Annotated in this window: 69 protein-coding genes and 1 tRNA gene (1 of these 70 running past the window's edge); 16 read left to right on the forward strand and 54 right to left on the reverse strand. The window is 47.0% G+C overall.

Annotated features, from left to right (window positions below):
- Positions 1-1,353: the 3' portion of a glycoside hydrolase family 32 protein gene (locus IEV19_RS10095; RefSeq protein WP_229732536.1), read on the forward strand. Its footprint begins 213 nt before the window's first position; only the last 1,353 of its 1,566 coding nucleotides appear in the window; its start codon lies off the left edge, out of view; its stop codon occupies positions 1,351-1,353.
- Between the two features lie 89 nt (positions 1,354-1,442).
- Complete coding sequence (locus tag IEV19_RS10100) at positions 1,443-2,147, forward strand: hypothetical protein (protein WP_188370527.1); 705 nt, start codon at positions 1,443-1,445, stop codon at positions 2,145-2,147.
- A gap of 53 nt (positions 2,148-2,200) precedes the next feature.
- On the opposite strand, the gene IEV19_RS10105 is transcribed toward IEV19_RS10100, so the two are convergent.
- The 8 genes from IEV19_RS10105 to IEV19_RS10140 form a co-directional block, all read right to left on the reverse strand.
- Positions 2,201-2,743, reverse strand: a complete 543-nt coding sequence (locus IEV19_RS10105) for a DUF4287 domain-containing protein (protein WP_188370528.1) — start codon at positions 2,741-2,743, stop codon at positions 2,201-2,203.
- 157 nt (positions 2,744-2,900) lie between these two features.
- Entirely contained in the window at positions 2,901-3,578 is a 678-nt protein-coding gene (locus tag IEV19_RS10110) for a hypothetical protein (RefSeq protein ID WP_188370529.1), read from the reverse strand.
- A 131-nt stretch (positions 3,579-3,709) separates the two neighbouring features.
- The gene (locus IEV19_RS10115; RefSeq protein ID WP_188370530.1) at positions 3,710-3,871 is read right to left on the reverse strand and encodes a hypothetical protein; all 162 of its coding nucleotides are present in this window, start codon (positions 3,869-3,871) and stop codon (positions 3,710-3,712) included.
- A 10-nt stretch (positions 3,872-3,881) separates the two neighbouring features.
- Entirely contained in the window at positions 3,882-4,124 is a 243-nt protein-coding gene (locus tag IEV19_RS10120; RefSeq protein WP_188370531.1) for a hypothetical protein, read from the reverse strand.
- A gap of 211 nt (positions 4,125-4,335) precedes the next feature.
- The gene (locus IEV19_RS10125) at positions 4,336-5,868 is read right to left on the reverse strand and encodes an ATP-binding response regulator (protein ID WP_188370532.1); all 1,533 of its coding nucleotides are present in this window, start codon (positions 5,866-5,868) and stop codon (positions 4,336-4,338) included.
- Positions 5,858-6,355 (reverse strand): Rab family GTPase, encoded by a 498-nt coding sequence (locus IEV19_RS10130; RefSeq protein ID WP_188370533.1) that lies wholly within the window; start codon positions 6,353-6,355, stop codon positions 5,858-5,860. Before IEV19_RS10130 ends, IEV19_RS10125 begins: the two co-directional genes overlap by 11 nt.
- Complete coding sequence (locus IEV19_RS10135) at positions 6,342-7,214, reverse strand: cell envelope biogenesis protein OmpA (protein ID WP_229732537.1); 873 nt, start codon at positions 7,212-7,214, stop codon at positions 6,342-6,344. Before IEV19_RS10135 ends, IEV19_RS10130 begins: the two co-directional genes overlap by 14 nt.
- A gap of 9 nt (positions 7,215-7,223) precedes the next feature.
- Entirely contained in the window at positions 7,224-7,586 is a 363-nt protein-coding gene (locus IEV19_RS10140) for a fructose 1,6-bisphosphatase (RefSeq protein WP_188370534.1), read from the reverse strand.
- Positions 7,587-7,724: 138 nt separating this feature from the next.
- Between IEV19_RS10140 and IEV19_RS10145 the strand changes: the two genes are divergently transcribed.
- Complete coding sequence (locus IEV19_RS10145; protein WP_188370535.1) at positions 7,725-8,003, forward strand: hypothetical protein; 279 nt, start codon at positions 7,725-7,727, stop codon at positions 8,001-8,003.
- Positions 8,004-8,011: 8 nt separating this feature from the next.
- Here IEV19_RS10145 and IEV19_RS10150 read toward each other — a convergent pair whose 3' ends face one another.
- From IEV19_RS10150 to IEV19_RS10245, 20 genes are all read right to left on the reverse strand, one after another.
- Positions 8,012-8,206: a helix-turn-helix transcriptional regulator gene (locus IEV19_RS10150; protein WP_188370536.1), complete on the reverse strand. Its 195-nt coding sequence runs from the start codon at positions 8,204-8,206 to the stop codon at positions 8,012-8,014.
- Positions 8,207-8,208: 2 nt separating this feature from the next.
- Entirely contained in the window at positions 8,209-8,664 is a 456-nt protein-coding gene (locus IEV19_RS10155) for a hypothetical protein (RefSeq protein ID WP_188370537.1), read from the reverse strand.
- Between the two features lie 128 nt (positions 8,665-8,792).
- Positions 8,793-9,530, reverse strand: a complete 738-nt coding sequence (locus tag IEV19_RS10160; protein ID WP_188370538.1) for an ion transporter — start codon at positions 9,528-9,530, stop codon at positions 8,793-8,795.
- A 92-nt stretch (positions 9,531-9,622) separates the two neighbouring features.
- Positions 9,623-10,039: a putative quinol monooxygenase gene (locus IEV19_RS10165; RefSeq protein WP_188370539.1), complete on the reverse strand. Its 417-nt coding sequence runs from the start codon at positions 10,037-10,039 to the stop codon at positions 9,623-9,625.
- A gap of 46 nt (positions 10,040-10,085) precedes the next feature.
- Positions 10,086-10,427, reverse strand: coding sequence for a VOC family protein (locus tag IEV19_RS10170; RefSeq protein ID WP_188370540.1), 342 nt, complete (start codon positions 10,425-10,427; stop codon positions 10,086-10,088).
- 72 nt (positions 10,428-10,499) lie between these two features.
- Entirely contained in the window at positions 10,500-11,048 is a 549-nt protein-coding gene (locus IEV19_RS10175; protein ID WP_188370541.1) for a dihydrofolate reductase family protein, read from the reverse strand.
- Positions 11,049-11,060: 12 nt separating this feature from the next.
- Positions 11,061-11,459 (reverse strand): iron chaperone, encoded by a 399-nt coding sequence (locus tag IEV19_RS10180; protein WP_188370542.1) that lies wholly within the window; start codon positions 11,457-11,459, stop codon positions 11,061-11,063.
- A 166-nt stretch (positions 11,460-11,625) separates the two neighbouring features.
- On the reverse strand, positions 11,626-12,072 hold the full coding sequence (locus IEV19_RS10185; protein WP_188370543.1) for an SRPBCC family protein: 447 nt from the start codon (positions 12,070-12,072) through the stop codon (positions 11,626-11,628).
- A gap of 13 nt (positions 12,073-12,085) precedes the next feature.
- Positions 12,086-12,265 (reverse strand): glycine zipper domain-containing protein, encoded by a 180-nt coding sequence (locus IEV19_RS10190; RefSeq protein WP_188370544.1) that lies wholly within the window; start codon positions 12,263-12,265, stop codon positions 12,086-12,088.
- A 138-nt stretch (positions 12,266-12,403) separates the two neighbouring features.
- Entirely contained in the window at positions 12,404-12,712 is a 309-nt protein-coding gene (locus tag IEV19_RS10195) for a phosphoribosylpyrophosphate synthetase (protein ID WP_188370545.1), read from the reverse strand.
- Positions 12,713-12,885: 173 nt separating this feature from the next.
- Positions 12,886-13,359, reverse strand: coding sequence for a PH domain-containing protein (locus tag IEV19_RS10200; RefSeq protein WP_188370546.1), 474 nt, complete (start codon positions 13,357-13,359; stop codon positions 12,886-12,888).
- A 192-nt stretch (positions 13,360-13,551) separates the two neighbouring features.
- The gene (locus IEV19_RS10205; RefSeq protein WP_188370547.1) at positions 13,552-13,761 is read right to left on the reverse strand and encodes a YgaP family membrane protein; all 210 of its coding nucleotides are present in this window, start codon (positions 13,759-13,761) and stop codon (positions 13,552-13,554) included.
- A gap of 77 nt (positions 13,762-13,838) precedes the next feature.
- Positions 13,839-14,465, reverse strand: a complete 627-nt coding sequence (locus IEV19_RS10210; RefSeq protein ID WP_188370548.1) for a Crp/Fnr family transcriptional regulator — start codon at positions 14,463-14,465, stop codon at positions 13,839-13,841.
- A 15-nt stretch (positions 14,466-14,480) separates the two neighbouring features.
- The gene (locus IEV19_RS10215; RefSeq protein WP_188370549.1) at positions 14,481-15,233 is read right to left on the reverse strand and encodes a CPBP family intramembrane glutamic endopeptidase; all 753 of its coding nucleotides are present in this window, start codon (positions 15,231-15,233) and stop codon (positions 14,481-14,483) included.
- A gap of 69 nt (positions 15,234-15,302) precedes the next feature.
- Positions 15,303-16,304: an acetamidase/formamidase family protein gene (locus IEV19_RS10220; RefSeq protein WP_188370550.1), complete on the reverse strand. Its 1,002-nt coding sequence runs from the start codon at positions 16,302-16,304 to the stop codon at positions 15,303-15,305.
- Between the two features lie 161 nt (positions 16,305-16,465).
- Positions 16,466-16,873: a nuclear transport factor 2 family protein gene (locus IEV19_RS10225; protein WP_188370551.1), complete on the reverse strand. Its 408-nt coding sequence runs from the start codon at positions 16,871-16,873 to the stop codon at positions 16,466-16,468.
- Between the two features lie 198 nt (positions 16,874-17,071).
- Positions 17,072-17,563, reverse strand: coding sequence for a RidA family protein (locus IEV19_RS10230; RefSeq protein ID WP_188370552.1), 492 nt, complete (start codon positions 17,561-17,563; stop codon positions 17,072-17,074).
- Positions 17,564-17,691: 128 nt separating this feature from the next.
- On the reverse strand, positions 17,692-18,573 hold the full coding sequence (locus tag IEV19_RS10235) for a hypothetical protein (protein WP_188370553.1): 882 nt from the start codon (positions 18,571-18,573) through the stop codon (positions 17,692-17,694).
- A gap of 123 nt (positions 18,574-18,696) precedes the next feature.
- Positions 18,697-19,170, reverse strand: coding sequence for an ester cyclase (locus IEV19_RS10240; RefSeq protein WP_229732538.1), 474 nt, complete (start codon positions 19,168-19,170; stop codon positions 18,697-18,699).
- Positions 19,171-19,180: 10 nt separating this feature from the next.
- Positions 19,181-20,209 (reverse strand): hypothetical protein, encoded by a 1,029-nt coding sequence (locus IEV19_RS10245; protein ID WP_188370554.1) that lies wholly within the window; start codon positions 20,207-20,209, stop codon positions 19,181-19,183.
- 580 nt (positions 20,210-20,789) lie between these two features.
- Here IEV19_RS10245 and IEV19_RS10250 point away from each other — a divergent pair.
- Positions 20,790-21,374, forward strand: coding sequence for a c-type cytochrome (locus IEV19_RS10250; protein WP_188370555.1), 585 nt, complete (start codon positions 20,790-20,792; stop codon positions 21,372-21,374).
- Positions 21,375-21,601: 227 nt separating this feature from the next.
- Here IEV19_RS10250 and IEV19_RS10255 read toward each other — a convergent pair whose 3' ends face one another.
- The 6 genes from IEV19_RS10255 to IEV19_RS10280 all read right to left on the reverse strand — a co-directional run bounded on the left by IEV19_RS10255 (position 21,602) and on the right by IEV19_RS10280 (position 25,505).
- Positions 21,602-22,072, reverse strand: a complete 471-nt coding sequence (locus IEV19_RS10255; RefSeq protein ID WP_194419546.1) for a hypothetical protein — start codon at positions 22,070-22,072, stop codon at positions 21,602-21,604.
- Positions 22,073-22,085: 13 nt separating this feature from the next.
- Entirely contained in the window at positions 22,086-22,538 is a 453-nt protein-coding gene (locus IEV19_RS10260; RefSeq protein WP_188370557.1) for a YybH family protein, read from the reverse strand.
- Positions 22,539-22,545: 7 nt separating this feature from the next.
- Positions 22,546-22,944, reverse strand: coding sequence for a VOC family protein (locus IEV19_RS10265; protein WP_188370558.1), 399 nt, complete (start codon positions 22,942-22,944; stop codon positions 22,546-22,548).
- A 135-nt stretch (positions 22,945-23,079) separates the two neighbouring features.
- A complete protein-coding gene (locus tag IEV19_RS10270; RefSeq protein WP_188370559.1) occupies positions 23,080-23,646 on the reverse strand; it encodes a hypothetical protein in 567 nt (188 codons plus the stop codon).
- A gap of 107 nt (positions 23,647-23,753) precedes the next feature.
- Entirely contained in the window at positions 23,754-24,737 is a 984-nt protein-coding gene (locus IEV19_RS10275; protein ID WP_188370560.1) for a metallophosphoesterase family protein, read from the reverse strand.
- A gap of 162 nt (positions 24,738-24,899) precedes the next feature.
- Positions 24,900-25,505, reverse strand: coding sequence for a DUF7010 family protein (locus IEV19_RS10280; RefSeq protein WP_229732539.1), 606 nt, complete (start codon positions 25,503-25,505; stop codon positions 24,900-24,902).
- A gap of 423 nt (positions 25,506-25,928) precedes the next feature.
- On the opposite strand from IEV19_RS10280, the gene IEV19_RS10285 reads away from it, so the two are divergent.
- On the forward strand, positions 25,929-27,296 hold the full coding sequence (locus IEV19_RS10285) for a hypothetical protein (RefSeq protein ID WP_188370561.1): 1,368 nt from the start codon (positions 25,929-25,931) through the stop codon (positions 27,294-27,296).
- 78 nt (positions 27,297-27,374) lie between these two features.
- Here the strand turns inward: IEV19_RS10285 and IEV19_RS10290 are convergent, their stop codons facing one another.
- From IEV19_RS10290 to IEV19_RS10360, 15 genes are all read right to left on the reverse strand, one after another.
- A complete protein-coding gene (locus tag IEV19_RS10290; RefSeq protein ID WP_188370562.1) occupies positions 27,375-27,677 on the reverse strand; it encodes a HigA family addiction module antitoxin in 303 nt (100 codons plus the stop codon).
- Positions 27,678-27,688: 11 nt separating this feature from the next.
- Complete coding sequence (locus IEV19_RS10295) at positions 27,689-27,970, reverse strand: type II toxin-antitoxin system RelE/ParE family toxin (RefSeq protein WP_188370563.1); 282 nt, start codon at positions 27,968-27,970, stop codon at positions 27,689-27,691.
- Positions 27,971-28,345: 375 nt separating this feature from the next.
- Positions 28,346-28,651: a hypothetical protein gene (locus IEV19_RS10300; RefSeq protein ID WP_188370564.1), complete on the reverse strand. Its 306-nt coding sequence runs from the start codon at positions 28,649-28,651 to the stop codon at positions 28,346-28,348.
- A gap of 197 nt (positions 28,652-28,848) precedes the next feature.
- Positions 28,849-29,136, reverse strand: a complete 288-nt coding sequence (locus IEV19_RS13915) for a TIGR04104 family putative zinc finger protein (RefSeq protein ID WP_188370565.1) — start codon at positions 29,134-29,136, stop codon at positions 28,849-28,851.
- A gap of 146 nt (positions 29,137-29,282) precedes the next feature.
- Positions 29,283-29,756 carry a hypothetical protein gene (locus IEV19_RS10310; RefSeq protein WP_188370566.1) on the reverse strand — a complete coding sequence of 158 codons (474 nt, stop codon included), beginning with the start codon at positions 29,754-29,756 and terminating at the stop codon, positions 29,283-29,285.
- A gap of 157 nt (positions 29,757-29,913) precedes the next feature.
- Complete coding sequence (locus tag IEV19_RS10315; protein WP_188370567.1) at positions 29,914-30,312, reverse strand: hypothetical protein; 399 nt, start codon at positions 30,310-30,312, stop codon at positions 29,914-29,916.
- Positions 30,313-30,379: 67 nt separating this feature from the next.
- Positions 30,380-31,723, reverse strand: coding sequence for a vanadium-dependent haloperoxidase (locus IEV19_RS10320; protein WP_229732540.1), 1,344 nt, complete (start codon positions 31,721-31,723; stop codon positions 30,380-30,382).
- Positions 31,724-31,863: 140 nt separating this feature from the next.
- Positions 31,864-32,373, reverse strand: a complete 510-nt coding sequence (locus tag IEV19_RS10325; protein WP_188370568.1) for a hypothetical protein — start codon at positions 32,371-32,373, stop codon at positions 31,864-31,866.
- A gap of 150 nt (positions 32,374-32,523) precedes the next feature.
- On the reverse strand, positions 32,524-32,820 hold the full coding sequence (locus IEV19_RS10330) for a hypothetical protein (RefSeq protein WP_188370569.1): 297 nt from the start codon (positions 32,818-32,820) through the stop codon (positions 32,524-32,526).
- 47 nt (positions 32,821-32,867) lie between these two features.
- The gene (xerA, locus tag IEV19_RS10335; protein WP_188370570.1) at positions 32,868-33,812 is read right to left on the reverse strand and encodes a site-specific tyrosine recombinase/integron integrase; all 945 of its coding nucleotides are present in this window, start codon (positions 33,810-33,812) and stop codon (positions 32,868-32,870) included.
- Between the two features lie 89 nt (positions 33,813-33,901).
- On the reverse strand, positions 33,902-34,180 hold the full coding sequence (locus tag IEV19_RS10340) for a Txe/YoeB family addiction module toxin (protein WP_188370571.1): 279 nt from the start codon (positions 34,178-34,180) through the stop codon (positions 33,902-33,904).
- Positions 34,180-34,449, reverse strand: coding sequence for a type II toxin-antitoxin system Phd/YefM family antitoxin (locus IEV19_RS10345; RefSeq protein WP_188370572.1), 270 nt, complete (start codon positions 34,447-34,449; stop codon positions 34,180-34,182). The genes IEV19_RS10340 and IEV19_RS10345 overlap by 1 nt, the downstream gene beginning before the upstream one ends.
- Positions 34,450-34,731: 282 nt before the next feature.
- On the reverse strand, positions 34,732-35,121 hold the full coding sequence (locus tag IEV19_RS10350; protein ID WP_188370573.1) for a helix-turn-helix domain-containing protein: 390 nt from the start codon (positions 35,119-35,121) through the stop codon (positions 34,732-34,734).
- A 6-nt stretch (positions 35,122-35,127) separates the two neighbouring features.
- Positions 35,128-35,313, reverse strand: coding sequence for a type II toxin-antitoxin system HicA family toxin (locus IEV19_RS13920; protein ID WP_188370780.1), 186 nt, complete (start codon positions 35,311-35,313; stop codon positions 35,128-35,130).
- A 305-nt stretch (positions 35,314-35,618) separates the two neighbouring features.
- Complete coding sequence (locus IEV19_RS10360) at positions 35,619-36,362, reverse strand: DUF6090 family protein (RefSeq protein WP_194419547.1); 744 nt, start codon at positions 36,360-36,362, stop codon at positions 35,619-35,621.
- A 195-nt stretch (positions 36,363-36,557) separates the two neighbouring features.
- Here IEV19_RS10360 and IEV19_RS10365 point away from each other — a divergent pair, with 195 nt between their 5' ends.
- A complete protein-coding gene (locus tag IEV19_RS10365) occupies positions 36,558-36,914 on the forward strand; it encodes a hypothetical protein (RefSeq protein WP_188370575.1) in 357 nt (118 codons plus the stop codon).
- Position 36,915: 1 nt separating this feature from the next.
- Here IEV19_RS10365 and IEV19_RS10370 read toward each other — a convergent pair.
- Positions 36,916-36,988, reverse strand: a tRNA-Phe gene (locus IEV19_RS10370).
- Positions 36,989-37,091: 103 nt separating this feature from the next.
- On the opposite strand from IEV19_RS10370, the gene IEV19_RS10375 reads away from it, so the two are divergent.
- From IEV19_RS10375 to IEV19_RS10405, 7 genes are all read left to right on the forward strand, one after another.
- A complete protein-coding gene (locus tag IEV19_RS10375; protein WP_188370576.1) occupies positions 37,092-37,820 on the forward strand; it encodes a type III pantothenate kinase in 729 nt (242 codons plus the stop codon).
- Positions 37,821-39,086, forward strand: coding sequence for a BamG family beta-barrel-assembly machinery protein (gene bamG / locus IEV19_RS10380; RefSeq protein WP_188370577.1), 1,266 nt, complete (start codon positions 37,821-37,823; stop codon positions 39,084-39,086).
- A 39-nt stretch (positions 39,087-39,125) separates the two neighbouring features.
- Positions 39,126-40,496 carry a tetratricopeptide repeat protein gene (locus tag IEV19_RS10385; RefSeq protein WP_188370578.1) on the forward strand — a complete coding sequence of 457 codons (1,371 nt, stop codon included), beginning with the start codon at positions 39,126-39,128 and terminating at the stop codon, positions 40,494-40,496.
- Positions 40,497-40,498: 2 nt separating this feature from the next.
- Positions 40,499-41,104 carry an LPS export ABC transporter periplasmic protein LptC gene (gene lptC / locus IEV19_RS10390; RefSeq protein WP_188370579.1) on the forward strand — a complete coding sequence of 202 codons (606 nt, stop codon included), beginning with the start codon at positions 40,499-40,501 and terminating at the stop codon, positions 41,102-41,104.
- Positions 41,101-41,304 carry a hypothetical protein gene (locus IEV19_RS10395; protein WP_188370580.1) on the forward strand — a complete coding sequence of 68 codons (204 nt, stop codon included), beginning with the start codon at positions 41,101-41,103 and terminating at the stop codon, positions 41,302-41,304. The genes lptC and IEV19_RS10395 overlap by 4 nt, the downstream gene beginning before the upstream one ends.
- A gap of 2 nt (positions 41,305-41,306) precedes the next feature.
- Complete coding sequence (locus IEV19_RS10400; RefSeq protein WP_188370581.1) at positions 41,307-42,596, forward strand: hemolysin family protein; 1,290 nt, start codon at positions 41,307-41,309, stop codon at positions 42,594-42,596.
- A 91-nt stretch (positions 42,597-42,687) separates the two neighbouring features.
- The gene (locus IEV19_RS10405; RefSeq protein WP_188370582.1) at positions 42,688-44,808 is read left to right on the forward strand and encodes a peptidylprolyl isomerase; all 2,121 of its coding nucleotides are present in this window, start codon (positions 42,688-42,690) and stop codon (positions 44,806-44,808) included.
- Positions 44,809-44,854: 46 nt separating this feature from the next.
- Here IEV19_RS10405 and IEV19_RS10410 read toward each other — a convergent pair whose 3' ends face one another.
- Together IEV19_RS10410 and IEV19_RS10415 are read right to left on the reverse strand one after the other, a co-directional pair.
- Entirely contained in the window at positions 44,855-45,769 is a 915-nt protein-coding gene (locus IEV19_RS10410) for a GYDIA family GHMP kinase (protein ID WP_188370583.1), read from the reverse strand.
- 2 nt (positions 45,770-45,771) lie between these two features.
- Positions 45,772-47,094 (reverse strand): hydroxymethylglutaryl-CoA reductase, degradative, encoded by a 1,323-nt coding sequence (locus IEV19_RS10415; protein WP_188370584.1) that lies wholly within the window; start codon positions 47,092-47,094, stop codon positions 45,772-45,774.
- Positions 47,095-47,270: 176 nt separating this feature from the next.
- Between IEV19_RS10415 and IEV19_RS10420 the strand changes: the two genes are divergently transcribed.
- From IEV19_RS10420 to IEV19_RS10430, 3 genes are read left to right on the forward strand one after another with little or no spacing between them, the layout of a single operon-like run.
- Entirely contained in the window at positions 47,271-49,433 is a 2,163-nt protein-coding gene (locus tag IEV19_RS10420; protein ID WP_188370585.1) for a S9 family peptidase, read from the forward strand.
- Positions 49,434-49,451: 18 nt separating this feature from the next.
- A complete protein-coding gene (locus IEV19_RS10425) occupies positions 49,452-50,837 on the forward strand; it encodes a peptide MFS transporter (protein WP_188370586.1) in 1,386 nt (461 codons plus the stop codon).
- Between the two features lie 23 nt (positions 50,838-50,860).
- Positions 50,861-52,615, forward strand: coding sequence for a peptide MFS transporter (locus IEV19_RS10430; protein WP_188370587.1), 1,755 nt, complete (start codon positions 50,861-50,863; stop codon positions 52,613-52,615).
- A gap of 2 nt (positions 52,616-52,617) precedes the next feature.
- Here IEV19_RS10430 and IEV19_RS10435 read toward each other — a convergent pair whose 3' ends face one another.
- Positions 52,618-54,636 (reverse strand): ComEC/Rec2 family competence protein, encoded by a 2,019-nt coding sequence (locus IEV19_RS10435; protein WP_188370588.1) that lies wholly within the window; start codon positions 54,634-54,636, stop codon positions 52,618-52,620.
- Between the two features lies 1 nt (position 54,637).
- Positions 54,638-55,213 (reverse strand): C40 family peptidase, encoded by a 576-nt coding sequence (locus IEV19_RS10440; protein WP_188370589.1) that lies wholly within the window; start codon positions 55,211-55,213, stop codon positions 54,638-54,640.
- Between the last annotated feature and the right edge of the window lie 97 nt (positions 55,214-55,310).

Genomic DNA, 55,310 nt, shown 5'->3' on the forward strand with positions numbered 1-55,310 from the left:
TTCTACCAGTACTATCCTGAAGATATCGTCTGGGGTCCTATGCACTGGGGGCACGCCACTAGTACGGACCTGCTTCACTGGGAGAACAAACCCATCGCCTTGTATCCGGATGAGAACGGCCTGATCTTCTCGGGCAGTGCCGTGATCGACCACGAGAACACCTCCGGCCTGGGAAGCGAAGAAAATCCACCATTGGTAGCCATTTTCACATATCACGATATGGAAAAGGAGAAAGGAGGGGGCAATGACCACCAGATACAGGGAGTGGCTTACAGCCTTGATAATGGGGAAACTTTTACGATGTATGAAGGGAATCCGGTATTGCTCAATTCCGAATTCAGGGATTTCAGGGATCCCAAGGTCTTTTGGGATGAGGATATGAAACACTGGGTAATGGCCCTGGTCGCAGGGGATCACCTCAGGCTGTACCATTCGGATAACCTGCTGGAGTGGACCTATATGAGTCGGTTTGGGGAAGACCAGGGAGCCCACGGAGGGGTGTGGGAATGCCCGGACCTGTTTGAGTTGCAGGTTGAGGGAACGGATGAGAAAAAATGGGTACTCCTGATCAGCATCAATCCTGGAGCTCCCAATGGTGGCAGTGGCACCCAGTACTTTGTCGGGGATTTTGACGGGATCACCTTTACTTCAGAACAGCAGGAAGCGAAGTGGCTCGACTGGGGGACGGATAACTATGCCGGGGTCACATACAACAACACCCCGGGAGACGAGCGCATCTTTATTGGCTGGATGAGCAACTGGGACTATGCCCGGGATACACCCACTGAGGTATGGCGCAGTGCCATGACCTTGCCGAGAAAGCTGAGCCTGGCAATATACGAAGGAGAGTACACCCTCGTCAATTACCCCATTGAGGGAGTAGCAGACCTGCTCGTGGAAGAAAAAAGCCTGAAGCTTCAGGTCCCGGCAGGAGGGGAAGTATCCACCGAGTTGAATAACGGGAGTCAGAGCAGGATCCATTTTACATCCCCCATGGAAGACCTCTCTTTTATTTTAAAAAACGAATCGGGAGAAGTACTGGTCCTGAAACTGGATCCCGGGCAAGGCCTTCTAAACCTGGACCGATCTGCCAGCGGACTGGTAGATTTTAAGGAAACCTTTGGGAGGGTGCAGCAGATGCCCCTGGAGCACCTGGGCGATGGAGAATTGGAGTTCGACATCTTTACGGACGCATCTTCGATTGAGGTTTTTATCAACAAAGGGCAATTTGCCATGACCGCCCAGGTCTTCCCGACCGAGCCGTATTCAGAACTGCTGATCAGCAACCAGGGTTCGGAACCGGTAGAAATTCTGCAGGTAGAGGTACATGCTGTGAACAGGGTCTGGCGATAGGAAGATGGATCCTGAATCAAGTTCCCTTTGCGGTATGCGAAATGATCGGGATTTTGTATCTTGGAGAATAACCATTAAAACCAACCACAATGAAAAAACTAGTTTTAGCATTGGCATTCCTGATGTCGGTGACCCTGGTAGCCCAGGAAGGGTATTTTACAACCTACAACTTTACCGTAGAACCCCAGAACGAAGGTACAGTCCTGAATTTGATCAAAGATTATTTCTCTACCCACAAGATAGAAGGAGTGACCGTTTCCCTTTGGGAGAACCATTTCAGGGACAGTGGAAATAACTTCACCCATGGCATCGTTTTCTCGGGCTCCCTGGAGGCCATGGGAAGGCAGTACTCAAATGACGGAGGATCAGAATGGATGTTGTTCATCACACAAGTCAATCAACATGTAAAGGAGGGCTTTAGTGCGGCCATGGGGACCCGCCAGATGAGCTGGGGAGACATGACAGTTCAATATCCTGTCCAGAATTACTACATCGTCCAGGTAGACAATGCGGATGCTTTCAGGACTGCGTATGAAAAGTACCATTCGTCAGCAGTTCGCAAAGGGTGGATGAACATGTATGGGAGATTTACCACGGGAATCGGACCAGATGGAGGTTCACATTGGGCCATCACAGGCTACAAGGATTTTAAAAGCGCCATGGGGGGATCCAATGCGGTCCTGACAGAGGCAGAAAGATCGGCCAGGGACAAAGCCTGGAATACATTTAGAGAGACCAATGGCGGCGCCAAACTCGTCAGGTCAGGTACGCGTATCCTGCTGGGACAATGGTAAATAAAAAACCCTCTGAAACAGAGGGTTTTTTATTTGCAAATGGAGGGTAACCACTAGCCTGCATGGGAATAAGCGTCCCGCAACCAATCCTTTAATTCCTTATCGATATCTTCAGGTTGTTCCAGCCTGACCCTGTGGGTACACATGGTTCCGAATGGGCCGGAATTCTCCAGCCTGTTCGTAGTGGGATAACCCGGTAGTTTAAGACCCAGGTCTAACCGGGTCTTGGTGGCCGGACTGATCAGGGCAAACTGTTTCTTCCGGACAAAGCTGACCGTCGTCTTTTTAGGGACGATGTTCACGTCCTGGCCCAGGTCTGAGACAAAGGCCTTAACTTTTTCGAATACAGGCAGGAGGTGTTCCTTCCCCTTGTATTGATTTGTCAGAAGGTCATCGGAAGATGAGTTTTCTTCTTTGGAAAGGTGAACGATGGTGTTGGCAAAACCATGGGTAACCCCGTGGTCCTTCTTGAGAAAGTTGACTGCTTCAGAGTGTTTCGCAAATGCCCTGGTCTTGAGGAGGGCTTTCCATTCTTCCAGGGATTTCCCCGTTTTTTCGGGCATATTGGAGATCATTGTCTGAAGTGCCGGATCCATGGTCTTACGATTTACAGGTGAAACAGTACTAATTTAACGTATTTCTTTCGGTTTTTAGACCTCGTGGACTCCGTGAGCTGTCATCCATAAAAAGAGGGACACGGCAGATCACTCTAACCGTGCCCCATGGGGTCACTAACTAAACCAACTTTATAACTCACTTGTAGTGTTCCCCGTTCACTCTAACCTTTTGTTTCGCCTTTATTGAGCTGAGGTCGAATCCTGCGAAATACCGGAGATAATCTTCGACGGTAGTCCCAAAGGCATCTTCCATACTGTTTGTTCCATTAGACCGGATGAATTTTTTTACGTTTCCTGGTCCCGCCAGATGGGCCGCTGCGATCAGGCCCGATTCGGTGATGGGTACCCCATTGATCGTCTTTCCGGAAGCGGATGCTATTTCGTGTCTCAGGATCCATTTATTCCTGGCGATATTTGCTTCGAGAACCGATTCCTGTAATTCAGGGGAATGGAGGAAGGAGAGAGTGTCTTTTATCCCAAGTACCGCCAGCGTTGCTGAGCCAAACTGGTACTTACCCATATATCCAAGGGTATTGACACAGCTGTACCTGCCTCTTGATTCCTTAAAGCCCAGGGCCTCTTTGAAGGCTATATAATCTCCTGCAACAAGTGGAAATGGGATTCGGACGGCATCTTTCTTTTCCGAATGGGGTATGGAGAATGCAGGAGGGGAAATCAGCCCCCTGTTTTTTAACGATAGGGGCACCAAGGTAGTGCCGAGGTCGTTCTTCGCTTTAGGAGAAGAAGAGGAACTGAATCCATATCCGAGCAGGATGAGACAGGAGATCCCGATTGCGATTAAAACTTCATTCATTTTCATAATATCCAGTATAAAAGGGACAATATCACCCCGATGGCACACAGGATCAACAGGATTTTCTCAAAAGCCTTCTTCATCGTCATGTCGTGTTGTTGCAGGTCCATTTACTATTATTTTTAGGACATTTAAATTTGTTCTTCAGTTCTCTCTGCAGTATTTCTCAGGTCATCCTGAAATGCAGCTCCGATAAACCAGGTATCATCGTTTGCGGCATGATTAGAGATGATTCCTTTTGTTTTCTTCTTCCCCCATAACCCGTTCTGTATACGTTCCAGTCTGTTTTTCATCAGGGAATTATTACAGGAGTACCGAGGTACTTAAAAAGATCTTTTTACCATCCGGGGAGCGAAAGGCTAGCCACCATTTCTTTACATTCCTCTTGAAACGGTGGAAGGGCAGGTGCCAGTTCCTGCCTGTTTCAAAATTTTTTCGTTTCAACTTGCGTTCTTCCAGTACGCTGGGTACGATCAGTACTATGGCCAACATAAAGGCCAGGATACTGATAAGGAAGAGGATTAGAGCCAGATTTTCATTTTCCATTTTCGTTCTTGGGATTAAAAAGGTTCTCACAAATCAACCCTGTTGTTTCAGGATATCGGTCAAATGTAAGAGAGGGGTATCCACTGGAAAGAGAAGCGGGAACAGGTCACTTAAATATCGATGAAATGATCAAAAATATCGATGAACTACACAAATGACCGAAAATTCTTACAAATAGATTTTGAATCGTGAGTATCAGATCGGATTGAAATCAGGATTTGAGACAGGAGAAAATGGTGTCCAGCAACTCCTCTTTTTCGAAGGGTTTCGGGATCACGGCATTCATTCCGGATGCTTTATACGCTTTCAGGTGGTCTTCGTATGCAAAAGCCGTTATCCCGATGATAGGAAGCCGTTCTACATTTTTAAAGGGAAATTCCCTGATGATCCTGGTGAGCTGGTCTCCCCTGGTGTTTGGAAGATTGATATCCATCAGGATGAGGTCGTATGGGTTTTCTATCACCTGTTCCAGCACCTGCGCCCCATCGCTGAGCACATCCAGGTAGAACTGCCCGGTCTCCATCAGCATTTTAAACAGGACGGTGAGTACGCGTTCATCGTCTTCCACAAGTAAAACACGGTATTTTCTACCCCTTACCGTAGTTTTTTGACGTATACTGTCCGCATCCTTCTCCAGGGTTGCTTTCCAGCCGGATTCCACGGGGACCTTCACCTCGAGGTCAAATGAAAAAACTGAGCCCTTGCCCACTGTGGATTGCAATTGTATCTCACTGTCCATAAGCGTCAGCAGCCCTTTTACCAATGCCAGTCCGAGACCGGTTCCCTGTTCCTTTTCCGGGGAGGTCAGCTGGGAATACGTCTCAAAGACCGTGTTCTTTTTCGCCTCCGGGATGCCCTTACCGGTGTCTGTCACAGAGAAGTGCAGGTTTACCTTGTTAGCGTATTGCTGGTTAAAACCTACCTCCAATGTGATCTTCCCCTGTTCTGTGAATTTCACGGCATTGTCCAGGAGGTTGGTAAGGACCTGGAACAGGCGTTTCCTGTCTGCTTCAACCCATTGAGGGACGCGCTCATGGGAGGAAAGTTCAAAATCCAGGCCTTTTGAAACCGCTTTGGTCTTGTAAGTGATGCTGAGGACGTCCAGCATTTTCTTTAGGTCGAAAAGCACAGGCTTGAGTTCCAGTTTTCCGGAAGCGATCATACTGAGGCTCAGTGTATCCTCCAGCATCAGTTTTAGATGTGTGTTCGTTTCCCGAAGCGCCTCGATCAGATGTTGCTGTTCAGTATTCAGAGGGCTCTCGCTCAATATCCTTGTAATAGCCATACTGCTCATCAGCGGGTTCCGCAGCTCGTGGCTGAAATTCTGAATAAACAGGTTTTTAAACCGTTCTCGTTCTTCGAGTTCGGCGTTCTTCAGTACGATAAGCTCTTCCTGTATAATGGACTCATTGCGCTCTTGTGCCACTGCCTGGTAGCCGGTGTAATGAGAGGTAAGGTCTTGTACCAACAACATAAAACCTTTATCAGCGGGGTGAACCTGTATATCCACAATGACCTCCCGGCCTTCCAGGTCGAGATTAACACAGTGCAGACTCTGAGGAGCGTCTAAAGCAGTGAACACAGGTTCCAGGCTTTCAAAGAAAGGGTGTGCTTCAGAGATGTTTTGCCCTTTTTGAATGGGCAGGATTCGACCTGTATTTTGGAGTACAGACCCTGCAGTGTCTAACTCAATGAATTGCAAATGCTTCTCGATAAATCGCTTCTGATACTGTTCAGGAGTCATGGTGAAGGATTGATGCGAGGTGTAAAAAGGCTTCTTCCACGGTCTCCCCCGTTTTGGCACTGGTCAGGTAATCATAGGGTATGTCGTGTTCCTCGAGTAAAGAACTTATTTCCTCTTCAGGGACCAGGTCCTTTTTGTTCCCTATGACCACCGTAGGCCGATCTTGTACCTTGCTTTTTACGGTCTCGAGGTCCCTCTTGAGATTCTGGAAAGTAGAAGGCCTGTTGATATCGAACACAAAGATCACTCCATGGGTGCCAAGCAAGTAGGCCTCACGTATCTGTTCCAGCCTGTCTGTCCCTTCCAGGTCCCATAGAATGAGTGACACGGAATCTTCGTCTGAGAGGTCTACTACTTTTTTGCTGATATGAACTCCGATAGTCACCTTGTACTGGTCTGAGAACTGATTGGAAACAAACCTTCGGATCAGGGAGGTTTTACCGACCCCAAAATGCCCTAGGATGACGACTTTCTTAGATTTTTGCATTGCCGAAACTCGCTTCCAGTTCCTTGATCAAGAGGTCTTTGTCAATAGTCCGTACTTCCTTACCCTGCTTTTCCTTGTCTTTGGAATGAAAGACCAGGTCCAGGTTCATGGCCATAAAGTTGTAGTAAAAATTGAAGATGATGTCCTGGAGCTTGTTCTTGGAAGTGAGATGGTAGTCTCCGGAGATCACCACGGCCACGTAATGGGTAACAAAACTTTGGAGGTGGATATTGTAGAGTTCGTATTGTATGAGTTCGAGGTTTTGGTTCTTCTTGTGGAAAGCATCTTCCACGAAACTTTTGATGGCCGTAAGCATCCCGGAGATCATCTCCTCGTCTATGGTATTGGTCACGGAATAGCTCGCTTTCAGGATTCCGGTATCTCTTTCTATAAGCAGTACCTGTTCAATAGTTGCTGAAGAAAGCTCTCTCATGAGTTGCTGCTCCTCTGTCGGGCCACCGAACCAGGAACGCATTTTCCTTTTGAACCTCTTGAGGAATCCCAGTTGGTTATCTATCTTCTCTGAGAGCATCTTGATCTCCTGAGCCACGTACTTTTTCACCATCTTACCCAGGACAGGATAGAGAGCATCCACGACCTCGTCCTTGTGGTTCTTGATCTCTTTCTTCAGGGTAGCTGTAATGGTGGGTCCCAGGGTGTCCGGGATACGTTTGGTAAAGGCACTGATCTTCTCGTCGACCAGGGGATCTACTTTTTCAGCCAGTTGCTTCTGGTCATTGATGATGTGCTCAACCAGCGTGATCCTTTTGGCAATATCCTGCACCGCACCCCTGTCGTCGGGGAACAGGATATCCTTGAGGATCTCCAGTTTAGCTTGTTCATCCATCTTCGTGACCATGGATCGGAGTTATTTCTTGCGGATCTTTTCGCCCAGTTCAATCAGCAGATCTCCCAATTCTTCTTTTTGAAGCTGGTCTTTCTCCAGGTCTTCAAAGCGGGATTCCAGTTTGTCTTCCAGTTCAGTGATGCGGATATTGATGTCTGTCGAGACATCGTCAATGGACATCCTGAGGTCGGTCCTTACGGCTTCTATCAGTTCTTCCAGCTGTTTTTTCTTGCTGAGGATGTCCTTCTTAAGGAGTTCGAATTCGGATTCATAGGCCTGGATGTTCTCCCCGAAAATCAGATTTTTGATCAGCTCTATCTTGGATGCAGTTTCCAGGTCTTTCTTTTTGCTGCCATGCACGGTTGAAAAGTCGTCGTTGGTCATAAGGAATTCGGTTTATTAACAATAAGGATTCAAGCACAGATCTGCTTAAGGCCGAAATAGTCTCAAATATATGAAATTTAAGGGGAAATTGCCCGTAAACAGGGCAATGGTTATATTTAAGGGTTCAAAGGCTCAACTATGCTAAAAGGTTTCCTGATCATGCTCGTGGTTTTTCTGGTAGTCGCCATTCTGGGCTGGGGACTTAGCAGATTTGGTAATGCATCAGAAGAGAAGAAGGTCAGGATCAGAAAGTACCTGTTTTCCTTTTATGGGTTGTTCCTGATTATTCAGGGGATGTCTTACCTCTGGGAAGATCCGCAATGGGGATGGCAGGTTCTAAATATCCCACTAGGCCTGGTCTTCATATGGGTTGCTCTTTCCGGCAAGCTGGAACCCTCAGCTAAGGAAAGTGCCTGAAACTCTCCTCAATCCTCCAGGCTGAAGAGCTCCTCCACACTGCAATTAAAAATCTTACCCAATTTTAAGCCCAGTTCCAGGGACGGGAAATACTTGTTGTTCTCAATGGCGTTAATGGTCTGTCGTGATACCTGGAGTCTGTTAGCGAGATCCTCCTGCGTCATGTCATGGGTGACCCTGTGTATTTTGATGGTGTTTTTCATGGTCAGGAAGCATAGTGTTTTCTGAGGGCAAAGCGCAACCTCAGGTTAAAGAAAAGGATAATCGTGAACAGGTTAAAGACAAGGACGTGGAAGTACGCCAGGCCAAAGATCAGCAAGGTCGCCAGGATCATGATCGCGTAGTTGACGTAGAGCGACCAGAGCAGGGAATCGAGGCGGAGTTTGGCGATAAGTTCATCCTCTATCTTCTCACGGCTGAAACTGTGGATGATCCCGGAGACAATGATGACGATGGTCAGCAATTCGTCCAAAATTCCGTTTTCGATCCATATGCCATCCTGATTCAGAAAATTATCCGTACTAAAAAGGTCGGGTACGGGAACCACCAGCAGATCGTCAAACTGGTCTGTGAACCAGAGATAAGAACCTGCGATCAGGGCGAGGTAAAAGATCCATCCTGTAAGGGCCTTATACCGGTTGGGAAAGAGATAATTTTTCATGATAAAACTATTTAAATCACATCAAATGTATAATAAATATTACACAAAGTAAAAAATATTATACATAAAGTAAAATATAATAGCTATTTATATTATGTTTTTCGGTATCATGAAAGTAAAAATCTCTTTTATTGATGGGAGGCCAGGTCAGCACTTACCTGGTCTTCCTGTATCTGCCGTGCTTTGGAGACAGCAGAAGAAACCAGTCCGGCCGGGACCGTAACGACGCCCACCCCTATGATCAACACGAAAAAGGTAAAGATCTTGCCGCCCAGGGTAATGGGATAGACATCGCCGTATCCCACTGTGGTCAGGGTCACAATAGCCCACCAGAGGCTGTGGAAGATGGAGGAGAATACTTCCGGCTGGGCTTCATATTCGAAGAAATAGATCCCGCAGGAGGTAAGGTAGGTAAAGATCCCTGTGATGATCAAAAACAGCATGATCTCCTCCTTGACGAGCTGGGCCGCGATATGGATACGCTGCATAGCCCTGTTGTACCGGATGAGCTTCAGGGCCCTGAAGATCCTGAAGATACGGAAAGCTCTCAGCGCCCTGAGGTCGAAGGCTTTCGTCAGATAGAAGGGAAGGATGGCAAACAGATCAATAAAGCCGTAAAAACTGAAAATGTATTTCCACGGATTTTTGGCGATAATGATACGGAGGAGGTACTCGGCCGTAAAGATGATCACGCAGAATACCTCAAAGGAGTAGAGCATTTCAATCACAGCCGGGTCGTTACCGGGCAAGGTCTCCACGGCAAAAGCGATCAGGGAGGCGATGATTAAAAATTGTATGCTGTAGTCAAAGATCTTACCCTGACGGGTAGAGTTGTCATCGATCAGGAGGCGGAGTTTTTCTTTCATGTTCGGAAGACTTGATTTTTCCGTTTAAAATAAAGCGAAAAATGCAAGAGTCAAAACACATCAGGATCCGGAAATTAGCCCGTTAACTCTGATCACCTCAATTTTGTAAAGATTTCGGGCATGGTATTAGGGTCAATGGAAGTCATATCCACGAGCTTTAGTGATCTCACCATAGGCAGGGTTGTGGATTTGTAGTGTTTAAAATGAGGGGTTTGCAGATGGGTTTCATATGCTTCCCGGTCTGCATAGATCTCCAACAGACGGATCTGGGTAGGATCTTCTTTTTGGAACATAGGGAAGATAACGATGACACCGGGCTCCAGCTCCACAGAGGCCTTCGATTCTTCTTTCAGGATGGCCAGATATTCTTCGAGGTATTCCGGTGCCACCTCGATCTCTGCGATCCTGACCATCATCTTTTCGGGCTGCGAGGCATGCACCTCAGGTTTTTCCTGATGGCAGGACAGACAGAGCAGGAGAGCTGCTGCGATTATTGTAAATGATTTCATCTAAAGAATATTTTATTTGAATAGACTAAGTGAATGAGTGAAGAAATCACTGGTCCGACCAAACCGCTAGCTCATTCCCCGCCGGGTCCAGGAAGTGGAATCTCCTTCCGCCAGGGAAAGAAAATATGTCCTTTTCGAGGGTACCTCCGGCTGCGATGATCTCCTTCTTCAGCGTTTCGAGATCTGCGTGGTAAAGGACCACCAGCACCCCGTTGACCACCGGATCCTCACTCCTGCGAAATCCTCCGTCCACCCCGCTTTCAGAGAAGGAAACATAGTCAGGGCCGTAATCGGTAAACGTCCACCCAAAGAGCTTGCTGTAAAAGGCTTTAATACCTTCAAGGTCGGCCGCCTGAAATTCGATGTAATCGATCTGATTGTTCTTCATAACATTAAGGTTTAATAATCCTTTTTTGCCGCGGTATGTCTATTCACTTTCTGTACCGGTTTTTTAAAATCTTTAGTGGTTTACCCGGTAATTTAGCTCCACCATACCATTCTTAAAGACCATATGGTCCATAAGTTCCATAGATATTTCACGACCAATGTTATCAAAGAAAGGGATACCCTCTCCAAGAATTACCGGAGCAATAGTGATCACAATATTGTCTACCAGATTCAGTCTCAACAACTCCCTGGTCAGGGCAGACCCACCTACCATCCATATGTTGTTGTGTGTTCTTTTAATGGAATTTGTTAATTCTTCCAATGACCCGTTGAGAAATTCTACAGACTCCTTCTGGCTATGAAGCTTTCTTTTTGTAAAAACGTATACCGGCTTATCTCCATATGGCCATCCTACCTCTAGAGTGTGTTCGTAAGTTCTGGATCCCATAATGTAACAGTCAACGGTTTGGAGGAAGTCGGCAATATATTCCTCAGACAACTCGATTCCGTCCGGGTAGTGGGTTTTTGGATCCATCCAGGATACGTCCATGTCCTTTTTGGCAATAAAACCATCAATGCTGCAAACCATGTGTAAAGTTACTTTGGCCGTCTCTTTGGACATATGTTTGATACTTTATTTAGTTCTGTCCTGATTATTCTGAACCTCTGTCTGCCTATATCTTACCATTCGGATGATGAGGTCTTCCGGAAGGGGTTTGTCCAGGGGAAACTGTACCGAGCCTTTGCCTTGTTTGTAATCCTGGAGTTCATCGGAAAACGCAGCCATGGTGGTGGGAAAAGGGTAAAAGCCGACAAATTTGGCATACCCGGCCATCATGATCTGCTGGTCCCGCTTACCGCCTGGGACCAGGGTGAAGGCCGGTACCTTGTAATTGAGGACCTCTGTGGCATCTGGTGCAGCCTTTTTTATAAGTTTCCTCAATTGAATTAGCACCTTCCGGGTGCGTTCGGGCTGATGGGCGATGTAGTCGTCAACCGTTTTATAGGTGGGCATGGGTCCTTTTTTGGCCATGGGTCTGAGTGATTTGATGTGATTTCAAAAAAGTTCCACCGGCAAATTGCCTTGGGATTCTTCCCGCGAGAGGTTCCTTTTTATGCGCTTGCCTTCTTCTGAAAGGTAGTTAAATCCCCAGAAATTTACCTTGAAATTTGGGGCATAGTATATAGGCTAACGGGAATTACCCACAATTGTCCTTGATCCTTTGTAATGCCCTGGGAAAGGTTTCTTTCATATAATCCAGGTGCTCATCCATGATGTCGATATCCACTCTGAGGGTGTTGTATCCTTGTCCCTCGATCAGGGAGTATTGTTCCGAAGAACCTGTCCATTTTTTGGTGTCATCATCAAGGGGCTGTTGCTCACCGCCTACCACATTCCCGATATGCCTGAACTTTATGAGCTTGTTTGGAATATGAGTTTCAACCGTGCTGTAAATGCCATTTTTATCCGGATTGAGGAAATTGACGGTACTGCCCTCCTTCCAGCCATCTGTCACGGCGTAGGAGCCTTCGTAAAATACGCCGGCCCAGTCGCGGTAGGAGTCCGCATCCCAGAGTGCATTCCAGATGGTGGACTTGTCAGCCTTAATATCTACATGAAACTGCAGTCTGTTTAGTTTTTTCATAACCATTCTGATCTTATGATTTACCCTGCTTTTCCCTGTCCGACTCCTCCTTCCGATCCCATCTGCTCCCTATCCCTGCACCCAGGGCAAGGCCGATGGCGATCCACGTTCCTATATTATCCAGGGCCACTCCGATCGCTGCCCCTATAGCGATCCCCAAGGCCATTCCTTTTCCGAGATTTCTTTTATTCATTCTAGGGTTTTTATAAGTCTTTTTTGGGGTTGGCTCCAACCGGGAAAGACCTGTTTCCTTTTTTTTTAGTCATTTTGAACTTTTGGTTCATGTCTCATATGTATACCTGAGAAGCAATACAGGGGGTGGTTCCGGGTGTTATTTAGTTTCTTTGGGAATTCTTTTGATGAGCTCTGTATTCTGATCGTGTTTCGCGCTATAGGACATCACCAGGGTTCCCCTGTTTCCATCCTGAGCCTCAATGGCAAATACAACAGTAGCATCCTGGGGGTTGGTCATCCCTTCGAAACGGAAAAAGTCCACGATCCTAAGATCCTCCGGCCGGTAATTTTTTCCGGACACCGAACCTATGATCTCGGTGTCACCCGCTCTGAAGTCTTCGCGGAACCCCTCTTCGGTAAGCGAGTTCACTGCCTGTGAGAGTGAATCGTAATTCCTGTTGTTCATGATTGAATCGATTTTGTTTGAAATGAAAAGTCTTTTTCACAAACCGGCTATTCCCAAGGGAAGCAATGTGAAAACTATTCCTTCCCCTGGCCGGAGAGCGTACATTAATATAGGGAAATTATTCCGGTAATTTAAGGCGGTGAGCCTCTGATATTACTGAATTTCCTGCCTTTTTATGAAGGATCAGAAGGAGAGGATCTCAGAATACAGTGCCTCACAACATCAGGCTCATCCGTCCCGATCCTGTACTTTTTACCATTTTTGAGCTCAATCTCCACCGCATCGAGGCCGGAAACGGAATATATCCACATCCCGGGCCAGAACCATTTGCGGATGCCCTGTCCGTAATACCAGGGATTTCGTACAGCCTGAACCGAAGTGATATCCCGGAGGACAAATTTCTTTCTGAATAATCCCAAGCCCATGCGGATCCGTAAATGATGCTCGTCAATTGTGATCCTGAGGGATGCGATTGTGAAGAGGAAGCCCACGATGAGCACCATTATCGAGGTCATAAGGAAATTAGGGCCCGAGTCATAAGAAGGGGGCTCGGCCAGGGCCGAGAGGTACACCCGGGTAAAGAAGGTCCCTGCGGCCAGGGTCAGCAGCAAGGTCAGATAGCTGTACTGGGTACGAGCGTAGTGCATAACAGGAGATAAAACAGGGTATATAAATTCCTTATCCTGTAACTAAGGTATTCAATTTATAATCACGAATTTTTGCCTTCTCTACCTTAAACACAGAAGCGGCTTTAAAGGAAGGTCCTTTTAAACCGCTACCGTTCCGGCAATGGGCTGCTTCAGTAGCAAACCCTTCCTGTAGAGAGAGCCGAAGTTGTGTTATTTGTCTTTAACCGGGCAGGTGCTAATACCAAACGGGGCATAGAGCGGGCAGAAACTGACAAAGCTTGTAAGCAAAAATACTGCGGCAAGGATGACAAGTACCAGCCCTAAGGTCCCTGAGATAGTTCCTGTATAGTAGAGTACGCCGATTACGGCGGCTATGACGATTCTGATGACCCTGTCTGTTGATCCCATATTTTTTTTCATCGCATTGAATTTTTGTGGTTGTTGCACTATTGCCCTACAAAGATTTGCAATGAAAACGACCTGTGCAGTGACTGCGGTCACCACTCCCTGATGATACGGATCCCGTCTGAGTCCTGTACCACCTTTTCATCGACCTCCAATTTTTTGAGGACCCTGGTCACGACCTCCCGGGCGGTACCCAGCTCGTTGGCGATCTGATTATGGCTCATCCTGATGGCATCGCCCTGGGTCAGGTCGATTTTTCGTTTCAGGTGGTCGTACAACCTTTTGTCCATCTTGTCTAGCAGGAGATGGCTGATGGTATCCAGGAGTTCTGTATACCTCAGATTGAACTGGTTGTAGAACAGGGTATTGAATTCCGGATATTCCTTCAGCCAGGCCGGCAGGTATCGGACAGGGATAAGCAGGATCCTGGAATCCTCTTCCGTGACAGCAAATACTTTGCTGGGGGTATTTTTCAAGGAGGCATAGAAGGTCATCACACAGCTTTGGGCCGGTTCGATGTAGTAGAGTAATAACTCCCTCTCTTCAAACCTCGAATACACCTTTACCAGTCCCTCTATCACAATGGGCAACACCTTGACGTACTGCTCTTCCCGAAGGATCTCAGTACCTTTTGGGATGTCTTTTATCTCGGATTGCTCCCGGATCTGTGCAACCAGTTCCGGTTGTAAGAATGATAGAATATGCGGGTCGAGTTCCATGTCCAAAATGATAGATTACTGCATTCTGCTTATAGGCTCCCCGTTATTTTCCTCTTCCTGAAGGATATCCCGAACCACCAGGTCCTGTACGGTATGGATCAACATTACCGGATAAAGGGAATCAAAGACGATATAATATACCCCGAAAAGCAGGCCGAGGAAGGTCGACTTTACAACTTCCTTTCCCAGGTACAAATGACCTACACCAAATACCAAAGTGGAAAGGAGTAAGATGTATACCAGGTGGAGGGATGGGAAAATCACAGCCAGCGCAAAAAACAGATACCCCCTGTAGATGATTTCTTCCGTGATGCCGGCAGAAAGTGATAGGTAATTCCAGACTTTTTTCTCCCTGGCCGTGATGGGCAGGAAGAAATTAAAATCATCGGGAATGCTCCCCGCGAGTTTCTTCCTTTTTTCAGATTTGGATCTGAAAATACTGATGTAGTAGAGATTCTGTCCCAGGTGCATGATGTAAAGCACGATGCCCGGATAAAAGATCCAGCCAGAAAGCGAAGACCTGTCAGGAAGGCCCCATCTAAATCCCAGATCGGTAAGACTCACACCGGATAAAGGGATCAGCAGTAGGATCAAAAAGACGACCAACCAGGAGGCGAACATGCTCGACCTGTAAAAACTGATCTTGGAATAGGGAAGCCCTTCAGCATACTTCCTTCTTAATTCCCTTATTCCTCTGATCCCGGATACGGGGTAGAGGACCATCAGGATGACCAGTATGAGGATAAAGACGAACAGAAAAATATTCATTTCCGGTTGTGTGTTTTCTTATGTCAACATTTGATCGGTTTCGTAAAAACTTAAAAAGTTCGCTTCGAATTATTTTTTAAAAACACTTTTGGGTATGTGCATGGTGACCAGCATATGGGGCATGTCTACCACTTCGGCTATTTTCAGATCGCCGATCAGGGAGCACAGCATATAGGCATCTCCTTCAGACATCCCATAGGTCTTGGACAGATGTTCGATCATATATTGGGTCGCCTTTTTGGCGGCCTCGTCGATGGTGGTTCCGAATCCGGTGGTTGCGTAATAGTCTGCCGTCTCATACTGGGGTTCGGCGATCTTCTTATCCTTTATCACCTGCAGGCGAACCACAGCCCTCATATCGCATTCCACTGCTGTGCCTACCACTTCCCCCAGGCCCTGTACAGCATGGGAATCCCCCAAAGAGAGTAAGGCGCCGTCCACAAAAACCGGCAGGTACACCGTGACCCCAACCGTCATATTCGGATCGTCCATATTGCCTCCATTAGCTCTGGGCGGAAAGGTCACTAGCATCTCGTCAGTAGTCGGAGCAACGCCTATGACCCCCAGAAAAGGTTTTAAGGGGATCACTATATTTTCTGAAAACCGGACTATGTTATTCTCCTTGTCGAGGGGAAATGTCTTAAAACCTTCAGCCTCTGAATCCCCGGCCAGAAAGCCGAAGTCGGGTCCCATTCCCGTCCACCCCCAGTCGCCGGGTTCCAGGTCCAGGATCTCCACAGACAGTACGTCTCCGGGGGAGGCCCCTTCCACATAGATCGGTCCTGTTAGGGTATGAATTTTATCCATATCCACCTTATGAAAATCCTCCAGGGTGGAATTGATATTTAATTGCCCGCCTGTGGCCTCTTGCGTATACACTTCTACTATGCTGCCATCCGGGACGGTTAACTGAGGCGGAATGGCACTGCTGAACTTGTTGTGGTTTTTATCTGCTGTGAGGGTGTATTGAGGTGTTGGATCTTCAACGACCACAGTTACCGGTTCTTCAACGGGTGCTTCCCGGCATCCCAGGCTTAAAAGAAAGCAGCTTAACAGGAATAATCTTTTCATGGGTGGTGTGATATCAGTTTCTCTAAGATAGGGAATTCAGTTCAGGGCAGAGTCCGCTGGCTAAGTAAATAGGTTGCTCCTTTCTCATTTCCATGAAGTATGAAAAAGGGACAAAATAGACCTGGGTTCTGCAATCACATGGCTATCCGACTTGGATGATCTTATGCTCCTGCGTCTGCCAGTTTCTTGGTATCCACGAATTGCTGGAAGGCGATGATTTTGCCATCGTCATCCAGGGTCCAGAAGTGGGCAGCCTGGGCATTATAGGCCTTGTCTGTTTCCTTCACCTTGGCGTCGTAACGCAAGGTGGCCAGGACCTTGTTGTCGTCCATGCCATGAAGTGTTACATCTTGAACACTAAAATGCTCATGGTTAGCTATCAGACGGGCAAACACCCCTTCCAGGACTGCGTTGGGGCCTATGTAGGGGTTCCCGTCCGCCAGGGAATTGCTTTCGGCTTCTTTCCATTCGATCTTGGGATGCATGGCACCCAGGACGGTTGGCATGTCGCCGGTGGAAAATGCATTGTAGACTTTGTCGATGATCTCGATGTTCTGTGTAGTGGTCATAGGGTTGGTTTTAGAAGGTTTAATTTACTAAAAATTGAGTTACTCCCGACTTCCCTGAACAAAAGACGCGGCAGGGCAAATCCGCCTTTGGGTTGACGCTTAACAGGGTATCCATGCGAAATAAGGAGTGGATCATTCTAAGGTACAGCTTCCGATATTTCAAATTTCGGCTTACACAGACTTTCTAATTCAATTCATTTATTCCTCTCCCTGATCCTGGGGATTGTATGCCCAGCACTCCATCTCCACCCTGGCTCCCAGGGCGAGTCCGCTGACGCCCATAGCAGAGCGGGTAGGGTATTTGCCGGCTTCGAAATACTGTGCGTAGATCTCATTGAAGGCAGACCATTCAGAAATATCAGCCAGCATGACTGTGCATTTGAAAACGTCCTCCAAACCAAGGCCATGCTGGGCGAGGGTCGCCTTTATCCTCTTAAACATCTGATGGGTCTCTGCTTCTAGGCCACCGGGGACCAGGCCCGACCCGTCATCTGCTTCTCCCACGTCGCCGGAGAGATAGAGGATATCCCCTACCTGCACCGCACTGGAAAAGGGATAGGGGAGTTCAGAAGGGGTGAAGACCGGCTCTTGTTTTTCGGTCGTGGCCGTTTCTCCTGATTTTTCCTGTTGATTGTTATGACAGCTAAGCAGGACAAGGCATATCAGTAAGCCTGTAATACGGGTTTTCATATGGTCTGATTAATTGGTGAAACTATGGGGTCCCGTGTTGGGCGGGTGCCACACAGTGCAGAAGGTAATCATTTTCAGTCAGAGGAACATAAGTGGAAAGGTCTAAGAGTTTTGGACATCGACCTACATCAGATGCTGAGTACCTGATATGTCCTGGACCACGTTGTGGATTGGCCGGGCATAAGGGATATGGTGTGGAAGAGTTCCGGGCTGATCACGTGGGTCCACCCCCAAAGGTTTACTTTGTCTGTCTGAAAACTCCCGCTTTCGCTTAGGCGGATGCCCTGAGAACGGTGGGTCAGTGTCCAGCCAGCTTCTGCCCGTGTATTTCCGTTAAGCGGACTGAAAAAGAACTGATCTTTGGGTGAAGCTTTGAAACTTACCTGATTCTGTCCGAGGACTGCCTTGCCCTCCGGGTTCACCGTTTCCTCAAACAGGTCAGGACTGAGTGGGAAGGGGAACTCGACTGCATAATGGGGCCCGATGGGATCGCGGTCGATCCCGAGGAAGTTGTGGACGTATTCCGAAGTATGGATCTCTTTTTCGCCCGTGTTGACCAGGTGGTAATGGATGGCAAAGCCGCTTTCCTGCAATTCGATATCTTTCCTCAGCACATAGGCATATCCATTGACATCTTTGGAGGTACAAAGTACTGTGACCCGGTCCGGTCCCTGGAGAAAGTCGAAATGGGCGGGATCAATGGTATAGGGCTTATGAAAGAGGTAGGAATCCCCGTCTTTTTTGAGCAGGCCTACCCCGATCTTGTGAAACCAGCCGCCTTTCTCTGCCTCCTCAAAACCCAAAGCGGTAGCTATCCCAAATTCATTGTACAAGCCCTTGCCAATTTGGTCCTCATTCCGGCTATCCGGTTTCTCTGACCGGGTGAGGGTTATTCCATGATAGATCACCTCCGATATTTTCCCCGTCCAGTCAAATCGCGACCCCTGATAACACTCGAAGGGGGCGTCGATCTGTATTTTAAGGTTCGAATTCTGAAGGATATAACCCATACCTAAATTAAAAGAGACTCTTATTTGTTGTAGACCATGCCGATAATTCCGTTTTCTCGAAGAAAGAACCTCGGGCTAAATGATGTATGATTACGGTTAAGGGGTTATAGACACTGGTTTCCTCTAGTGTCCTTCCAGCTGTCTTTGGTATTCCTCTGCATCATAGGTCCCTATGGATTCCTGCACTAATCCTTCCTCGTTCATCGTCCATTCCTCGAACCCGCTAAAATCAACCCGATTTCCATTGCCGCCTGGCCCATTGTAAGTGCCTTTGAACGTCCAGTAGTAGCGGTATTTTCCATCTACCTGGGTTAAACTGTCCATGGTGAGTTCCAGATCCGGAAAGGCCTCCATGTAGGATCTTGCGGTTTCTGTCAGCTCTTTTCGCCCGATAGCCGGTGTTCCGTTATTCACGGTCAAAGAACCGTCTTCAGCATAAAATGCTGCCATGTTCTCAGGGACTTTACTGTTCCAGGCTTCCGTATATTCCTGGCCGAACTTGACCATTTGGTTGTATTTAGACTTGTCTGTGTTGCAACCCATGATGGCTATTAGAAGGATGCAAACCACTGGAGGATAGGATATTTTGGATTTCATAGTCTTTAAATTACAGTTCAGATGATCTGTTTACAGCCCGAATCACTCGGTTTACAAACTCTGCTTTATCGTCTACATAAAATGCCAGGTTTTTATAGGTCCGTGTAATCCCATAGGGTCGCACCAGCTCATTTTCTTCTTTCAGTCGGATCAGGACATTGTGGCTTTCCAGGGATCCCAGGAAGGAAAGTTTTCGGGTCTCACGGTCCCATTCCTGATCACCCGAGGAAAGTTCTATACTCTCGATGAGGTCCATTTTGATGGATGTTTCGCACATCATGCCGTATCGCAGCAACAGTGCATCCTTTTCGATGGCGATGGGTCTTTGGTACATGGATTTCAGGAACCCGAAGAGCTGGAGACCGGAATAGATGCTCAAAGAAGTCAGGATCCAGGCAGCTACAAGGTTCCATTTAGCAAGTAGGATGTGTAATACGACTGTTTCAATGGCCACGATCAATAAGATCGCGATCAGCAGGGACACCGTTCCACTATCTTTGTGGTATGTGTATTCATCTTTGTTGATTTGTCTTTTTTTCCAGGAAATGAAGCCGTAGTAAAAGACGGATATCTCGGTCACCACGGGCATGACCACACCCCTTGGCAGGATCTCATCACAGGTGGCTTTCAGGGCTGTGTAAAAGTCGACAGATCCCTTTTTGTGAAGCCTGTACCGCCTGATCGCTTTCCTCAGATGGTAGATCACATAAAACACCACAGCCAGTTCTAACAGGGGAAGGACCCAGGCCTTGAACAGGTCAAGGTAATATTGATTCTGGGAAGGTATGATGAGGGAACAAACCACGATGCCGGCAATCAAAAAAGGAAGGACGGTGAGCCTGGGAATGTTAGTTTTTCTGATAAGGAGAAAGTAGATAAGGGGTACGGTAAAAAGTAAATCAATGATGATCCCTGCAGAAAGAGGGGCCGGATGAGCTTCAAAAATGGAGGATTTTGCAAGGAGTACCAGCAGAACGATGATTGATATCGGCACCCCAAAGATGACCAGGCTCTTATAGACGTTCAATGTTCCGTTCATCTCACCTGTTAAAGGCCGCCCTGCCTCGAGGCCAGGGCAGATTTGTTTTCTCTAAGATAGGAAATAAGCGCAGACCTGTGAAAACAATAAACCCAGTTGACAGAGAGATTCGGATGTATAAATGGGGGCTTGGGTAGAGAATACAGGTGAAATACCTAGATATAAACCTGGGGTAAAAAGAGTGTAATTCCCTTCTTAATTGAGCTAGTCAGGCCCGTAAAAATTTCCGAAACTATAGCTTGTAATCTTCTTATTTTGAGTACATTTAACTACTTTTTTTAAGGCATGAAAATGCGCTTATGGACGGTTCAGCCTGTCTGATCTGCCAAAGAAGACAGGATATATCTTTTAGCCTGTAGGAACGTAATTTTCGGTCTTTATATTCGGGTACATCAAAGACCTTTCCTACCGGTTCCTTTCAGAAGTTATTTGTATTACTTTTTACTCAAGTTACTTTTTCCAGACAACGTCAATACATCTTCTGCCTTCGCTCTGTGGGTCATGGACCGGGGCCGACCGCAAGGGCTTCCGCGGGGAATGGAAGCCGAGAAGTATAACAATCTAACCTTATTAACAGAAAATGAAAAAAAAATCTATGTGGCCTGTCCTGGCTATACTCGCAGGGATGGGTTGTAATAGCCCGAAGGAAACACCTCCCAAGGATCTCGCCTTGCTGACGGTCAAAACCGATGAAGTTTCGGTTTCCAGAGGTGCGTACTTGGTAAATACTATCGGCTGTGCCGATTGCCATTCACCTAAAATGATGTCTGATCACGGCTTCGTGGTGGATCCCGCCCGAAACCTCTCAGGCCACCCTTCTGATGAGGGTGTGCCCGAGGCTTTCAATAAAGAAATGGAGGGGGTCCTGATGTTCAACATGCACGGTACTGCCCAAAAAGGTCCGTGGGGAGTTTCTTTTGCCGCCAACATTACCCCGGATGCGACAGGGATAGGCAATTGGTCAGAAGAACAATTCCTGACCGCCATCAAAAAAGGGAAGTTCAAGGGCTTGGAAGGAAGCCGTACACTGTTGCCCCTGATGCCCTGGGAGTATTACAGGAACTTAACGGACGCAGACATTAAGTCTATCTTTGCTTACCTGAAGACCGTTACCCCTGTGGATAATGTGGTCCCACCCCCAATCCCGCCCACAGGAGTTCAATAAGAATAACTGGTGTTAGTTGACAATCCCCGACTTATTAGGTCGGGGATTTTTTATGTTTAACAGATGCTATCATGAAGTATAATTTGCAAACTGATTCATCAGGGTTTTCCACCAGGCTCAGGAATTCGCATTCTAAATGAGGACGTGCTATACGATAATAAAGATCAGAAAGGGCCATCTATTCTTTGTTTACGCTTTTAAATAATTAAAATACAACTACCTAGGTATCATTCACTCTTTAAAATCTCGAGTTTTTCCACCCAAAAAATGTCGGACTTAAAAAACTGGAGTCGGGTTTTAACGGTTCGATCCGTTTTATCCCGGGGGGATTTGGTAATAAACCGCGCTTTGGAATTCGTGAAATCCAAGGTGTGTTTTTCATCTATATCTTCTTTCTGATCTGTGCTAAATGAAACAACTATCCCATCCATGCGCCAGATCCCTTTTCCGTAAGTGTGAGTTTTCTCAGGGATACCTTTTTTATGATCCCTGAAAGAATGGAAAAAAAAGGTACCATCCGGATTCAGTGTCAGGGTGTATTCAATCAGGTGTTCTTGTTCATTGCCGACTTTCAAAAAATAGTCTCCGGGCACGGCATCTGTTTGTGAGAATGACGAGAACGCATACAACTGGACTATAATGAAGAAGAAAGACCTCAAAAGATTCAATTTAATGGATTGCCTTGACCATGTCCACATCTTGGCATTCATTTTAATCCTGTATCCTGTTCCAGATATCGAGATAGATCTTCCACTCCTGCTCGATTTTTTTCCACACGATCACGTATTTCCCTTTCCAGCCCACTTCGCTTCCGTCTGCCCTTCGTGTTCTCCCTTCGTAGTAGCCAAAATCGTAAGCCTCATCCCCGAGGATCTCAATCTCTACAGGGGTGATCTTGTGGTATGGGGTCTGAACTCCGTCAGGGAGGGTCCAATAGGCCAGGATCGCATCACGGCCCTGGAGTATGTCCCTGTTATTTGGAAAAATCTTGGCATCCTCTGTATACGCCATGGCGATGGCTTCGTAGTCGGACTGCATCACAGCAGTCGAGAAATCTGTGATGTTTTCCAGGATCTGGTCGATGTCCTCCTGATTACCTGAATAATTCTGGGCGGTGAGGCTACAGGAAAGGAGCAGGACAAAAAGTGAAGAGAGTACTTTCATAACCCATTTATTTCAGGTATTCGACAAGCTGAATATTATTCCCACAGGTGTCGTTTAATATGGCATATTTTACGGTATCCAAAGTGGTGGGTTTGGCGCTAAATTCTACCCCGAGTTTTGTGAGTCGTTCGTACTCGGCGTCGACATTGTCTACATCGAACTGGGTATAGGGATATCCGGCTTCCAGAAGGGCGTCCTGGTAAACCTTGCAGGGTTCAAAATGGACAGGGCCGGGCTCCAGCAGGATTTCGGGCCCGTCTTCCCAGTCTGCAGAGACCAGGGTCAGCCAGCGGTTGCCTCCCCCCAGGTCATCGTCCTTCTTGATCTTAAAACCCAGTTTCTCTGTATAAAATTTCCTGGCTTTTTCCTGGTCCCGCACAGGGATGCTGATGAGTGTGACTTTCATGGCCTGAATATTTTAAAGTTGTTACCCGTGATTACCGCTAGGCTTTCATTTTATTTTGTCATTCCCTAAAATAGCAATTAAAACAAGACCTCAGAGAATAACAGGGGGATAACCGCTATACAGTCATCAGGCCGCTTAGTTGGGTGAAGCCGAAGTCATGGAGGCCCTATTTCTTAAATGGGTGTTCACCCCATCAAAAACCTGGAACATCTTTAGTTTAAAGTAATAGGAGTTCAGGTCAGTGTCGGACAGGGTTTCACGCATCGCCTTAACCAATTGCTCCGGACTCTTATTATTTTCCGTGGCTTTTGAATTGCTGAAAAACCGTTGCCATTTTGGGTCCTTTTCCTTGAGGGTTTCTATCTTCAATGCTTCGCATTGAAAGACCGTCATTTTAGTTGCATTGTCGATTTTAAAGAAGGGATCGTACTCCGTAAAACTAGGAGTACTTATACGAAAGTCGGGTTCCGTGCTTATTTTTTGGAGGGCATCCAGATAGCTCTCACCGGAACCATCTTCCAAAACACCTTCCTCGATCAACTCTTTTTCATAAGAATCGATAATAGAGGTGATGTCATAGCCCTCTGCCTGATACGTGGCATCCTGGCAGGATAGCAGGATCTTGTCCAGGTCGGAAGATCCCTTTTGACAGGAAGTGATTACAAGCGCTAAAAAGCATAGAGGCAGGAGGGTTTTCTTCATATGATCTAAAATAAATAGAATATTTGAGGAATCGTAGGAAGCCGTTACATACACGCGATTATATACAAGATTCACGGAGTAAAATACAATAATTTAAAAAGGCATACCTATTCAGACATCAGTTTCATTTCTTCTCCTTTTTCATTTAATATGCCGTCCATCCTTAAATGTGTGATCACCGGGGGGATGGACATCCTCACCAAGGTAATATGATCAAAGGACATGGTGTTGGCAGGATTTTGACTTCCGCCTGTGGTCCCCAGGATTATGTAGTCTCTTTCATTTTTAATGCTGTGTGACAGGGCATGAAAGTGACCATTTATGACTGTATAGGGCCTATCGGCAAGTAATTTCTCCAGTTCTCCCAAACCTTTTGCATCTTCCCTCATCCAGAGCGGTTTATGCATCAGAACAAAGGTCCATTTTACCTCGGGATATCTTTCAAGTACGGATTGAAAATACTGGTGCTGTCCGTGGCTCACGGCCCCAACCCTTCGTTCAGGCATTTTATAGTATTCGGTATCTTCATATACGCCTTCGATTTCACCTCTAATGACCTTTATCGCCCGTTCTCGGGCCAAATAGATCTCCATCATTCTTTCTTTTTCATAATCTTCCGAATCCATCATCAGGAACAGGACATCCTCATACACGAAGTGATAATACCTGGGGCCAAACCTGTTTTTCCAGAAATCGCGCATCCTGGTATTCGACAGGTCGTGATTGCCTCCCAGATAGAAAAAAGGCATATTCAATCTGGAGGTTCTGCGTTCAAAAGAATCCCATTCTTGTACTAATTGCAGGGAGTCTTCGGTCCCTCCATCGATCAGGTCACCTACACTTAATACAAATGTTGGATCCAGTCTGTTCAATTGCTCGACTGCCGTGCTGTAGACACCGGGGCGTTCACCTCCGTTGAGGTCGGATATGATGGCAAATGTAAAGTCGTCTTCCCCGGGTTCGAAGGTGTCGCCCGTCCATGGGGTGGGACCATGGGTAATGTCATGCTCGAATTTTGGTGTTTTGGGTTGATCGTACTTACAGCCTGTACAAATCAGAAATCCGATGAGCAATAATAAGGCAGACTTCATAGGTTGATGGGTTCTTCTACAATGCATCATGAGGGCAAGCGGCACTTAGTTCCTCTTACCCCTGCGAACCTGTTTTATTCTAACTAAGATAGAAATTAGCGCAGACTTTGGAGAGCTTTGGATGTTACAAGGTATTGGCTGCAGGTATTCTCAAATGTTTATTTATGAATTATTTTTTACGTGGGATCTGAATAAAGCGTACAAAACAATTCCAAATACTATCTCAATCAGTCCGCCTGTCAATGCAGATGTAAAGTCTCTGGCCTGAAGTTTAAACAGAACATATGCAGACAATCCTAAAGCAGCTCCAAAAACCCAATAAAATCGCATTCCGAATATGCTGGCGAACGTCAAATATCGTCCCCCAATGATCATCAACATTCCCTGAAAGAACCATTCGCTCTTTATCAATGATAAACCATAGGCTAAAGGAATACACATAATCATCCAAATGGTTCCTTCCATTCCCAGTTTTCCCAAAGGATTATTTTTATCATGTGCTCCTTTAAGACCTATTAGCCTTTCAATTAATGAGGACACAGGAAAAATCAAAACACCTCCAATGAGCAAGGCCCAAATGCCTTTTTGTGGCGAATAGAAATCCACAACCAAACCAGCCGTTATCCAAACGGTCCCTGAAACAAGAGCACCAATTGAGCCATACCCGTAGCTATTTCTCATATCTTCCTGGGCCTTATGTAGATTATCCATTTCCAAAATTCTCTGATTGTTTTGAGTTATTGAGTTTTTTTTCTTGTGTGCAGCCAACGGTTCCGGCCCTGCATACCTTAGGCATGTAAACCCGGAGGCGCCAGCCTTTCCGTCATGTTTGTGTTAAACCCTAAAATAGCAAATAATCCCGGACCCCGGAGGGCGATTGACAAAAAGCAATTATTAGTAACAGTATACATTTCTAATTTGGACTATCATTTATTCGATTTATTCTTAAAAAGTATCCTGGTATTGGAATCATCGGGGTTATTTAAGATTCCCTTCTGTTTACATTTCAGACAAAAACCGCTTTTGCTTACTTTTGTCGATGGCAGAGAATCGACGATCATCTTCTTTGCTTTCTCATGTAAAAGATTCACTTCTTTTCAAGCAATAACGGTAAGACGCAATTTTAGCGTTGACCACCTGCAACTAAAATAGCTTTTAAAAGTGCTATCAACCCGAATTAACTCTGATCAAATGAGAATAATACCCCTATTATTGATTCTGGCATTTTTTTCCTTCCACGCTCCTGCAATCAGTCAGACGTTGATTGATAATAACAATATTCCCTATAAACTCGGGGTGTTTATCGATGGCTGCGAACGGTGGGATGGAGGCTGTGATCTAGATTATATCCGAACGGAAATTACGGCCGTAGACTTCTACAGGGATAATCAAAAGGCGGATGTCTTTCTGCTGATAAACAGAAACAGATCCGGGGGAGGAGGCAGACAGTATCAACTGATTTTTATCGGTCAACAAAACATTCATGCGGGAAGAAGAGACACCCTCTATGTCGATAACAAACAGACTGACACCGACTTTGAAGTGCGTGAAAAACTAACGCGGTTTATCAAATTAGGGTTAGCGCCTTACGTTGCAAAAACCAAAGCGGGCGAGGAGATCGAAATCAATATGAAGACTGACGCTGTCATTCGGGAAGATTCCATACAGGAAAGCGTTGATCCCTGGAATTACTGGGTTTTTAATGTGGGGGGTGATACTAATATTGAATTGGAGGAATTGAGCAGTGAAATCAATATAGGCGGAAACATCAACATTGACCGTATCACGGATGAATGGAAAATATCCCTGTCGGGGAGAATAGATGAAAGGCTGAGAAGAACGATTCAAAGAGTGCCAAGAGTTGATGACAATGGAGATCCCGTCCTCGATGGGGACGGCAACCAGATCATCGATGAGGTTGTGAGTAATTTTGATGTATCAGAATTTGGATTTAATCACCAGCTTGTGAAGTCTATTTCACCCCGATGGTCTTATGGATATGATATTGCAGGCCGTCAGAACACCCGGCTTAATTACAAGTTTCAGATGAGCTTCAGGCCGGCGGTCGAGTACAATTTTTTTCCGGAATCTGTGCAGAATTCCAAGTTTCTAAGAGTGAACTACGGGGTTGAACTCAGGAACAACCGATATGTAGAAGAAACAATTAGCGGTTTTCTTGAAGAAACCAGGGTGCTCCATAGTTTAAGGACCAGCCTTGGATTTAATAAACGTTGGGGAAACCTGGAGGTGGGCTATCGGCTTAGGAATTATCTGGATGATTTCAGCTCCTGGTCAACAGGGTTGAATATCAGGGCAGATGTCCGTGTCACGGGGAATTTATCCTTTTTTATAAGGGCAGAAGCGAATTACGTAAAGGACCAGATTTACCTTGCAGCCGGAGACTTTACCGAGCAGGATATTTTAAGCGGAAGGGTAACCCTGCCCTCAGCTTATAATATCGATACCAGGTTTGGATTTAATTATCGGTTTGGTTCTATTCTCAACAACTTCGTGAATCGAAGATTTTTTGGAAGGGCCAATTTTGTCGGGAATGATTAATAAACTTTAATGTGGGATAATTTCCCAGGCGCTGGCCGATGATCAGCCTGTCCGCCTCTGGCGGAGGTATAGCCGTTGTTAGGCAACGTTTTTATTCTCAAACTTTGGAATTTCGTCAAATTCATCTTTTTTCTCTTCCCTTTGTTCTTCGATGTCATAATCATCTTGAAGTCCAAGCCAGAACTTTGCAGAATTCCCGAAATATTTACTTAACCGAAGTGCTGTATCCGCAGTGATTCGGCGATTTCCTTTAATTATTTCCGAAATCCTTGTTTGGGGAATCTTCAGATCTTTTGAAAGCCGGTATGCCGATATTTCCAGAGGCTCCAGAAATTCGAATTGTAGAACTTCGCCAGGATGTACATTTGCTAACTTTTCCATATCGGTTATTTTTAATGATAATCAACAATTTCCACTTCGCTTGCGTTTCCTTTATGCCATTTGAAGATTATGCGCCATTGATTGTTTATACGGATACTATAAAAGCCCTTAAGATTACCACTCAGTTTTTCTAGTCGATTTGAAGGTGGAATTCTCAGGTCCGCAATATCTTGTGAATTGTTCAACATCCTCAATTTCCTTCTTCCTGCGTTCTGAATCTCCCTGGGCATTTTTTTAACTCGGAAACCATTCCAAATCTGTTCGGTCTGTTTCGAGCCAAAAGAAACGATCATAATTACGCGTTACGTTACTAACGTCAAAGGTAAGTAAAAATTATAATTTAAGGAAGAATTCCGGAAAATGTTGCTTAGCGGTTCCGGCATTGCATGCCAGCCTTCCGAAGTCTCGTACGGAGGATAGGCAGGCGGGCTATAAACGTTTTTAGGCAACGTAATCAGTTTCTTGTTGGTTTACACAAATAGGTGAAGATGATGCTGTCCGTATTCGGATCCAGGAATTTGCAAATCTTTAATTTAACCAAAGGGAATTCAATGTCAATGGGATCATAAATCTCCAGAAATAATCCAGCAACTCTTGACCGGCTAAGCTCTTGGCCGTCAAAAATAAGCTCTGAGGCTTTTTGATTGAATCTAAAATTCTTTGAGGTATCATTCTTCGCATATTTTGTTGCAATCATGATACCCCTCAGAGGATAGCATTACTGATTCTAATACGAACCCCATTTTTTCAAGGGAACTATTTGGATCAAACTTAGTATCCAAATTAAACTCATAGCCCTTTTCAATTTTATGTAAAAGCTGTTCATAGCTTTTAAAGGAATTATCCGGTATGATATTACTCGCAATCAATGCATCCTCAAATTCTGAAATAGCCTCATTTAGCGCAGTGTAATAATCTGGACTCCCTACTGACAGTAGCCGATCCATTTCATATTCATAGGTGTTTGATGCCATTTGGCAAACAGACTTTGTGGTCAAAAGAAAGCAACAGATTCCCAAAAAATAGACTCTCTTCGTATGTAGCCTAACGCCCTGGGCTGTGAAACGGCGCTTGAGAGCGCAGGCCCTAGCGAACTTGTTTTGTTTTACCTAAGATAGGAAATAAGCGCAGACCTTGGAGAGCGATTGGTTATAGCCGTTGTTATGTGTAGTTATTCCACCTTTTTGAAGCGCAAAAATCCGCTGACCATGGCGGTTAGGGCAAAGACCATTATTGCTACAAGAAGAAATTTACCCGACCCCCAATTGTAATAGGCGTCTATTGTAAAAACAACAACTAGCGAAACAACCCCTATAAATCCAATTAAAAACTTATTGGAAATGGCATGTTCGTAATGAGTACCACAATTTGAACATTTTATATTGCGATACGCTAGAAAAGAGGACTTGACAACTTGGCCTATTGAAAACTTTTTATGGCAATTAGTACATTTCTCCATTTAATTACACATAACGGTTCCGGCTATGAGTAGTTGCGTGGTTTAGCACTTAACTTTGCAAGTACACACCAAACTGAAAATCTGCGAGGATTTTCAAAAGTAGGCGAGAACAAGCAATTACTTATAGCCATTGTTGTACACCGTTTTTATTTAGTTGTTTTTTTCCCATAAACAAGATAAAATTCAGACACTTGTCTCACAGTTTCCGCATCCATTTTTTCTTTCTTTCGGTCAATTTGTTTTATTAAATCAATTCCGTCGTAATAGTATTCACTATTTACAATCGTGTCAGTTCCTGTTTCGTTAAACTCCATAATTTTGGCAAAAGTTAGACTATCTCTTTTGAAGTAAAATTCATAATTCGCTGGCGAGTGATTTGGCTGTCCAACTTCTGCTACTATTCTATAAATTTCACCGTTTTCGTCAGTCAGTTCATAGATGGATATTCCACCCACAACTTCGCCGTCTAAATCCTCAGTATTAAATTCCGTTACAGATTCTGTTAAGTCATTTCGGTTGTCGATTTCAGTAACAAATTTGTCAATTTCAGCAGTAGATTTTTCGTTTCCACAGCTGATTAAAAGTCCGATAAACAATGATATGTAAACTGCTTTTCTCAAATGGTGTACAACGGTTCCGGCTATGGCGCGCGTGCCCGCCTTTGGCGGGGCGCCTCGATGGACAGACCAACCTGGTTTTGATTAATAAACCCTAATGTAGGAAAATTTCCCAAGCCTTGGCCGGCGATGGGCTATAGCCGTTGTTGTGTAACGTTCTTCACAAATAGATAGCACTGTCTTTTTTTAAGTTGCTTAAGATATCCTCTTTAGTCTGGACAATGATGGAAATAAGATATCCCGAAGTTTTAGCGTAACGTTTTTCAAGTGCCTCACAATTTCTTTCACGAACGGAAATATTGTCCCAGTGAAGTTTAGTTTCTTCTATTAATTCAAGTGCTTTTTGGTCATCAATATTCTGCCAATCAGTTATGCTTTCATAAGTCAATTTTGCTACAAAATCTTCAAGACTTTCTGACCTCCAGTAGTTATTGAGATCATTTTGGTCAATAGGTTGATTGGTGTTTTCGTTTATTGATGATAAGGCCTTCTCAAGAGAGATCTTACCATCTTCATAATCAGAAATCAAAGAAGTAACTATGTCCGACCTGCTAAGCATGAATAATGTTACACAACGCTCCAATATATGAGCCGTTTTAATGGCTTATATACGTTGTTAGGCATAGTTATTCTGTGTTAGTTTTAAGTTTAGTTAGATAATTCTCATTGGCATAATCGCCAATAGCATTACCCAGGCGATGTCCTTCCACTGAATCATACCTGAAATGTATGCCCAAATACACTCTGGACATACTCGCTTCTAAACCGGCTTCGGAAAATGAATTAAAAGATCGGGTGGGAGGTTCCATTTTAACCTTTTCGGAAAAAGGTCCTGCGCTTTCCACTTCTTCTGTGGTCATAACAAATGCATAATCATCACCTGTACCAAGCACGTTAGCCAGAACTCTCATGGCTGCTGAACTGGCAGTACCATGTGCAGAAGGATAAGAAGGGAACGCATAGGTGTGTTTGTGCAAATTATTCCATTCTTCATCTGCTTCTGTATCCGGATTTTCGTCATTTTCGGCCCACCTGATCGCTGTGTACGGACGCCAGTGATTGTAATGAAACTTATTGTCAAAAACATTCACATACGCATCGTAAACTGTCATATTTAAGAGTGCCATAGTTCTTGCCGCTTCCCACAAGTTCAGACCTTCCTTGACAATGAGATCTCTTGCAAGACGATTATGCGACTTCTCCACAAAATCTTTCCACCACATTGCCAGGTGAGCCTGATCATCTGTCCTTACTTCACTATCGGTGCTGCCGTATTCTTTTACCTCATTAAATGCTTGAGTATAGTCATCGCTATTAATGTCCGGAGGTGGCGGTGATCGAAAATGATCTTGACTAGGAAGTAAAAATGGAGTTGCAGCAGCCCAGCCTGCTCCAAAAATAAACCCTTCCGGTGTTCCCGAATGTTCGTTGAATTCTGCATAGACACCTGGAGCCATAGGATGCCACGTATAATCAGCTTCCCCGTCCCAATTATCTTTATTTCGAGCCTCCAATAGTTGAGCAGCTGTTTCTTTACCTAATAGGATACCCAAGTCTTTTGATTCTCCATTGGGTATCTTAGAAAGTGCGCCGTCAAGTAATACCTTAAGTTCTGTTTCTTTTTCAGGGAAACTAGATTTTGTGACCTCAAAGGCAGCTTGAGAAGCGGCTGCAATGGGATCTGCCTTAGGCTGGATTCCGTCATACCCATACGAAGTATATACCGGGACAATTGCATTGAGCGCATTATGCATCGCTGTATGGGCCAAAGCTTCCGTCCGAACTCCATTGAGAGTTAATAATCCATCTTTTTCAACGGCCAGATCCATTATCAATTCATTCCAGCTGTTTACGACCTCAGGGGTATAGTCTTCTATTAATATCTCCTTAGACTTACAACTCCAAAACAAAATTGCGATTGAAAGGAATATGGAAACTTTCCACGATATGGATTTATTAGTCTTCTTCATGATTCTAAATTAATTATGCCTAACGGTTCCGGCTATGGTTTGGCGCCTGGAGGCGCCAGCCTTCAGTTTTGTTTTTGTTATTCCCTAAAATAGCAAATAATCCCAGACCCTGGAGGGCGATGAACCATAGCCGTTGTTAGCTACTGTTTTTTATACTTTACTTTTTTGTCCGTCAATATTTTCAAAACTCTTTGTTTCGTGTTTGATGTTGTTATGTCCGCGACCCCCTCAATCATCAGAAAATAAAAAAGTCCAAATAAAGGCAGTGCCAAAATTTTCAAGTCAAATTCTCCAGAGCCCATAATCGCATAAAATCCAGCTATAATGATTATTAATGAACAAAGACCAATTACAAATCCTACATGAATTTTATAGGTGAGTCCATTTATTCTTTTCAAATCCAACCTACAGCGTTTTCCGTCCGTACAGATATTAGTAGCCGATAGGTTTATCTTGGCTACAGGTCCTAGATTTGGTTGAAAATATGCAAATACCAGTTTTGGAGAGAGGTCAATACCACCGTTTTCAGCTATATCCCCTGAAAGGTTGTATTTCTTTTTGAATAGGGTTTTGTCCATTTCCGCTCGAATCAGGTCATAAACCGTATTCATATTTTCTTCAACTAGATAACTTTCTGATTTGGTAGACAAGAAGTTTGATTTAAATAGTAGCTAACGGTTCCGGCTATGGTTTGGCGCCTGGACGCCCGAGCCATCCGTATTGATTTGTTAATCCCTAAAATAGCAAATAATCCCGGACCCTGGAGGGCGATGGACCATAGCCGTTGTTAGCTACCGTTATTATATTTCATGGAGCTTTAGAATCATTTTATCCGCAGCATTTTCTATGCCTTCTGTGATATTCACCTCAATCAATTCAATTCCATCAAGTTCCAAATAGTAAACATAGTATTCATCCCTCCAATCACGTGCCGAAATTTTCAGTTTCCGCTTACTATCTGAGAATATCATGTATCTGGTAAAACTCGAGCTATCCTTACTCAAAACATCATCGTTGTCTAGAATTTTCTTGAATCCCTTTTTTTCAAGAATTTTATCCCCCTTTTCCTCAAAAAATTTTAAAAATGATTTTCTCAATCTAATAAATGGTAGCTAACGTGTTATATGCAATCTAAAATAGCACTTTATCCGTTTAGATTCCCGGAAAGGGATTGGTTTAATAAATTTTTATCAGAGGAACGGAGCTCGAGGAGGGTGGTGTCTAGGGGGCTCTGGACGGCCAGCAGATCCTTTTTGGCCACGTGGGTATAGACCATGGTGGTCTCCGGTTTTGCATGGCCCAGAAGCTCCTGCACGATGCGGAGGTTGACCCCGTTTTCGATCAGATGGGTGGCGTAGGAGTGGCGAAGGGTGTGGGGGGTAACGCGCTTGCGGATTCCGGCCCGGCGGCAGGAACGTTTAAGAAAAGCCCGAATGCTCGTACCACTGTACGGTCCCTGTCCGGTGCCATTGAACAGGTAATTCCGGGGCCGGTAACTACTGATATAATTGATCAGCAGGGGTACGGTACTTTCTGCCAGCACCACGTACCGGTCTTTACGGCCTTTAGAATTCAGGATAACTACCTGTCTGCGGTCGATATCGATATTGGCTAGCCTCAGGGCGAGCACCTCACTGATCCGCAGTCCGCATGAATACAACAATGCCAGGATCGTACGGTGTTTGAGGTTGTAGGTGGCCCTTAACAGGTCGATCACCTCTTCTTTGCTCAGGATGGTAGGCAGGATCCTGCTACGCTTGGGCCGTTGCAAGAGCTCCGGCTCTATGTTGCTTTCCAGAAAACGGTCCCCAAAATGTTTTAAGGCACTGACCAGTTGGCGGTGAGTGCTGATCCCATACTTCCTGCGTTTGACAACTACTTCTATAAACCGCTGGATATCTGGGTTGGTGAGATCAGCCACGGGTCGATCCTTCCAATAGAGCAGGAGGAAGACGATAAAACTCCTGTAGGTGCCCACCGTAGACGGACTCATCCGAAGGCCTTCCAGGTACCGGGTGTACTGCTTTAAGATATCGGCCTGAGAAGTAGACAGAAGGGATTCAAAGGTTTGTCGTGCGGGCTTTTTCAAAGAGTTTATAGTGGGAAGACCTCTGGAAAAATAACCATGGAAGCTGAAAAAAGGTTGCAGTAAGGAATTTGGATATTCGAACCTGCCGGTTACTTTTCATCGTAGTGAAACCTGCACTGAATGATAATACATTGCTGATCAGCATTCTTCTTACCGATAACTTTATAAACCAGTCTGTGCTCCCCGGATATCCTTCTTGACCAATAGCCCTTAAGCCCATACTTCAGAGGTTCTGGTTTGCCAAGTCCTCTGAATGGATTTTGCCTGATGGAGCTGATAAGTTCTCTTATTTTTTGAACGGTCTTTTCGTCAGTATCAACCCAATATGTGAAGTCCTCCCAGCCATGAGGGGTGAAGCTAATGATCATTAGGGAGTAACTTTCAGTTCACTATCATCAATCGTAATTAGATTGCTGGATTCAACCTGTTCAATGGATTCATTGAGCCGCTTGATATTGGCGGCTGTAGAAAGTAAGTGTTCGGTTTCCTTTAATGAGTTGTATTCCCGGATAGACATGATAACAACAGCGTCATCTTCCTTAGCCCTGGGAACAATGATGATCCCCATGGACTTAGAAACATAGTCGAATTGTTTTTTGATGTTCTTCCTTAAGGTTGAAATACTAACTGCTTTCATAATTTTTAGAGTAGTACGAAATATTGTACAAATAAATGTACAATTTTATAGCCAATTACGCAAATCAGATTGGGGTAAGCTCATTTCTGATAGGCAACCTGATATATTATGGTATGCCGACCTCTCCGATTTTAGTTAAGATTAACTGAACTGTCGTAAGGGCTTTTTCAAGACGCACAGCATGTGTGAAATTAAACAGGGGGACTGAATTATAAGAGCAGTTTTTTATAATTCATGACAACCGCCTTTTGGCAAGAGGTCGAAAGATCACACCAGGTTAACTCAGGAGAGCTGTATTTCCGATAGTTCTTTGCCGACGCGTTGTATCCCCTTCACGATTTTGAGGGTTTGTTTGGGAGATGGCGTTTTCTTGCCCCTTACATACTGGGACAGCAAGGTAGGATTCATCCCGATCCGCTCTGCCAGGAAAGAGGCATTAAGCACCTTGTAATATTGGAAGAATTGCTGGAGGTCCAGGTTTAGTTTGAGGTTATCTGAAGAAACGGAATAACCCCGGTCTTCGTAGTAAAGGTTCAGGGCTTCCGTCAAATTCCTGTGTAAAGCGGGGATCGTCCTGGCGGTGGTAAACACGTTGAGGTCGCCTGCATAGGCAGAAAAACCGGAATCGGTCTTCTCCACGGTCACGTCGATCTTTCTTTTGAGTTTCTTCATCTTTTTCTAAATAATACCCGCTTGTTTCAATAATTTCTTTTGTAACCCTTTTCCCAACTCCTTACTTCCATGATCTGGGAAAATGAGGATGCCCTTTTTCATGGGATGTTTAAGTTTGATGTGTGAACCTTTCCGGCTTACCGGATGCCATCCGTCTTTATTGAGTAGCCTTAAAGGCTCGGAACACTTCATAACAAAGGTAAATAATAATATACTTTTAAAAAATATACTTTCGTTTGAAAATAAAGGGGAAGTCGGAAAAGTGCTTGCAGGATACAAGCTTATGTAAACCGGGGTTTGGATCCGAAGTAGTTGGATCGATGGGTTGCCTGAATTTGGGGGTGATTCCCTTTTTTACTTATTGGCATTAAAGTTGGTAGAGTGCGGTTATTGGAGGAGAACATGCTGCCGGAAAGGAGTTATTCCTTCCTGATTCCGGACAATGGGGTGATACTTGTACATGGCTTTGGCAAAAGGGCTTGTCAGCCTGTGGCTATTCAATTTTGTTCCACCTCGAGTTCCTTCTCAATACTTTCAAGAATGGCTTCACAATGTGCCCTGATATTCTTGTAAAAAATATCACTTCCAATCAGGCTTACAATAAAAAATCCCAGCCTGTTCTCGAACTGAATATCGTTCAGGATGTCCCTGGTGTCTCCCTGGAAATGAGAACCGCGGGATAAAGGTTCATAGAGATTGCCGGATCCGTCGAGTTGCAGGGCGTCGAGAAAAGGGATTTTAATAAGCAGTATTTCAACGATGGCATTTCTTTGCTCTATGATCTCTTCTTCTTTCCTCTTGGCTCCCTCCAACTTAGCGGGCCATTCGGCGAGCTGAAGCCTTAACGTATCCGTCTTTAAGTCGGTCAGGATACCCGAATTCACCAGATCCTGTATGATGCTGGGGCTCGGGATAAACCTCGCGTTTGCTGCAAAGCTTCTGTTCAACAGCAGAGCCAATTCTTTTTCGGAAATATGCATACTCTTCTCCCCGGTATAGCCCAATATTTTTGAGGAAGTCGCTTTTAAATCTTCATAGGTCCTGATGCTATTATCGATCAGTACTAAATTTTGTGAGAATTCGGACCTGAGCTCCTGTAAGTATCGGATCTTGATTTCCTCCTGCTTTCTGGATTCATTCCAGTTGTTGATCTGCAGGGCGATCAGGATCCCGATCACCACCAGGATGATCTCCCCGATAGCATATTTCAGGTACCGGGCTATCTTGTGCTCGTTGATCAAATCATATCGCAATTTTCGAAAGAAGCCAAACATGAGCTCGTCCTTACTATTTAATCCTGTTGTTCACGAACCGGGATCAGTTCCGGTGCTTTGTTTCATAAAGCCCATCACGATCAGGATCATGGAGAGGAGCAAAGTGATGGACGATAAGGGCTTACCCTGCAGCAGGGTTGAGGGGTCAGATTTTCTTAACTGATGTTAGGAAATAATAAAAGAATGTGCAATGATTTTAGTCAGGTCAACGCACTGATAAATATTGATATCATCCACAAAGAATATGATGGGTGTCAGGTTTTATGGGCCAGCTTCCTTAGGAATATGCAGAAGATGAAATTAATTTCCAAGGAACATTGGATTTCCTTTCCAGGATTCCCCGGAAGCGTGCTTTGCTCTGCTTCCGGGGTTCCTGAAAGCCCCCCGCGTGAAAATGCCAAAACCAGCCCCCACCAGTGGGGGCGGTTTTTTGTTCCCGTTCCGCTTATGAAAGCCAGCTTTCAACGCGTTCCGGAAACAAAAAACCCGCTCCAGATGGAGCGGGTTTTGGCGCTTTAAGTGGTACCTCCAGGAATCGAACCAGGGACACACGGATTTTCAGTCCGTTGCTCTACCAACTGAGCTAAGGTACCATGCCTCTTAGGCGGGGGCAAATATAATTTCAAATTTAGGAACTACCAATAAAAAAGGAAAAAAAGCCCCGTCTTTTTTTACCCTTTTTGCAATCTTTGTAACATGAACCTCGTGATCGATGCCGGGAACACCTCAACCAAATTGGCGGTATTCAGGAAACAGGACCTTTTGTTCCATTCCTCTACCGACGCAGACGGCTTTCACAAGACCGTAAAAGACATTTTTTCCAAATTCCCGGATATCTCCCACGCCCTCGTGGCTTCCGTGGGCCTGCTGGGCAAACGAGAACTCAATGTGCTCTCCATCTTTTGCAAGGTAGAACTGCTCACCTCCGTATCCAAGGTTCCTTTTAAAAACTCATATGCGAGTCCGGCCACCCTGGGCGTAGACCGTATCGCCCTGGCCACCGCCGCCTTTTACAACTACCCCCATACCAATGTACTCGTCATAGACGCCGGTACCTGCATCACCTACGATATGGTGAACGATTACGGGGAGTATCTGGGCGGTGCCATCTCCCCCGGCCTGCGCATGCGATACCAGTCGCTAAACGAGCATACCGCCAGACTGCCCCTGCTCGATCCCAGTCCCTTTGTAGAACTCATCGGCAACACCACGGAAAAGAGCATCCACAGCGGGGTGATCTACGGCATCTGCAAGGAGATAGACGGGGTGATCTCTGAATATCAGAGTCGATTCGAACATTTAACAGTTATTTTAACAGGGGGTGATGGGCAATTTTTGTCCAATCGGTTAAAAAATACCATATTTGCCAACTCTAATTTCCTTCTTGAGGGCTTGAATTATTTGCTCGATTACAACAAACACTAGATGATCAGAAAGATAGGTTTCGCCATACTATGCCTGACAGCCATGGGACTTTACGGGCAAAACGGAACCGTATCACCGTATTCCTATTTCGGGATAGGCGACCTCAGGTCGGGGAGCACCATCGAGAACCGGATGATGGGCGGACTCAGCCTGTACACAGACAGCATCCACCTCACCCTGAAAAACCCGGCCGGTTATGGCAAGCTGAGACTGACCACCTATACAGCCGGAATGAGCCATAGGGAGATCTCCCTCAACAGCTTTACGGAACAGGAGAAGACCTCGGTAACCAATCTGGAATACCTGGCCATCGGTTTTCCCATCAGCCCAAAGATCTCAGCAGGTTTTGGGCTACGCCCTTTTTCCTCTGTAGGGTACGATGTTTTACAAGAAAGAACCAACACAAATGGGAATGAAGAGACCAATCTCTATTCCGGTGAAGGGGGTATCAACCAGGTCTTTTTCTCCCTCGGCTTTGAGCTGGCCCGCAACCTGAACCTTGGGGCTTCTGTCAACTATAATTTCGGTACCCTTGAGAATACCAAGACCCAGCGGGTAGAAGGGCTGCAGTACGGCACCCAGGAGACGCAGATCTCCGATGTGGGCGGATACGATTTTGTCTATGGTCTCACCTTTACGCCCAGGATCAAGGATAAGTATACCTTGTTCACCTCGGCTGTGATCAACACCCAGGTGAACCTGATCTCTGAAAATACCCAGACCATCAATTCCTTCTCCCTTTCCACAGGGAATACCATTGAAGAACTGGAAGTCAACCTGGCACAGCAGGGATTGAAAAATACCGAACTCAAGATCCCCACCATCGCCACCTTTGGCCTTGGGTTTGGAGAGGACAAGAAATGGTTCCTGGGAGCAGAATACAGTTTCCAGCAACTCAGCACTTTCGAGAACCGCTTCCTGAGGATACAGAACCAGGAATATACCGATGCCAGCAGTTACGCCATGGGAGCCTTTTACATTCCGGACTATACCTCCTTTAACAGCTACTTCAAAAGGGTGATCTACAGGGCCGGAGTGCGGTACGATTTTACCGGTATCGTGGTCAATGGAAAGGAGATCCAGAACTTTGGCATAACTTTTGGTCTTGGCTTACCACTGGGGGGCAGTTTCTCCAACCTCAACCTCGGTTTCGAATGGGGGAAGAGGGGAACCACTGCGGCAGACCTGATAGAAGAAAAATACTTCGGGGTAAACGTAGGTGTCTCATTTAATGACAGATGGTTCCAAAAAAGGAAAATAAATTGATAAAAAATTAGTACATTAACCGCTTTAAAACGCAACACGATGAAAAAGGAACTTTACTTGATGATGTTTGCCATTTTAGGCTTTACAGGCATAAGTTTAGGACAGGGGCAAAATGCTGAATGCATGACCAACCTCTCTATCTACGCTGAGCATGCAAAAGTTAAAAATTACGACGCTGCATACGGACCCTGGAAACTGGTCTATGCCGCTTGTCCCGATATAAACAAGGCCAACTTCTCCTACGGGGAGAGGATCCTGGCCCACAAGATTGACAACAGTACAGGAGCTGAGAAAGACGGGTTCATCAAGGAATTGATGAAACTCTACGATGACAGCAACAAGTACTTTCCTGAAAGTTTCACAAAAGGTGGAGTGGCCATCGATAAGGTGCTGTTGATGTACGATAACAAAATGGCCTCGGATGATGAGATCTTCAATTCCCTTGACAAGGCCTTTAAAGAAGACCGTGCAAACTTCAAAAATCCAAAGGCTCTTTACCTGTATTTTTCCAGCCTGGTAGATCTTTACAACGCCGGGAAGAAAGACCTGCAGGACGTTTTCAATACCTATGATGACGTTACTGAAAAGATCGAAGAGGAGAATGCAGAGCTTACTGATGTGATCACAAAATTACTTCCCAAAGAGGATGCAGGTACCCTTACCTCAAAAGAGAAAAGGAGCCTGAGGGTGGCGACCACCAACTCAGAATCCTATGGAAAGATCGCCTCCAGCGTAGATTCCAAGCTGGGGGCCCTGGCCGACTGTGAGAATCTGATCCCTCTCTATGAAAGGAATTTTGAAGCCAGGAAAGGCGATGTGACCTGGGTGAAACGCGCCGTGGGCAGGATGTTCAGTAAGGAATGTACTGACGATCCTATGTTCCGCAAGTTGTTTGAAGCCCAACTGGCCCTGGATCCTTCGGCCGATGCCTATGTATACGGAGGTACTTTGAAAAAGAAATCAGGGGACAACAGCGGGGCGATAGCCGACTTTAACAAGGCCCTCGAACTGGAGACCAATCCAAGGAAGAAATCTAACATCGCTTACAAGATCGCGACCAGCTACAGGAACACCAGCAAGTCGACCGCAAGGAGCTACGCTCAAAAAGCGATCGATGCCAACCCCTCTAACGGGAATGCGTACCTGCTGATCGCCAGCCTCTACGCTTCAAGCGCCAATGAATGCGGGGACACTCCATTTGAAAAGCGTGCCGTGTACTGGAAGGCAGCTGATATGGCCCGAAAGGCCGGTAGGGTAGACCCTGCCCTGAGCGGAAGAGCAGCACAGGCCGCAGCGAGCTACGATGCCAAAGCTCCTTCCAAGACCGATATCTTCAATTCCGGGATGGCCGGAAAAACCCTGGCCTTTAAATGCTGGGTAGGCGGGAGTGTGACGGTCCCCAACCTGTAAGAATGATAGCGGGAAATACCGATATAGCAAAGAAAATTGCCATGGTTTTTACTGTGGCAATCTTTTTTTACAGCTGCCAGGACACCTATAAACGGGTGGGGGACGAAAAGCAGATCCTGATCTTTCCCCAGGGGGTGGCCAGGGAATTTGAGCTTACGTATACCGAGACTATCGAAGAGTTAGAAAGCGAGGATAAAGGAACTTCCAGGGTGATCGCCGTCCTGAAAAGTCCGTTGAGCGAGGATTATGACAACATGATCTTTAAATACCGGACCTTTCCCGAAGGACTCCTGGTGGAATATTACGACCAGGACAACAACAAAAGTACAATCAGGGCTGATTACGGAATCATTTATTCCCAGACCAATATCATCGACCTCAGAGGTGGGGTGGTGATCGAGACCCATGACGGGAAGAAGCTGGAGACGCCCCAATTATACTGGGACCGAAAGGACGAATGGATCTTTACCCAGGAAAAGTTCACCTACACCAACCCGGAAGACGGGACCATCATGGATGGAGAAGGGATGGATTTTAACCGGGATTTCACTTATTTTAAGGCCCATAGGACCTATGGGTACATATCGATTAAAGAAGACGAATCATGATCAAGATCTTGAGATTTACCGAATACCTCTACCTGGCAGTAGCCCTGATCTCCATCTATAAGATAGGAGAGCTATGGGAAACAGACCGGCAGGGCACGTACATTTTTATTTTCTTTGCAGTGGTTTCTATCGGGATGTTCATCTTCAGGAGGAATTACCGTAAGCGATTCGAAAAGAGAAAGCGGGACGATAAATCATAGCCTTGGACAACGCCGTTCTCATTATCATTATCTGCCTGATCCTCTCTGCCTTTTTTTCGGGCATGGAGATCGCCTTTGTTTCTGCCAATAAGATCCATATCGAGATCGAGAAGAAACAGACCGGCTTTCTTGCCAAGGTACTCTCACGCCTGACCCGAAAGCCTTCCAAGTTTATCGCCACCATGCTGATCGGCAACAATATTGCCCTGGTGGTTTACGGATTCTATATGGGAGATTTGCTGATGGGTTGGTTTCAGCAAATGCTTCCTGCTTCCTACAGGTTCTTTCAGCTGGCGCTTACCGATTTCAGCCTGTTGACTCAGACTATCATCTCTACGCTGATCATCCTGATAACGGCAGAATTCCTGCCCAAGGTCTTCTTCCAGATCTATGCCAATACCCTGCTGAAGATATTGGCTATTCCGGCATATCTTTTTTATGCGGTATTTTCTCCCATCTCTGAATTCGTGATCAAGGTGTCCGACTTTATCCTGAAAGCCCTGTTTAAGACCCGGGGAGATGAGGTGCAGCTCGCCTTCAGCAAGGTGGAGCTCGGGGATTATATCACGGAACAAATGGAGGCTGTGGAAGAGGAGGACGATCTCGACTCGGAGATACAGATCTTCCAGAATGCCCTGGAATTCTCGGCCGTAAAGGCCCGGGAGGTGATGGTGCCCCGGACGGAGATCACCGCTGTGGAACTTCATGAAACCCCAAAGAACCTGGCAAAACTCTTCTCTGAGACCGGGTATTCCAAGATCCTGGTCTACAAGAACACCATAGACAATATCATCGGCTATATCCATTCCTATGAACTCTTCAAAAAGCCGAAGACCATAAAAAGCATCCTGCTCCCGGTGGAATTTGTTCCCGAGACCATGCTCATCCACGAGATCTTAAAGATCCTGACCAAGAAGCGGAAAAGCATGGCCGTGGTCCTCGATGAATACGGGGGCACTTCCGGGGTGATGACCGTGGAGGATATCGTGGAGGAACTCTTCGGGGAGATCGAGGACGAACACGATAGCACCGACCTGCACGAGGAACAGCTGGATGAAAGGACGTTCAAATTCTCCGCCCGCCTGGAGGTAGACTATATCAACGAGACCTATAAGCTGGAACTACCCGATACGGAGGAGTTCGAAACCCTGGGCGGACTCATCGTCCACGAAACGGGGGAGATCCCGGAACAGGACAGCAAGATCCGGATCGGAGATTACCTGTTTACCATCCTGGAGGTATCCAGCACCAAGATCGATCTGGTGACCCTGGAAATAGAAGAAAGCAATTAGCCGGCAACCCCTTACAGATAGCCCTGGTTTAACTTTTATTATTTAAGGGAAAATGGTAATTTCGCCCACTGATTTTAAACTCGCTAGATAAATGGCAATTTTAGAGAATATCCGGAAACGGACCACGGTACTGATCCTGATCATCGGGATGGCCCTTTTTGCATTTGTGATCTCAGGGATCTTTACCAGCGATGGTTTTTCCGGTGGAAAAGTTGGCTCCGCAGTAGGGGAGATCAACGGGGAAGAGATCTCCATCGATGAGTTCAGGCAACAACTGGAGAGGGCAACCCGTGCCAGCGGTCAGAATGCCTCCTCCATGCAACTGGTGAACAGCATATGGAGCCAGATGGAGCGCAATACCCTCCTCGATCAGCAGATCTCTGACCTCGGTATAGACATCGAACAAGACCAGATCATAGAGATCATAAAAAGCAGTCCGGGCCTGGCCCAGAATCCCCAATTCGTTGATGAGAACGGGATCTTTGACGAGCGCAGGTTCAGGGAGTTCATCCTCGAGCTCAAGGTGAATGCCCCTGCTCAATATCAGGACTGGCTGCAGGATGAGCAGGCCATCATCGAGAATGCCAAGCAACAGGCCTATTTCAACCTGGTTCGTGCCGGGATGGGATCTACCCTTAAGGAAGGGGAGCTCGATTATAAGCTGGCCAACAATAAGGTAGACATTCGCTACGTGCGTGTCCCTTTTACCTCTATCCCCGACAGCACCATTTCGGTGACCAAAAAGGAGATCGAGGATTATATCAAGAAAAACGAGAAGAAATACACCCAGGAGCGATCAAGGGATATACAGTTCGTCTACTTTGAAGAAGCTCCTTCAGACAAGGACGTGGAAGAAACCGAGTCGGCCATCACAGCCCTCCTCGATGATACTGTTGAATACTCGGCGGAGACCGACAGGACGGATACCATCGCCGGCTTCAGAAACACCACTGATGTGGAGGCTTTCCTGTCCAGGTATTCCGATGCCAAATACGACAGTATTTTCAAAGCAAAAGCAGAATTGCCTGCAAATTTTGCAGACTCCCTGATGGCCCTGAGAATTGGAGAAGTTTTTGGACCTTACCGGGACGGAGACGTATTTAAAGTCTCCAGGATGATGGCTAAAAAGCCCAACGGTTCTGTGAAGGCGAGTCATATCCTGATCACTTATGAAGGTGCTGAGCGGGCTAATCCGGATGTAAAACGCACCAAGGAAGAAGCAGAGGCCAAAGCTCAGGAAGTGCTCAAAGCAGCCCTGGAACCCAACGCAGTATTTGCCCAACTGGCAAGGGATAATTCAGACGGACCTTCCGGACCCAGGGGCGGTGACCTCGGGTATTTCCAGGAAGGTGTCATGACTCCCAAGTTCAATGATTTTGCCTTTGGCAACCCGGTGGGGTACATCGGACTCGTAGAGACGGAATTCGGCTTTCATATCGTCAAGGTCGATGATAAGAGGGACCTGGTTCAACTCGCTACCCTGACCCGCGATATCGAGCCTTCGGAGGAAACCATCAATACCCTTTTCACCGATGCCACCAAATTTGAGATGACAGCAGTAGATTCTGAGAAAAGCCTGAGCGAGGTAGCCCAGGAGAACGATTTTGTGGTAAGGCCGGTTAACAGGCTGAAAGCCATGGACGAAAACCTTCCCGGGCTGGGAGCCCAGCGCAGGATCGTGCAGTGGGCCTTCAGCGAGGACACCAAGCTTGGGGATATCCGCAGGTTTGATGCGAATAACGGCTATGCTGTTGTGCAGCTTACCGCAACTTATAAGGAAGGCCTGATGGATGTGGAAGACGCCTCCGTCACTGTCCTGCCCCTGCTGAGAAAGAAGAAAAAAGCAGAAAAGATCAAATCGGAAAACGCAGGTAAATCCATGTCTGAGATCGCCTCTGCGAACAATACCACGGTTACAACGGCCACAGCCTTAACGGTTAAAGCCCCCACCATCCCGGGTGCGGGAAGGGAGCCCCTGGTTGTCGGAACTGCCTTTTCCATGGAAACCGGGCAAACGTCCAAACTGATAGAAGGGGAATCCGGGGTCTTTATGTTTGAGGTCACCAAGAAAGAAAATGCACCTGAACTGGATAATTACTCCACCTATGCTGACAACCTCAAGGCAGGCCTTTCAGCAAGAGTGGCGAATGCCCTGGTCCAGGCTTTGAAGGAAAAAGCCGAGATCGAGGATAACCGGTCAGTATTCTATTAAGATTAGAGAATAACGAAAAGAAGAACCCTGGCTTCGGCCGGGGTTTTTATAATACCATGTCGCGGTAAGAAAGGACAGTCTTATATCCCTTCGCCTTGAAATAAGAAGGGATATCCCCTTCTCCTCCTGCCAGCACAAAATCGCCTCCCCAGGCCCCCAGGCTTTTAACAATACCGTCAAAATCCGGAAAGATCTGGTCCTGTATCCGCTCCATCTCCAGGATCCCGGCCAGAAGTGTCTCGTGTTTCTCAATCAGGGCGGTGAATGATTCCCAATTTGTACAAGTGGCCATTTCCCTGCTAATTCCAGAGATCTCTTCCAGGAAATCTTTATGGTCCCGCACATTCTTTCGGTACATGGCGATTGCTTCCCGACTGCTTTGCTTTCGGTTTAAATGGACGAAATACAGTCGGTTGTGGAAGGGAGGGTTGAATGGAACGGGCTCTGAGACGGGAACCCTGTCCTGTACTTTGTAGATCAGGGGACCTGTGGCCCGAGCGCAGGCGATGTCGTACCCGCTTCCCCCGAAGGCATTCCACAAGAGGATATAGGGATCTACCCCAGCCCACTGGGCGATGTTGTTGATAAGGGTTGAACTGCTGCCCAGTCCCCAAATCCTCGGGAATTCGAGTTGGGCAACCGCCCGTATTCCTTTTAAATCTGCATTGAAGTCCGGATTGAGCCTGACAGCTTCCCGGAGCAGTCCCTGAAGAATGTCCCTCGTGTCATCTCCGGAAGGGTCTTTTTCTTTGGGATCGAGTTGGCCGGGATGAAATTCAGTCTCAAACCAGGTCTTCCCTTCATGATCCAGGCTCTTCCACAATAGTCCGGGGGTATTCCCCTCAGAGATATCCAAAGTCTGTCCAAATCTTGCGGGAAGGCCCAGGGCCTCGGCCCCGTCGAGAACGGCGTATTCTCCGGTGAGCAATAATTTGCCGTGACTTCGGTAGGTAGCAGACATGACTATGACGATTCCCTGAGGTTTTCCAGGGCTTCTACCACCGCATTGTGGGTGGCGCTGTGTTTCTTAAAATATTCCACCAGTTGTTTCTTCTCCTCTTCGGTGGCTTCCATCTGGTTCAGGATGTTCAGCAGGTGCATCTTCATATGTCCCTGTTGTATCCCGGTTGTCACCAGGGATTGCACGGCTGCAAAATTCTGGGCAAGGCCGGCTACGGCCACGATGCCCATCAGTTCTTTGGCCGAAGGGTGTTGCAAGATCTCCAGGGCGAGTTTTACCAGCGGGTGGAGGGTGGTGAGTCCGCCCACTGTTCCCAGGGCGATAGGTATCTCTATCCAGAACCGGAAGACCCCATTACTGATCTCAGCCCGGGTCAGGCTCCTGTAGCTTCCTTCCCGGGAGGCGTAAGCGTGAATACCTGCTTCTACCGCCCTGAAATCATTCCCTGTAGCCAGGACCACGGCATCGATCCCATTCATGATCCCCTTGTTGTGGGTGACGGCCCGGTAAGGTTCGGCATTGGCAATGGCCACAGCCCTTACGAGCTTGTCTGCGAACTCCTCCGGGGAAATCCCGGTATCGGCTCCCAGTTCCTCTACCTTGCAGCTTACCTCAGCCCTTACCAGGCACTGGGGTACGTAATTGGAGAGAATACTCATCACCACCTCTATATCTCTTTCACTGTCTTCAAGAGTATCAGTGGTTGCGGCCTCCCTTCTCAGAGTCTTGGCGAACTGTTCAAGGCAGGAGTTGATAAAATTGGCACCCATGGCATCGAGTGTCTCGAAGGTGCAATGCAACTGGTAATAATGGTCGAGATCCCGGGTCTTGTTCCTCAATTCGATCTTTTTGATCCCTCCTCCCCGGGCCACCATATTCTTGGTGATGGGCCGGGTCTCCTCATAGAACAGGGGAGTGATGGAAGTGATGAATTCCTCAAGTCGGGCAGGATCCCCCTCGTACATAAAATGCACCTGTCCGATCTTTTCTGTGCCCAGCACCTCTGTTTTAAAGCCACCGCGGTTGAGCCAGAACTTCGCCGCTTTGCTGGCAGCTGCCACCACAGAACTTTCCTCTATGGCCATGGGCATGGCGTATAATTTGCCGTTGATCAGGAAGTTAGGGGCAATACCAAAGGGGAGATAGTAGTTGGTCAGGGTGTTTTCGATGAACTCGTCGTGGAGCTGCTGCCGCCGCTCATCCGTGTTCCAGTAGGTCTTCAGCAAGGAGATGCTGGCTTCCGGGTCTTTGGTATACTGCTCGGCGATCCAACGGATCTTTTCCTCCTTGGACAGCTTTGAAAAGCCTTCGATAGGTTCGGGCATAGCAACGGCTTATTTGCGGGCAAAGATAGTGATATTGCCTAAATCCCTGACGTCGGCGGGCAGGGTGATAATTCCGTTCTGCTGGGGTGTCGAAAAGGCAATTGGCAGGGGGAAAGTTATATTATTAAAGAGAAAATTAGTAAACTTGAGGGTTTGAATCCGAACAAAACACAGGAATGAAAAAATACCTTTTGCTGTTCCTCATTCTCGCAGCAACTCCACAAGCTTTTACTCAACAAAAGGACCTGACCCTGGAAGAGATCTGGGGAGGTGCATTCACGACCCGGGGACTGGAATCCCTGAGATCCATGAACGATGGACTGCATTACACCCTCCTCAATGCCGATCCGGAGAGTCGGACCGTCAGCATAGGGAAATACGCCTATGAAACCCTGGAACTCACAGACACGGTCCTGATCTCGAGCCCAGATAACGATATCCCTTATTTTTCTTCCTACGCTTTTAGCAAGGATGAAGGCAAGGTGTTGCTGGCAACGGATATAGAGAGGATCTATCGCTATTCCAGGAGGGGGATCTACTACGTCTACGATATTGAAGATAAGACCACTACTAAAATTTCTGACCGGAAGATCATGTCTCCACAGCTTTCCCCGGACGGGAGCAAGGTGGCTTATGTGCTGGATAATGATCTTTACTTTCTCGACCTGAGGTCGGGTACTACAACCCGTATCACAAATGATGGGGAGCCCAATGCCATCATCAACGGGATCACGGATTGGGTATACGAAGAAGAATTTGGTTTTGTCCGGGCGTTCGACTGGAATTCGGACGGGACTCGTCTCGCTTTTCTGAGGTTCGATGAAAGTGCGGTGCCCGAATTCTCCATGGATGTCTATGGGGAAGAATTATATCCTTCCCAGTACCGTTTTAAATATCCCAAAGCCGGGGAAGACAACTCGATCGTATCACTTCATCTATACACCATTTCAGACGGGACTCTCAGGGATATCGAGCTGAAGGACGCCTACTATATCCCTCGCATTCTCTGGAAAAACAACCCTGATGAACTGAGTGTCCGCACTCTCAACCGGGCGCAGAACCACCTGAAAATGTATACTGTGAAAGGTGTGGATGCTTCCGTTTCACTGTTGTTGGAGGAGAAGGATGAAGCCTATGTGGATATCACGGACGACCTCACTTTCCTGGAAGACGACAGCTTTATCTGGACGAGCGAAAAGGACGGGTTCAACCATATGTATCTCTACAACCGGGACGGAAGCCTGAAACGGCAACTGACGTCAGGACCCTGGGAAGTGACCAGCTACTACGGTTATGACCCCGGCAAAAAGGCCATCTTCTACCAGAGCACAGAGAACGGGTCCATAAACCGGGACGTTTACAGGGTCGGGATCAATGGGAAGAACAAAAAGCGACTCACGAACCAGACCGGTACTAACAATGCCGACTTCAGTACCAATTTCACCTATTTTATCAATACCTATTCCAGCGCGGAAACGCCTTACGTCTATACCCTCAACAGGGCCTCAGACGGGGAGAAGGTCAGGGATATCCTGGACAATTCGGCACTAGCAGAAAAACTAAAAGGATACAAGACCAGTCCGAAGGAATTCTCCACCATTCAGATCAATGGGTACGACCTCAATATGTGGATGATCAAGCCTGCCGACTTTGACCCCACTAAATCCTATCCACTATTCTTGTTTCAGTACAGCGGACCCGGGTCTCAGCAGGTGGCCAACCGCTGGTGGGCGAGTAATGATTATTGGCATCAGATGCTGGCGCAGCAGGGAATCGTCGTGGCCTGTGTAGACGGCAGGGGAACCGGATACAAAGGGCGCGATTTCAAGAAAATGACCTATCGTGAACTGGGGAAATACGAGGTGGAGGACCAGGTCGCGGTGGCCGAGAAACTAAGTGAATATCCCTGGATCGATGCAGATCGAACCGGGATCTGGGGGTGGAGTTATGGGGGCTTTATGTCTTCCAACTGTATCCTCCAGGGCAATGAGACCTTTGAACTGGCCATCGCCGTGGCGCCTGTGACCAGCTGGAGGTTTTACGATACGATCTACACGGAGCGCTATATGAGTACCCCCCAGGACAATCCCAATGGGTACGACGATAACAGTCCGCTTACCTACCCCGCCATGCTAAAAGGGGATTACCTCCTGATCCACGGCTCGGGGGATGACAATGTACACGTACAGAACACCATGCGGATGATCGAAGAGCTGGTACAGGCGAACAAGCAATTCGACTGGGCCATCTATCCCGATAAAAATCACGGGATCTACGGGGGTAATACCCGACTGCAACTATACACTAAAATGACCAATTTTATAAAAGACAATCTCTAAACAAACTGAGCAATCATTATGGCAACGACGACAAAACTACCTACTCAAAAACAGCTTTTCGGCCATCCTGTTGGTCTGTATATCCTGTTCTTTACTGAAATGTGGGAACGATTCTCCTACTACGGTATGCGGGCCATCCTCGTCCTCTACCTGGTAGCCAGGACCACGGAGGACAACCCCGGCCTGGGCTGGACCAACGGGGAAGCCCTGGCCCTCTACGGCTGGTACACTATGCTGGTCTATGTTGCCTCTATTCCCGGGGGATGGATAGCGGATAAGTTTCTGGGTCAGAAAAAGTCGGTGCTCTATGGAGGGATCCTCCTGGTGATCGGGCACAGCGTATTGGCCATAGAACAGATGTGGGCGTTTTATTCCGGTCTTGGTTTCATCATCGCGGGTGTAGGGATGCTCAAACCCAATATTTCTACCATGGTAGGCGGATTGTACAAGCAAGGTGACATCCGAAGGGACAAAGGGTTCACTATTTTCTATATCGGGATCAACATAGGAGCTTTTCTCTCCAGCCTCATCGTAGGAACTGTAGGAGAAGTTTACGGGTGGCATTACGGTTTCGGGTTGGCCGGGATCGGGATGGCTCTTGGCCTGCTGCAGTACTTGCTGGGACAGAAATACCTGAAACACGTTGGGAACTTCCTGGGTTCGTCTGAGGACAAAGTAGAAAAAGAGGCCATGAACAGGCCGCTGACCAAGGTGGAGAAGGACAGGGTGATTGTGCTCTTTATATCCTTTGCCCTGGTCATCATCTTCTGGGGGGCCTTTGAACAGGCCGGAGGACTTATGAATATCTATGCCTCCGAGAAAACAGACCGGATGCTGTCTTTCTCCCTGCCCTTTATCGGCAATGAGATCCCGGCCTCCTGGTTCCAGTCGCTCAACGCCATGTTCATCATTTTCCTGGGCACCTCAGTGGCGGGATACTGGGCGCGAAGAAAGCTCAAGGGCAAATTATCTACCGGTCTCTTTAAAATGATCCTGGGTCTGATAATCATGGGTACCGGATTCTTTTTTATGTCTGCTGCGGCGGTTGAATTCAACAATGAAGGTGCCTCAGCCATGTATTGGCTGGTGCTGGCCTATCTGTTCCACACAGTAGGTGAACTCTGTATATCTCCGGTGGCCCTTTCCTATATCACCAAACTGGCTCCCCTGAAATACGCTTCCTTTATGATGGGGATCTATTTCGCCATGACCGGTTTCGGTAATAAGCTGGCAGGCTTGCTGGGAGAGTCGGCCTCGGAATTTGGTGAATTTGCGGTATTTACCGGTATTGCTGTCTTCTGTATCGCTTTTGGTTTCTTGGTCATGTTATTCAGGAAGAAACTGGAAGCCCTCACTCACGGGGCTGAGGATGATGAGCACGTGATCAGTCCGGAGGAAGCCTGATAGTAACACTTAAAACATCAGGTATGAACACAGACATAGAAAATCTATTCAAGGACAAGGTACTGGGCCACCCCGCAGGCCTGTTCGTACTCTTCTTTACAGAGATGTGGGAACGGTTTTCCTTCTACGGGATGCGGGTATTGCTGGTCCTGTTCCTGACAGCCCCTATCCTGGACAGCAATCCGGGGTGGGAATGGCCCAGGGAACACGCCCTGGCCCTGATCGGGACCTACGCATCTCTGCTCTATCTCACGCCCATCCTTGGGGGATATATTGCCGATAAGTTCACAGGCTACAAAAAAGCAATCATTATCGGGTGTTCCGTGATGACCCTGGGACATGCCTGTATGGCTCTGGAAACCGTGTGGAGTCTTTACACAGGATTGGCCTTGCTGGTGATAGGGACCGGGTTTTTCAAGCCCAATATTACCGCTGTGATCTCCGAGATGTACAGGGGGAAGGAATCCAAAAAGGACGGTGCCTATACCATCTTCTACATGGGGGTGAATGCAGGGGCCTTTTTCGGAATGATGTTGTGTGGCTACCTGGCAGAGAACTACGGATGGGCCTGGGGCTTTGGCCTGGCCGGGATCTTTATGTTCTTCGGGATGCTGCAGTTCTGGCTGGCCGGAGGCCTGTTTGGGCGGATAGGGGACAAGCCCCTGAAAGCTTCTGAGATCACAGATAATAAAGAGGAACAGGAAGAGGAGGAAAAATTGAACCCTTTCACAAAGTTCGATTACCTCTTAATTGGCCTGTCCTCCCTGGGCGGACTCCTATACCTCTTTAACGATCCCCTTTCCAAGATAGAGGGCATCAATTTGCTCGATTTTAGCCTCTTCGGCTATGGCGGTTCTATAGAAGTGGTCGTGATCTCCCTTATTCTTTTCCTTATCCTGATCATATCCAGGACACTGCGGTATACCGCCGTGGTGAGGAACCGCATATTTGCCGTGGCCATCTTTGGCCTTTTTACGGTCATTTTTTTCGCCACCTTTGAACAGAACCTTGGTACCATGACCATCTTTGCCCGGGATTATACGGACAGGGTGCTTACGGGCTCCGCATCGATGATTTTTAAGATCGTGGATGCGCTTCTGACCACTGTGCCCATGATGATCATCACCTGGGTGCTTTATCTGCTTTTCAAGAAGACCTATAGTCGGATTCCGTATTCCAATATCGCCCTCGCCCTGGCTTTCATTGGCATCTGGGGCCTTTTGATCTTCCGGCTTTACGACAAGTTCTCCCAGACCGGGAATGAGGTGGAAGCCAGTTGGTTTGCCATCCTCAATTCCTTTTTTATCATCACCCTGGCGCCTTTGTTCTCCCGCTGGTGGGAGAGCAAGTACAACCCCAGTGCTGCCCATAAATACGGGATCGGACTCATCCTCCAGGGCCTTGGCTTTGCCGTACTCGTATTCGGGACCCTGAGTATTCCCCAGGGAGCTGCCTCGGCTTCGGTGAGTATGATCTACCTCATCTTGGCCTACCTCCTGATTACGATGGGGGAACTCTGCGTATCACCCGTAGGGCTGTCCTACCTAAGTAAGCTGGTCCCTCCCAGGATGATCGGGTTTATGTTTGGGATCTGGTACCTGGCCATTGCGATCGGGCAGAAACTCGCCGGTACCCTGGGCGGCATGATTGACGAGATCACAGCCAATTATTCCCTCAGCAGCTTCTTTGGGATCTTTACGGTCCTCTGTATCGCCCTGGGAGGAATATCCATCGTGCTGAACAAGCCCCTGAAACGGATGATGCACGGGATCCGCTAGGATCAAAATCTGTCCAGGCTCAGGGCACCTGTTTGCGCAGTTGAATAAAATGGGACTCCATATTCCCTGCATGTTTGTTCCCAGCGTTCTGCGTATTGGCGGTAATTACTTCCGTCGGCTACTACTATTTGAGGTCTGAGTTCTTCCAGAAGCCGACCCAGATGCACTTTCGGGGATTGAATCAGCAAAAGGCCTGATATTTGTTTGGCCTGTTTGGGAATCCTTGCTGTGCTGTCGATGACAATCCAGGATTCCATCCCCAGGGAAAAAGCCCGGGGCAGGTCCTGAATTGAGAGTGATGTCAGGTGCCTGTGCATGCCAAAGGACGCTGCCAGGGGTTTGAGGTATTCCGGATCGGGACTCAGCAGCCGAAGATCCCTACCTTCCTGATACAGAATCCCGCTATTGCCGACCCTGTGTAGCAAGACAGTCTCCTGGTGTCCGGCAAATTTTTGTTTCTGATAAAAGGTCCACCCCTGCAGGCACAGGACGGACAATCCCAGTAAGGCCAGGTTTCTGAACCTGGGTTTTTGAAAATTTATGAGCAGGAAGACCAGGAGCAGGTACAGCAGCAGGAGGGAGATTTTGTCTAAAGGAATGTCTCGAAAAATAAAGGTCTCCTGTGCAGCAATGCTCCCGACAATGTCATTCATTCTACCGATCACTGCAGAATAGCCCAGGGCGATTGTATCGGGCAGGCTGTTAAGTGTGGCCAGGATGACTACAGGTATCCCAATTCCAATGATCAGTCCCAGGAAAGGCACCAGAAGGAGGGCAGACAGGAGGAACAGGCCCGGGAACTGATGGAAGTAAAACAGGCAGAGGGGCATGACCCCTAGCTGTGCGGCCAGGCTCACGGCTGTCAGTTTCCACAAACGTCTCAGGAGCCTGTTTCTGGGATACCAGGCTCTCATCAGGACCGGGAAGATCCAGGCAATGGCCAGCACGGCGGCATAGCTGAGCTGAAACCCTACCTGGAACAGGAAACGGGGCTCAATTACCAGGATAAATAAAGCCGATATTGCCAGGATGTTCACCGTATTCGAGGGCCTGTTGAGGAACAGGGCATAGGAGAGGAAGGAGAACATGGCAGCTGCCCTGACCACGGAAGGGGAGAGGCCGGTGAACAGGGAGTAGACCCAGATGAGGCTGATGGTGAGGAGGGCGGTCCATGTCTTGCCATGGCGAAGGGAGGACAGGGGGCTCAGGAAGAATCGGATCAGCAATAACAGGATCCCGATATGAAGTCCGGATACCGCCAGGATGTGGGCAGCCCCGGCATCCCGGTATTGACGATATACCTCCGGATCCAGATCGTCTCTTTCCCCCAGAAGTATCGCCTGTATCACTCCCAGTTCTTCACGACCTACAGAAGTAGCTTGCAGGGCTTCAATCACACCTTCCCTTATTCTTTGGGCCCTCCCTCTAATTGAGTATCCTTCCGGATCTTGTACGATGTAGTTGCCCTCCTTCAGGATCACCTGGTCATAGACGCCTCTCACCTCCATATACTCGTCATAAGCAAATTGATAGGGGTTGAAAGGGGGCGGAATGGGTTTGATCTTCCCTGTGAAAAGCAGCCGACTCTCAGCCTTAAATCCGGGTTGTTCTTTCCTTTTCTCCAGTCCAAGGATAAGGCCGCTCGCCCCATGTCCGTTCAGAGAACTCACTTCCAGGAGGTACTTGTGATAATACCCCGAAGATTTCAGGGATTCTTTTACCCTGGCCTCCCAAATATTGATATCCTCTTGCAAAACGTGACTATAATGATCAGGCCTGAAGCGTGGCTGGGAAAGGGAAATGGAGAAAAATCCCAGGCAGACAGAGGTACAGACCAGGGCGAAACCGAAGAGGATTCCTTGCCTGTAGTTTTCAAAAACGAAGGTCAAAAGCAGGAAAGTAAAACTCAACCCCAGCGGGAGAAAGATATTGACAGGTTCTGTAGGAAAGGACCATCCGAGGATGATACCGACTACAAAAGTCAGGCATACCCGTACGGAGATGAAATCCAGGGGATGCATCTCATAGGATTCTCGTGGCCTTCACAAAAGCGTAGTTCCAGTAACCCTCCTTGAGGGAAGAGACGATCACCCCCCGGGAAGTGGTGGAGTGGATAAAGCGGATATCATCCCCTTCCACCTCTACAACAAGCCCTACGTGGTTGATTCGTTTTCTTCGGTTAGAAGTAGTAAAAAACAGCAGGTCGCCCTTGCTGACCTCTTCCAGGGAGATCTTCCTCCCTTCGTTGGCCATGTAAAACGAAACCCTGGGCAGGTAGATGTCGTGCTCCTGGAAGGTGATGTACATCAGGCCGGAACAATCCATACCTTTCCGGGTCGTCCCCCCGTACTTATACTTCACCCCGGTATAGGTAAGGGCGGTATTGATGACCTGTTCGGATTTGTCGAGGTAAATCCGTTCCGGGGCTTCAGCGATCTCAGTACCGTCTGAAAGAATGGAATCCCGGAGAGTCTCTGTTGGGGGGTCATCGGCCTCAACGGTGACCGAATACCCGGATCCGTAGGTGGTACGTTTTTTTACAACCCCACAGGACAGGGCTGTCAGGCAAAGGATCAGAACAAGGTTTTTTCTCCACATAGACGGTAAAAAAGGGGCACCTTGTAACCAAAATTATAAATTATTTCTGAAGTGGGAATTCAGCGGAAAGTAAATACTCGCTGATTCTTAGAACTCC

The sequence above is a fragment of the Muriicola marianensis genome (assembly GCF_014638095.1).
GTDB classification, from domain to species: Bacteria; Bacteroidota; Bacteroidia; order Flavobacteriales; family Flavobacteriaceae; genus Muriicola; species Muriicola marianensis.

Excerpts from the sequence above, each read along its gene's own strand:
- IEV19_RS10100 (WP_188370527.1), top strand. The coding sequence starts at position 1,443 with ATGAAAAAACTAGTTTTAGCATTGGCATTCCTGATGTCGGTGACCCTG.
- IEV19_RS10105 (WP_188370528.1), bottom strand. The coding sequence starts at position 2,743 with ATGGATCCGGCACTTCAGACAATGATCTCCAATATGCCCGAAAAAACG.
- IEV19_RS10110 (WP_188370529.1), bottom strand. The coding sequence starts at position 3,578 with ATGAATGAAGTTTTAATCGCAATCGGGATCTCCTGTCTCATCCTGCTC.
- IEV19_RS10115 (WP_188370530.1), bottom strand. The coding sequence starts at position 3,871 with ATGAAAAACAGACTGGAACGTATACAGAACGGGTTATGGGGGAAGAAG.
- IEV19_RS10120 (WP_188370531.1), bottom strand. The coding sequence starts at position 4,124 with ATGGAAAATGAAAATCTGGCTCTAATCCTCTTCCTTATCAGTATCCTG.
- IEV19_RS10125 (WP_188370532.1), bottom strand. The coding sequence starts at position 5,868 with ATGACTCCTGAACAGTATCAGAAGCGATTTATCGAGAAGCATTTGCAA.
- IEV19_RS10130 (WP_188370533.1), bottom strand. The coding sequence starts at position 6,355 with ATGCAAAAATCTAAGAAAGTCGTCATCCTAGGGCATTTTGGGGTCGGT.
- IEV19_RS10135 (WP_229732537.1), bottom strand. The coding sequence starts at position 7,214 with ATGGTCACGAAGATGGATGAACAAGCTAAACTGGAGATCCTCAAGGAT.
- IEV19_RS10140 (WP_188370534.1), bottom strand. The coding sequence starts at position 7,586 with ATGACCAACGACGACTTTTCAACCGTGCATGGCAGCAAAAAGAAAGAC.
- IEV19_RS10145 (WP_188370535.1), top strand. The coding sequence starts at position 7,725 with ATGCTAAAAGGTTTCCTGATCATGCTCGTGGTTTTTCTGGTAGTCGCC.
- IEV19_RS10150 (WP_188370536.1), bottom strand. The coding sequence starts at position 8,206 with ATGAAAAACACCATCAAAATACACAGGGTCACCCATGACATGACGCAG.
- IEV19_RS10155 (WP_188370537.1), bottom strand. The coding sequence starts at position 8,664 with ATGAAAAATTATCTCTTTCCCAACCGGTATAAGGCCCTTACAGGATGG.
- IEV19_RS10160 (WP_188370538.1), bottom strand. The coding sequence starts at position 9,530 with ATGAAAGAAAAACTCCGCCTCCTGATCGATGACAACTCTACCCGTCAG.
- IEV19_RS10165 (WP_188370539.1), bottom strand. The coding sequence starts at position 10,039 with ATGAAATCATTTACAATAATCGCAGCAGCTCTCCTGCTCTGTCTGTCC.
- IEV19_RS10170 (WP_188370540.1), bottom strand. The coding sequence starts at position 10,427 with ATGAAGAACAATCAGATCGATTACATCGAATTTCAGGCGGCCGACCTT.
- IEV19_RS10175 (WP_188370541.1), bottom strand. The coding sequence starts at position 11,048 with ATGTCCAAAGAGACGGCCAAAGTAACTTTACACATGGTTTGCAGCATT.
- IEV19_RS10180 (WP_188370542.1), bottom strand. The coding sequence starts at position 11,459 with ATGGCCAAAAAAGGACCCATGCCCACCTATAAAACGGTTGACGACTAC.
- IEV19_RS10185 (WP_188370543.1), bottom strand. The coding sequence starts at position 12,072 with ATGAAAAAACTAAACAGACTGCAGTTTCATGTAGATATTAAGGCTGAC.
- IEV19_RS10190 (WP_188370544.1), bottom strand. The coding sequence starts at position 12,265 with ATGAATAAAAGAAATCTCGGAAAAGGAATGGCCTTGGGGATCGCTATA.
- IEV19_RS10195 (WP_188370545.1), bottom strand. The coding sequence starts at position 12,712 with ATGAACAACAGGAATTACGATTCACTCTCACAGGCAGTGAACTCGCTT.
- IEV19_RS10200 (WP_188370546.1), bottom strand. The coding sequence starts at position 13,359 with ATGCACTACGCTCGTACCCAGTACAGCTATCTGACCTTGCTGCTGACC.
- IEV19_RS10205 (WP_188370547.1), bottom strand. The coding sequence starts at position 13,761 with ATGAAAAAAAATATGGGATCAACAGACAGGGTCATCAGAATCGTCATA.
- IEV19_RS10210 (WP_188370548.1), bottom strand. The coding sequence starts at position 14,465 with ATGGAACTCGACCCGCATATTCTATCATTCTTACAACCGGAACTGGTT.
- IEV19_RS10215 (WP_188370549.1), bottom strand. The coding sequence starts at position 15,233 with ATGAATATTTTTCTGTTCGTCTTTATCCTCATACTGGTCATCCTGATG.
- IEV19_RS10220 (WP_188370550.1), bottom strand. The coding sequence starts at position 16,304 with ATGAAAAGATTATTCCTGTTAAGCTGCTTTCTTTTAAGCCTGGGATGC.
- IEV19_RS10225 (WP_188370551.1), bottom strand. The coding sequence starts at position 16,873 with ATGACCACTACACAGAACATCGAGATCATCGACAAAGTCTACAATGCA.
- IEV19_RS10230 (WP_188370552.1), bottom strand. The coding sequence starts at position 17,563 with ATGAAAACCCGTATTACAGGCTTACTGATATGCCTTGTCCTGCTTAGC.
- IEV19_RS10235 (WP_188370553.1), bottom strand. The coding sequence starts at position 18,573 with ATGGGTTATATCCTTCAGAATTCGAACCTTAAAATACAGATCGACGCC.
- IEV19_RS10240 (WP_229732538.1), bottom strand. The coding sequence starts at position 19,170 with ATGAAATCCAAAATATCCTATCCTCCAGTGGTTTGCATCCTTCTAATA.
- IEV19_RS10245 (WP_188370554.1), bottom strand. The coding sequence starts at position 20,209 with ATGAACGGAACATTGAACGTCTATAAGAGCCTGGTCATCTTTGGGGTG.
- IEV19_RS10250 (WP_188370555.1), top strand. The coding sequence starts at position 20,790 with ATGAAAAAAAAATCTATGTGGCCTGTCCTGGCTATACTCGCAGGGATG.
- IEV19_RS10255 (WP_194419546.1), bottom strand. The coding sequence starts at position 22,072 with ATGTGGACATGGTCAAGGCAATCCATTAAATTGAATCTTTTGAGGTCT.
- IEV19_RS10260 (WP_188370557.1), bottom strand. The coding sequence starts at position 22,538 with ATGAAAGTACTCTCTTCACTTTTTGTCCTGCTCCTTTCCTGTAGCCTC.
- IEV19_RS10265 (WP_188370558.1), bottom strand. The coding sequence starts at position 22,944 with ATGAAAGTCACACTCATCAGCATCCCTGTGCGGGACCAGGAAAAAGCC.
- IEV19_RS10270 (WP_188370559.1), bottom strand. The coding sequence starts at position 23,646 with ATGAAGAAAACCCTCCTGCCTCTATGCTTTTTAGCGCTTGTAATCACT.
- IEV19_RS10275 (WP_188370560.1), bottom strand. The coding sequence starts at position 24,737 with ATGAAGTCTGCCTTATTATTGCTCATCGGATTTCTGATTTGTACAGGC.
- IEV19_RS10285 (WP_188370561.1), top strand. The coding sequence starts at position 25,929 with ATGAGAATAATACCCCTATTATTGATTCTGGCATTTTTTTCCTTCCAC.
- IEV19_RS10290 (WP_188370562.1), bottom strand. The coding sequence starts at position 27,677 with ATGGAAAAGTTAGCAAATGTACATCCTGGCGAAGTTCTACAATTCGAA.
- IEV19_RS10295 (WP_188370563.1), bottom strand. The coding sequence starts at position 27,970 with ATGATCGTTTCTTTTGGCTCGAAACAGACCGAACAGATTTGGAATGGT.
- IEV19_RS10300 (WP_188370564.1), bottom strand. The coding sequence starts at position 28,651 with ATGGCATCAAACACCTATGAATATGAAATGGATCGGCTACTGTCAGTA.
- IEV19_RS13915 (WP_188370565.1), bottom strand. The coding sequence starts at position 29,136 with ATGGAGAAATGTACTAATTGCCATAAAAAGTTTTCAATAGGCCAAGTT.
- IEV19_RS10315 (WP_188370567.1), bottom strand. The coding sequence starts at position 30,312 with ATGCTTAGCAGGTCGGACATAGTTACTTCTTTGATTTCTGATTATGAA.
- IEV19_RS10320 (WP_229732540.1), bottom strand. The coding sequence starts at position 31,723 with ATGAAGAAGACTAATAAATCCATATCGTGGAAAGTTTCCATATTCCTT.
- IEV19_RS10340 (WP_188370571.1), bottom strand. The coding sequence starts at position 34,180 with ATGATCATTAGCTTCACCCCTCATGGCTGGGAGGACTTCACATATTGG.
- IEV19_RS10345 (WP_188370572.1), bottom strand. The coding sequence starts at position 34,449 with ATGAAAGCAGTTAGTATTTCAACCTTAAGGAAGAACATCAAAAAACAA.
- IEV19_RS10350 (WP_188370573.1), bottom strand. The coding sequence starts at position 35,121 with ATGAAGAAACTCAAAAGAAAGATCGACGTGACCGTGGAGAAGACCGAT.
- IEV19_RS13920 (WP_188370780.1), bottom strand. The coding sequence starts at position 35,313 with ATGAAGTGTTCCGAGCCTTTAAGGCTACTCAATAAAGACGGATGGCAT.
- IEV19_RS10365 (WP_188370575.1), top strand. The coding sequence starts at position 36,558 with ATGTTAGGAAATAATAAAAGAATGTGCAATGATTTTAGTCAGGTCAAC.
- IEV19_RS10375 (WP_188370576.1), top strand. The coding sequence starts at position 37,092 with ATGAACCTCGTGATCGATGCCGGGAACACCTCAACCAAATTGGCGGTA.
- bamG (WP_188370577.1), top strand. The coding sequence starts at position 37,821 with ATGATCAGAAAGATAGGTTTCGCCATACTATGCCTGACAGCCATGGGA.
- IEV19_RS10385 (WP_188370578.1), top strand. The coding sequence starts at position 39,126 with ATGAAAAAGGAACTTTACTTGATGATGTTTGCCATTTTAGGCTTTACA.
- lptC (WP_188370579.1), top strand. The coding sequence starts at position 40,499 with ATGATAGCGGGAAATACCGATATAGCAAAGAAAATTGCCATGGTTTTT.
- IEV19_RS10395 (WP_188370580.1), top strand. The coding sequence starts at position 41,101 with ATGATCAAGATCTTGAGATTTACCGAATACCTCTACCTGGCAGTAGCC.
- IEV19_RS10405 (WP_188370582.1), top strand. The coding sequence starts at position 42,688 with ATGGCAATTTTAGAGAATATCCGGAAACGGACCACGGTACTGATCCTG.
- IEV19_RS10410 (WP_188370583.1), bottom strand. The coding sequence starts at position 45,769 with ATGTCTGCTACCTACCGAAGTCACGGCAAATTATTGCTCACCGGAGAA.
- IEV19_RS10415 (WP_188370584.1), bottom strand. The coding sequence starts at position 47,094 with ATGCCCGAACCTATCGAAGGCTTTTCAAAGCTGTCCAAGGAGGAAAAG.
- IEV19_RS10420 (WP_188370585.1), top strand. The coding sequence starts at position 47,271 with ATGAAAAAATACCTTTTGCTGTTCCTCATTCTCGCAGCAACTCCACAA.
- IEV19_RS10425 (WP_188370586.1), top strand. The coding sequence starts at position 49,452 with ATGGCAACGACGACAAAACTACCTACTCAAAAACAGCTTTTCGGCCAT.
- IEV19_RS10430 (WP_188370587.1), top strand. The coding sequence starts at position 50,861 with ATGAACACAGACATAGAAAATCTATTCAAGGACAAGGTACTGGGCCAC.
- IEV19_RS10435 (WP_188370588.1), bottom strand. The coding sequence starts at position 54,636 with ATGCATCCCCTGGATTTCATCTCCGTACGGGTATGCCTGACTTTTGTA.
- IEV19_RS10440 (WP_188370589.1), bottom strand. The coding sequence starts at position 55,213 with ATGTGGAGAAAAAACCTTGTTCTGATCCTTTGCCTGACAGCCCTGTCC.